This window comes from Erwinia aphidicola (assembly GCF_014773485.1).
In the GTDB taxonomy this organism is placed as follows: Bacteria; Pseudomonadota; Gammaproteobacteria; order Enterobacterales; family Enterobacteriaceae; genus Erwinia; species Erwinia aphidicola.
Window position 1 is genome coordinate 1 of sequence record NZ_JACXBP010000001.1, and the last position, 57671, is coordinate 57671.

Genomic DNA, 57671 nt, shown 5'->3' on the forward strand with positions numbered 1-57671 from the left:
TTCATTTGTTTTCTTTTTAATAAAACCAACTGGGATTAGATAGTATTTAAGGTCGCTATAACTAAGGGCAAGTTTTTCCTTATGTTCAATAAATTTCTCTGAGATGACTTTTTGTAGTTGAGATGTAAAGTCATGAGACTCTAGTTGCCAGGTTATGTTGCTTATCACTTCAAGTATTTTGGCTATCGTTGGGTTTTTTCTTACTTTTTCTTTTTCAATAAGAAACACGGGGGTTATAAATGGTTCTCTTGTGTCAATACCTAGGCTTCTAGTTTCATTGTTTATATCAAGTTTGTTGATATCATTGTGGTTTAATAATGTATCTAGAGCTGATAATATGGAGCTTTTACCAACGCCATTCTCACCAATAAAATATGATGAGTTACTGTCAAGTGCTATGGGAATATAGTGCTGATTTCTAAATGATTTAAAGTTTCTTAAGAATAATCCGGCAATCATTTTATAATTCCATTTGCAATATTATATTGTTTTCTGATTTTAAATAAAGATTTTTCTGGTTTATCTTATTTAAATTCATTAGGCTTATGAGGGTGGTAATGGTCGATATGAATTATTAAATTATTCTGCCTTACCACGATAAATATTTCAAGAGTTAAGAGTGATTGGCGTTGACATTCCTGCCTTGAGCCTTGCATTCTCATGAATCTCACCGTGATTCTTATTAATTCACAGCAAGAACATAGCTGCGGGGGAAGAGGCCAGTCCGGGCTAAGACGGACGTCACGCGGCAGGGACGCCGCGTGACGAGGCCCGCAGGGAGCGTCTTTTGCCGTTCCGGCGTGCACGGACTGGCCTCAGACCTGACGCTGAATTGTTTAGCGATGGAGATGTTCTTGATTGCGGGCGGACCGAAAAAGAGGGTCCGCCCCTACGACAAGGGCAGCAATCTTTACCCGCGCGCATCCGGCCGGACCATATCAAAGCGTAGCGCCTCGCTGATGCCGTAATAGGCGCTTGGGCCGCCGGCACGCAGGATCGGTTCGGCCTTCGCCGTCTGATAGATACCGTCGACCAGCAGCTCATCATCAATATGAATCGCCACCACTTCGCCCAGCACCAGCCAGGTCGGGATCTGTTCACCGTCGGCACTCTGCAACTGAATGCACTGCGACAGGCGGCACTCAAAATTGACCGGGCTTTCCGCCACCATGCTGACATTCACCTGCGTGGCAGGGACAGCCGTCAGACCGGCATAAGTGAACTCATCTTCGCCGTGCGGCAGCGAGGCTGAGCTTTCATTCATCGGCACCGCCAGCGGACGGGTCGCGAGGTTCCAGACAAATTCGCCGGTCTCCTGGATATTGGCCACGCTGTCTTTCCAGCCGCTGCTGGCGAAGCCGATGATCGGCGGGCGGTAGTTAAAGCAGTTAAAGAAGCTGTAGGGCGCCAGATTGCGCTGCCCGCTGGCGTTTTGCGAACTGATCCAGCCAATCGGGCGCGGGCCGATAATCGCATTCAGCGGATCGTGCGGCAGGCCGTGGCCCAGCTTCGGTTGATAGGAATAGCGTGTACGTGACATAAAACCTCCCTGAAAAAATTGTGTAGCGCGGAAAAATGGCGTCAGTGGTTTACCATTATTACCACAGCAGGTATCTTACGCGCCTGCCGATAAGAGAGCCGCCAATGAAAACCCCCGTCGAAAAAAATGTGCTTCACCCGCGTAACCGCCACAGCGGCCGCTATGATTTCGCTGCGCTGATTGCCAGCCATCCCCCGCTGGCACCGTTTGTGGCGGTCAACAACTGGGGCAGCGAGTCAATCGACTTCGCCAACCCGGACGCGGTGAAGGCGCTGAATCAGGCGCTGCTGCACCATTTTTACGGCATCGCCCACTGGGATATCCCCCCGGGTTTTCTCTGCCCGCCGGTGCCGGGGCGCGCTGACTACATCCACCACCTGGCCGACCTGCTGGCGGAAGATAACCGCCGCGTGGTGCCGCGTGAAATTAACGTGCTGGACGTCGGCTGCGGCGCCAACCTGATCTACCCGCTGATTGGCCACAGTGAATACCAGTGGCGCTTTACCGGCAGCGAAGTGAACGAGCAGGCGATGGCCGGCGCTAACGGCATTATTGCCGCGAATCCGGGCCTGAATCGCGCTATCCGCCTGCGCCGCCAGAAAGACCCCAAAGCGATCTTCAACGGCGTGATCCACAAAAGTGACTTCTATCAGGCCACGCTGTGTAACCCGCCGTTCCACGCCTCGGCGGAAGAGGCGCATCAGGGCAGCCAGCGTAAGCTGCGCAACCTCGGCCTGGACCGTAAATCCCCGCTAAACTTCGGCGGCCAGCAGGACGAACTGTGGTGCGAAGGCGGCGAAGTGGCCTTTATCCTGCGCATGATCGAGGAGAGCGTCAGCTTTGCCCGCCAGTGCGTGTGGTTCACCACGCTGGTATCGCGCAAAGAGCACCTGCCGGAGCTGTGGCGCGCGCTGGAAGAGGCCGACGTCGCCGCCGTGCGCACCATCGATATGGCCCAGGGGCAGAAACAAAGCCGCTTTATTGCCTGGACTTTTATGGAACAGCCGCAGCGCACACGCAACCTGCATCTTTGAAGCCGTAGCTGCGTTGGCTGCATGCGTTCACCCCAGTCACTTACTAAAGTAAGCTCCTGGGGACTCACGCATTTGCCGCCTTGCCACAACTCCAAATATTTTGGTTGCGTAAAGTTGCCATAACTTACTCCGGTGCCGTCAGTGCTTTATAACTGGCGGCACCTTCAATATCGACCCCGCTCTGCATCACCTGCACCGTCTGGTGCGGTGCCTTAATGCCTGCCTTATCAAAGTGCTTCTTCACCATGCCATCCAGCGCGAAACGCACCGTCCACTGCTTCAGTGGTTGAGTAGTAAACGACACGCGCACGGTAAATGACTGATTGGTCAGCCCGACCAGCCCGGCAAATGACGGCTCGCCGATCACCATACCGCGAATGCTCTCGTCTTCCAGCAGCTCCTTCACCGCCGCCTGCAGCGTGGCGTTCACCTTTTCAGTCTCTTCACGACGGTCAACATCATAGTTGGCGACAAACGAACCGATGCCGCGCACGAAGTTGGCAAAGGTGGTAATCGAAGACCACGGGATAATATGGTAAGCCCCGGTATCCTGACGCACGCCGACCGAGCGGATAGACATGCGCTCCACGGTGCCGGTGATGGCGCCAATGGTCACCAGATCGCCGGTATTCATGCCGTTCTCGAACTGGATAAAGATGCCGGTAATAATATCCTTCACCAGCGTCTGCGAACCAAACGACACGGCCAGGCCCAGCGCCCCGGCCCCTGCCAGCAGCGGGGCGATATTCACGCCAATCTCCGACAGCAGGATCATGATGGTGATGGTACTGATAATTACCGCCAGTGCATTACGGAACAGCGTCAGCAGGGTACGCGCGCGGGCGCTCGGCATCGGCCGTCCGTGCGAGTCAGACGCCAGCCGGCTTTCGATCATGCTGGCCAGCAGCGTCCAGCCCACGGCGGAGAAGAACAGGATCACCACGATGCGGATCAGAATATCCACCAGCTTCTCGCCCGCGCCGACCGTCAGCCAGTGCCACAGATCAAACAGGTTCCAGGCATTAAGCAGCAGCAGGGTGACGGCAAACACGGTGATCACGCGCGCCAGCTTGAGCATTGCCGACACCCAACCGTTGAGCCGGCTTTGCAGCTCGGGGTAGTTACGCCGCAGCTCCGGGGAGAGCACGATAGTTTTGCCAATCCAGCGCGTCAGCATGCCGGAAACCAGCGCGCCGATGCCGACAATCGCCAGCGAGCGCACTGTGGCGGCCATCATAAACTGCAGGCTGTCGCCAGGGTTGAACATTGAAAACAGGAACAGCGCAATAAAGTAGGCGCTCGCCAGCCAGTGCCACACCAGCGCAAACGCACGGATAAATAGCGCAAAGAAAGAGAGCGAGCGGTCTGCCAGGCGCGCCAGCTCCTGCTGGATATTGCGCCGGTTATGGAAAATCAGATACAGCGCCCACAGGGTGATCAGCCCCATGATCGCCACGTTAACCAGCGCTGCAACCTGCACGTTCACCTGATTCGCCACAATCGGCACAATCACCAGCAGGCCGTAGCCAATCAGCCCGCTCAACCAGCTCAGGGGCGTATTCCAGTAGTGAGCGCGGCCGTCGGAGAGGTGGAAGAAGCGCAGCTCGGGAAAGCGCGGGCAGAACATCAGGCGCAGGATGGCCTTGAAGAATTCAATGAGCGCAAAGGCGTTAAGGAACAGCCCCTGCTGATAGGCGATGGTGCGGCTCCCGGCGTTCATATTGTCACTTAGGATCTGCCCGACGACCAGCGCCAGCGCCAGCAGCAGCAGGTCGATGATAAAGGCCGCGGCAATCATCCCCGGCAGGTGCAGCCAGCTGCGGCGGTCGGCATTCTTCTGCCGCCCCCACGCGCCCATGCGGCGGTACAGCGGGGAGACCGCCCAGCGCACCAGCCAGTAGAACGTAAATAGCGCGCCCGCCAGTATGGCGAAATGGCTCAGCGCGTTGAAAAATGTCTGATGATTAAAGGGCTTATGCGGAGCATTAATGATGCTGCTGTGCAGCTGCTGCAGCCGTGAGGCAAACTCGGCGCCAAAGTGGCGGCTGACGTCGGTGACGCCCTGCAACACGGTTTTATCTTCATCCTCTTTCGGGGGCGTGAGCACCGGCGCTTTGCCCGACGGCTGCGCGGCAGCGGCGTTTCGCAACTGTGCAATCAGCTCCTGGCGCGACGGGTCGTCAGCGAGAATATTTGCCAGCGCAGCATAGGCGGCTTTTTTATCATTAAGATCCGGCTCGGCCTGAGTATCGCTGTTCTGCTGGGAGTGTGAAGCGGCAACGGCGGCGGCGGGCAGGCTGACGGCCTGTGACTGCGGCACACCGATAAACAGCAGCAGCAGCAATGTGATACGCAGCGTGCTGGCGAATCCTGTCATCCTCTTCTCCTCGGTTAGCGCAAAGCAGAAAAGTATAGACCCTGATTATCGGGTGGGGGAGGAAGAGGGCATTTTGCGATAAATTGAAAGCAGGGGCAGCGGGCGCCGCCCCTGAACAGATTACGACACGTGCTGCAGGAACTCACGCAGACGGTCGCTTGGCGGGTTGCTGATCAACTCGTCAGGATTACCATCCTCGGCGATGCGGCCCTTATCGATAAAGATCAGGCGCGAAGCCACTTTCTGGGCGAAGCCCACTTCGTGCGTGACGATCACCATCGTCATGCCTTCTTCGGCGAGGTCCTGCATCACTTTCAGCACCTCGTGGCGCAGCTCCGGGTCGAGGGCCGAGGTTGGCTCATCAAACAGCATCATCTTCGGTTTAACCGCCAGCGCACGGGCAATCGCCACGCGCTGCTGCTGACCACCGGAAAGCTCGGAAGGGAAGTGGTTGGCGCGCTCGGCCAGCCCGACTTTGCCCAACAGCTCACGCGCCAGGCGCTGGGCTTCGGCTTTCTTCGTGCCGCGCACGCGGATAGGGCCAAAGGCGACGTTATCCAGCGCGCTCATCTGTGGGAACAGATGGAACTGCTGGAATACCATCCCGGCTTCCTGACGGATTAGGCGGTCATCAACTTTTGGGTCGTTAACCTTTTTGCCATCGACGATCAGATCGCCGCTGGTGATCTCTTCCAGCTTGTTAATGCAGCGCAGCAGCGTGGATTTACCGGAGCCGGATGGCCCGATAATCACCACCACTTCACCCTGATTGATTTTCAGATCGATGTTGTGCAGCACCTGGGTAGCACCGAAGTGCTTGGATACGTTTTTAAATTCAATCACAGGATTTTCATCCTTCTCTCAAGGCGACGCAGAACAAAGCTCAGCACCAGCGTAATAATCAGATAAATAACGGCAACGGCGCTCCAGATCTCCAGCGCGCGGAAGTTACCGGCAATAATTTCCTGGCCCTGACGGGTCAGTTCCGCCACGCCAATGACGATAAACAGCGAGGTGTCTTTGATGCTGACAATCCACTGGTTACCCAGCGGTGGCAGCATGCGGCGCAGCGCCAGCGGCATAATCACGTAGCGCAGCGTCTCGCGGCTGGAGAGGCCCAGCGCCAGACCGGCTTCACGGAAGCCACGGTTGATCGACAGCACCGCACCACGGGTAATTTCCGCGATGTAGGCGCCGGAGTTGATCATGATCGTGACCACTGCAGCGGTCAACGCATCGATTCTGAAGTCAGGCAGTGCCATAGGCAGAGCAAAATAGATAAACATCACCTGCACCACAATCGGGGTGCCACGGATCAGCTCGATAAAGACCAGCGCGATGTTACGTGAAATCCAGCCGCCGTAAGCGCGGGCAAAGCCAGCGGCCAGGCCGATAATCACGCCGCCCAGCAGGCCCAGGACCGAAATCCACAGGGTCATTTTGGCGCCTTCAAGCAGGATTGGAATAGCAGGCCAGATGGCGCTCCAGTCAAACTGCATGTTAATTCTCCGGATCTAAAACCATTTTTGTTGAAGTGGAAAAAACGCAGAGGCAGAAATCCCGTTCTCTGCGTTTAAGCTAAACGCTGTTTTTATAATTATTTAGGTTCGCTGCCGAACCATTTTTTGTACAGTGTGTTGTAAGTGCCGTTGTCGCGCAGCGTTTTCAGCGCGCCGTTCACTTTTTCACGCAGGTCGTCGCTGCCTTTCGGGAACGCGATACCGTACTGCTGTGCTTCAATAGAGTCACCGACGGTTTTGAACTTACCTTTACCAGCGGTATGGATGTAATAGAGGATATTTGGCGTATCGTGCAGCACGCCGTCAGCACGGCCAATACCGAGTTCCATATAGGCGTTGTCAATGTTCGGGAACTGACTCAGCTCTTTGGTTTTGATGTGCTCTTTTGCGTAATCAACCGAACCGGTGCCGCTTTTCACTGCCAGCACTTTGCCTTCCATGTCTTTGATGCTTTTCACTTTGTCGTTATCGGCACGCACCATCAGCAGCAGGCCGCTTTTGTAATAACCGTCGGAGAATTCGATCGCTTTCTTACGTTCGTCAGTAATGGTGATACCGGCCAGCGCAAGGTCAACGTTACGGGTTTGCAGTGCAGGAATAATGCCGCTGAAATCCATTGGCTTCAGGGTGTATTCCATATTCAGCTGCTTCGCGATGGCATCCCACAGGTCGATGTCGAAACCGACATACTTGTCACCCTGTTTGAATTCAAAAGGGACGAAAGCGGTGTCGGTAGCAACGACCAGCTTTTTGTCGGCAGCTGTGGAAGACATAGCAAATGCCAGCGTCAGCGCGGCAAGTGAAACCTTAAAAATTGACTTCATCATTTTATCCTTATCGCTTTTCAGGAAAGGTCTTTCCCAATTAAATGCCCGCAGCCCTATGGAAGAATCGTGCCAGGTTTGCAATGACGATGAAAAACAGCGGGTTAATTGCGATTTTTCTTAAAGCAGCTGATACGATTCAGGCTGTTGCACTCTTTTGGTGCCTTGTTTTGGTGCGTGATGTTTTTTGTGGTGCAGGGCAGTTTTAACAAATTATCGGATAAAGACAACAGATAATGTCGCACGGTAACAATTTATTGCTATGGAGTTCTGATTTTTAACCTGGAAAGGGGGGAGAAGCGCTCAATTTGCCGGGCGGCTGCTGGGAGCGGTGGGTAAAAAAAAGCAGCTGACGCGGCAGCTGCTTAGGGTTCAGGGTTTCCAAAAGCTGCGCCGGACAGGGCGCAGTAACGGAACTATTCGATGTTAGATTCGATAAACCACAGGAACTTATCGAGGTCGCGAGAAGCCGCGGTGAAGATATCGGCGGTGTCTTCATCCGGCACTTCGCTAATCGCTTTGCGCGTGTCGTTAGCAACCACTGCGTAGCGGTCAGCCAGCGCTTTCAGGTGATCCTGCACGCTGTGAATATTCAGCGGGTAGCTTTTCAGCGGAGTTTTATCCTTCACGATCTGCACTGTGCCCAGCGCCACGCCACCTAACTGCACCACACGTTCTGCAATGGTGTCCTGGTGCTCGGTAATTGCGGTGCGGAATCCATCCAGCATCTCATGCACGCCGATAAAGTTCGCGCCACGCATGTTCCAGTGCGCCTGCTTGGTGATCAGCGACAGATCGATAAACTCGGTAACCAGACGATTAAGCACCTCGATAGTGGCTTTTTTCTCGTCTTCAGCCACGTCGTTACGGGTGTAAATCAGATCGGAAGATTTTGCTTTAACCAGTTTAGCGGTACTCATATTAATATCCTCTTAATAGTCAGGTTGTCCTAAATACGGGATTAAGTATAGCACCGCTTTTAAAGCCTGCCTGGAAGTTAGCGCCTATTGATGGGATAGCAGCACGCTGTTGATTAAATAAACGTAAACTGGTCCTTTTTTAAATAAGGATAAGAATGATTTTCATTGTTATTGTGGTTTTATCTTGTTGTTTTGTAATGGCTTTATTTTTATCATGCTGCTGGCTTTATTTTTTTAATTAAAAGAATAACAAAATATGTCAGAGAGGAGTAATTAACCTTTTATTCACCTGAGGGTATTTTGTTATTAACTAATAAGATAATTCTCACCCGGCAGCGATTATACCAGCAGGTGAGAACCGTTTATTCTCTTAGCTCACTGACCGGGTCGATTTTTTGCTTCGACGGGCGCATGGTCAAGGTAGAGCCCGCCGAGGCGGCAATGATAGCCAGCAGCGCTAGCCACTGTACCAGGCTCAGAACCTCACCCAAAAACAGCATGCCTGAAATGGCCGCCATCGCCGGTTCCAGGCTCATTAACGTCCCGAACGTTTTAGCCGGCAGGCGCGTCAGGGCCACCATTTCCAGCGAATAGGGCAGGGCGCTGGAGAGCACGGCTATCGCCAGGCCAATCGGAATTAAAGAGAGCGTCCAGACCCCGGGGTTGGCATAAATCAGCCCGAGCGGAACAAACACCAGTGAGCCAATCAGCGACCCCGCCGCGACGGTGGCAGGTCCGTGCTGACTGCCCGCCCGCTGCCCGGCAAGGATATACAGCGCCCACAGTGCGCCCGCGGTGAGGGCCAGCAACGCCCCTTCTGGATCTACACTTCCGATGTCGTGGCCGATTGGCAGTAAGAAGTAAAGGCCGACCACCGCCAGCGCAACCCAGATAAAATCCAGCGGTCGGCGCGAACCCATCAGCGCCAGCACCAGCGGACCGGTGAACTCCAGCGCCACGGCAATGCCGAGGGGAACGGTGCGGATCGCCAGATAAAAGCTATAATTCATCCCGCCGAGCGCCAGACCATAGATTGCCAGCGGTACCAGCTGGCTGCGGCTGAATCGCAGGCGCCAGGGCTTGAAAATCAGGCACAGTATCAGGGTGCCCAGCCCAAGTCGCAGCGCAGTGATACCCGGCGCGCCCACGGTCGGAAACAGGGTTTTCGCCAGCGCGGCGCCTCCCTGAATCGAAGTCATTGCAATGATGAGTACCAGAACCGGTAACCAGACAGCGTGCTTTGCATGAGTTAAGGACATCCTGTATTCCAGCCTTTGTTGATCCGTGACATGAAAATGACGGCCTCAGTGTACTGTAAGGCGAAAAAAAACGCTGTGAGCGGGCAAAAAAATTGTCAGGAAAGGGTGAAAATAGGGCCATTCTGGTAAAGAAATGTCAAAATCAATTAGGAATTATCTCAATGAACCTTTTTTTACAGTGATAATTGCCCGGCAGGATTTGGTGATAATCATAAGTAAAAAGAATGACATACATTGCATCATTAACTTTCTGTTACACCAAACTTTTCATTAGACAATGAAATCAGGGCAGAGTTTCTTGCTGTTTTTTGTTATATTTTCAGCGTTGTCAGGAGAGAAGTACTTTCACATTTGAGGTGGTTTATGAAAAAAATTGCATGTCTTTCAGCACTGGCTTGCGTTCTGGCAGTATCTGCTGGTTCAGCAATGGCAAAAAGCACCGTTTCTGCTGGTTATGCGCAGAGCGACTATCAGGGCGTTGCTAACAAAGCTAACGGCTTCAACCTGAAGTACCGCTACGAAAACGGCAGCGATGCTCTGGGCTACATCGGCTCTTTCACTTACACAGAGAAAGATCGTACTGACGCAGGCGACTACATCAAGGGCCAGTATTACGGCATCACTGGTGGTCCAGCTTACCGTCTGAACGACTGGGCAAGCATCTACGGCGTTGTAGGTATCGGCTACGGTAAATACCAGTACAACGAACCAAACCGTGAAAAATCTGATTCAAGCGACGTAGGTTTCTCCTACGGTGCTGGCCTGCAGTTCAACCCAATCCAGGACATCGCTCTGGACGTGGGCTACGAGCAGAGCCGTATCCGCAGCGTTGACGTTGGCACCTGGACTGCTGGCGTAGGTTACAGCTTCTAAGTTGTCACCGCCAGAACCGTTTACCGGTTCAGCGCTGAAGAATCCGCCCCAAGGGGCGGATTTTTTTTATCTATTTTCCGAACGGATCCTGCTGAAGCTGGCTGAACGGCAGGCGCTGAAGCTTGAAGTTGGTCACTTCAATCGGCGGCGCTTTATCAGCGGAAACAAACCGATAGCCCGGCGCAATTTCCCGCGCCTGAATGCCGCTCCACTGGGAGAACAGCAGCAGGAAATCATTTGCCGAACGTGCAGCAGGGATCAGCTGGTGTCGGCTGTCGTCGCTGGAAGTGATAAACAGCGGTACCTCAAAATTCTGGCGATACTTATCGTCATGAGTCAGATACTCATTGCGCGTCCCTTTCTCCTTCAGTGCCAGGCCGTGATCGGAAAAATAGATCAGGGAGAAGCTCAGGCCGCTGCTGTGCAGCTGTTGCCACAGCTGCTGCAGAAAACCGTCGGTCTGGGTAATGCTGTAGAGATAGCAGGAGGTTTCCAGCGAGTGCAGGCGTTCTACGTAACGGCCGCGCGTGCGGTCGCAGGCTTTCGGATGCGAGCCAACCAGGTGATAAACCAGCAGGCGCGGGCGATCCACCGGGCGGGCAAGCGCCTCAGGGGTGTACTTCAGCAGGTCCTCATCGCGCGTGGCTTTATCCGCTTCGAAATCCCCATCTTTCAAAAAGTGCACCGTTTTTGCCCGGCGGGCAATGCTGGCAATCGGGGTATCGAACTGGCCAATTTGCCCCTGGTTGGAGAGCCACCAGGTATCGAATCCGGCGCGGTTAGCCAGCGTAATAATATTGTTCTGATATTCCGGCTTACCGCCCACGACCTGAGTCAACGTCAGGCCGAGAGACTTTTGCGTGGATGAGGCCGCAGCGCTGTAGTGGGTGAAAAACTGCCCGTTGAGCTGGCTGGCGAACGGCGTGTTGTCCCAGCGGCCACCGAACGCGCCCAGCGCATCGCGGCGGGCGCTTTCACCGATCACCACCACGTAGATCTGCTGGTGCGGCTTTACCGCGGTCACGTGCCAGTCATCTTTCAGCGTTGCCAGCTGGTTCATGCGGTCGATCTCTTTGTCGACCGACAACTTGCTCTCCACGGTGTCTTTAACGAAGCGCGCCAGCGGAATACCGGTGTCTTTCAGGTTGAATACGCCGCCGGTCATCTGGTTGAGCAGCGGCTGGGTCAGCCATGCCACCACGACAAATGCCAGGCAGGCGCTCTCCCTGTGGCTCCAGCCTTGCGCTGGCATCGGTTTACGCCATAGCGCGACGAGACCCAGCGCCAGAATAACCAGCCCAATCAGATAGTCGTGCAGCGGAAAGATGGCCAGGATCTCGCTGGTTTCTTCAGCGTTAGTGGCGTGCAGTGCCAGTAGGGTGTTGAAGTTCGGCGGGCCATAAACCTGGCCGAATGGGTAGTAAAATCCGGCAAGCAGCGCAGCGATAGCAATCAGGCACTTCTGCGCTCTGGGCGCAACCGCTGCCAGCAGCATCAGCAGCGCGCAAAATGCCAGGCTGTAAAGGCCGCTAAGCGGGTAGCCAAAAGACAGATTGATCAGGACGGACAACAGCAGATACAGCCCAATATACGGGCTAAGCCACGCACGGTAACGCACCGCCGTCGCAGTTTTAATTAAGGTCAGGTTCATTATTGGTTCTTATCAGGTCATTCCAAAGCGGCCGCTTCGATGCACACCGAAGCCGCTGACTGCCGATACAGCTCGTAAGACATCAGAAGATAAGGAGGAGGGGGGGGGCCCGACTGCCGGCACTCTTTACGAAAGGCTGGCAAGATAATCGCTGTTTTGAGTAAAGGCAACCAGCAATATCAATACGTTCTGTGAAGTAGTAAACAAAATAGTGAAGGGCAGCGTCTGCGGGTTTTAAGAAGCCTGGGGACCAGGCTTCGGATGCGTCAACATTTCCAGCAGCATTAAGCGCAGCGTAAACGGCGAGCGGCTAAATAATTTCAGGATTAGGGGTAATTTCATCTGATGGCCCTCCGGTCAGTCAGGATATGAGTGAATTATCTACAGGTATAGCACAGGCTATAACTCTTAACCAGTGCTATTACGCTAAATTTTGTGCTTCTCAGTGGTTCGTTTACAATGTGCCACCAATGACCGCTGCGGCAGGGTTATAGTCGTAGTGGATAAGAACAAGAGGAAGCTGAATGAGTCGTCGCGCAAAAGTTGCAGTGCCCGCGCCACTGAAAGATATCGAAGAGCATGTCGAAGGCTTCCGCCAGGTACGTGAAGCACATCGTCGTGAGCTGATCGATGACTATGTTGAACTCATCTCAGATTTGATTCGGGAGTTTGGCGAAGCTCGCCAGGTCGATATGGCCGCCCGCCTGGGCGTGTCACAGCCCACCGTAGCAAAAATGCTTAAGCGCCTTGCTACCGTAGGCCTGGTAGAACAGGTGCCTTATCGCGGCGTCTTTTTGACGCCGGAAGGTGAAACGCTGGCTGAAGAGAGCCGCGAACGCCATCATATCGTCGAATCTTTCCTGCTGGCCTTAGGCATCAGCCCGGATACGGCGCGCCGCGATGCGGAAGGTATCGAACATCACGTCAGCGATGAGACGCTGGCAATATTCCAAAAATTCAGCGAAAGCCGTCAATAACGCCAGGTGCGCCAGCATGACCTCACTGCTCAGACCTTTTTTGCACGATCGATTTCTGCATTTGTTAGTGGTTCTGGGCCTGCTGCTGGCCTGCTTCGTTCCTTTTAAACTGGCCGAACTGCCGCGTGCCGTTGACTGGCCTACCATGGTGACCCTGTGCGGCCTGCTGATGCTGACCAAAGGCATCGAAGCCAGCGGCTATTTCGATGTGCTGGGGCGCCGACTGGTGCAGGGCTTTCACCATCAGCGCCAGCTGGCGCTGTTTCTGGTTGCTGCCGCCGCGCTGCTGTCCACCTTTCTGACCAATGACGTGGCACTGTTTATCCTGGTGCCGCTGACCTTATCGCTGCGCAAATACTCCGCACTGCCGATTGCCCGGCTGATCATCTTTGAAGCGCTGGCGGTCAACGCCGGTTCGCTGCTGACGCCGATCGGTAACCCGCAAAACATCCTGTTATGGCGCCACGGCGAGCTGGGATTCGCCGGTTTTATCTGGCAGATGCTGCCGCTGGCGGCGTGGCTGGTGTTGAGCCTGCTGCTACTGACCGCTATCTGTTTCCCGCCAAAGAGAATCGAGCGCCATGGCGGGCAGGAAGACGCTTCCTGGCAACGCCGGCTGCTGGTGGCAAGCGCGCTGCTCTATGTGCTGTTTATCGTGGCACTGGAGCTGGATGTGGCTGCCTGGGGACTGCTGCTGGTGTTTGTCAGCTTCCTGCTGCTGTCGCGCCGCATTCTGCTCAGCATCGACTGGAGCCTGCTGGTGGTGTTTATCGCCATGTTTATTGACGTGTTCCTGCTCACCCGCCTGCCGGTGCTGCAGAGCGCATTAGCCTCCGTGGGGCAGCTCTCCTACGGCGGGCAATATCTGCTGGCCGCCGGGCTGTCGCAGGTTATCAGCAACGTACCGGCCACCATCTTGCTGCTTAGCAGTCTGCCGCCTTCTCTGCTGCTGGCCTGGGCGGTCAATATCGGTGGCTTCGGGCTGCTGCCGGGTTCGCTGGCGAATCTGATTGCGCTGCGTATGGCGAAAGATCGCAGTATCTGGTGGCACTTCCACCTCTACTCTCTGCCGATGCTGGCCTGGGCGCTGGCGAGTGGATGGATTCTGCTTATGGTAATTCGTGCGGCCTGACCTCAGGCAAATCTGTATTCGTCAAGAAAGCCTGGCATTTGTCAATTTAGCCTCTATCGTTATAGAGGCTTTGCTCCGTAATTGTGCCCCAGTCCTTCGGACCACGATCCACTGCGGGACACAGCCTTGCGTAGATAATTGCGGCTACGGTTTCGTACCGCCTTTTGATTGATGGATATTATGGCTAATCAGACACCTTCCGTTCCCGATGATGAAAACCAGCAGCAAAATGACCACCCGCAGGACGATGAGACACCGCGCAAAAGCCCCGGCAAGAAGCCACTGATTATTCTGGCGGTGGTCGTGGTGGTGATGGTTATCGTCGCGCTGTTCTTCTGGCTCACCACCCGCAATATCGAAACCACTGACGATGCCTTCACCGAGGCGGACGCGGTGACCATTGCCCCGAAAGCATCGGGCTATGTCACCGAGCTGAAGGTGAAGGATAACCAGCGGGTGAAGAAGGGCGATCTGCTGGTGGTGATAGACCCGCGTGACGCCACTGCCCAGCGCGAACAGGCGCAGGCGCAGCTCGGTCTGGCACAGGCGCAGCTGCATCAGGCGCAGGCGCAGTTAGCGCTGGCCCGCGTGCAGTATCCGGCGCAGAAAGACCAGGCGCTGGCACAGCAGGCGCGTGCGCAAGCTAACTATAATAACGCCCAGGAAGACTATAAACGTCAGCGCGGCGTTGACCCGCGTGCCACCTCGCAGCGCAATATCGATGCCGCCAGCGCGCAGCTGCGCAGCGCCCGTGCCGAGCTGACGAACGCCCAGGCCCAGGTGGAAGTGGCCTCGCAGGTGGCATTGCAGATCCGCCAGCAGGAAACCAACGTCGAAGCGCGTCAGAGCCAGGTAGAGCAGGCGCAGGCGCAGCTGAATACCGCCAATCTCAACCTCTCTTACACCGAAGTGCGCGCGCCGTATGATGGCTTCGTCACTAAGCGTAACGTGCAGGTCGGCACGCTGGTGCAGGCCGGTTCTTCGCTATTCTCGCTGGTCTCTGCCGATACCTGGATTGTGGCAAACTTCAAAGAGTCGCAGCTGGCACGCATGAAGCCGGGTGACAAAGTGGAGATCGGCATCGATGCCTGGCCGGACATGAAAGTGGAAGGGCACGTCGACAGCGTACAGATGGGCTCCGGCTCACGCTTCTCGGCCTTCCCGTCTGAAAATGCCACCGGCAACTACGTGAAAATCGTGCAGCGCGTGCCGGTGAAGATTGTGATTGATAAGGGACTGGATGCCAATCATCCGCTGCCGATTGGCCTGTCGGTTGAACCGAAGGTGACGGTGGAATGAGTTCCGGCCAGAGCTGGAAACCAGCCAGTAACCCGTGGCTGGTCGCGATGACCGTCACGCTGGCGGTGTTTATGGAGATCCTCGACACCACCATCGTCAACGTGGCGCTGCCGCATGTGGCAGGCTCGCTGTCGGCCAGCTATGACGAATCGACCTGGGTGCTGACCTCGTACCTGGTGGCGAACGGCATCGTGCTGCCGATCTCGGCGTTCCTCAGCCGTCTGCTCGGGCGCAAGCAGTTCTTCCTGATCTGCATTGTGATGTTCACCGTCTGCTCGTTCCTCTGCGGCATCGCCACCGAGCTGTGGCAGATCATCCTGTTCCGCGTGCTGCAGGGCTTCTTCGGCGGCGGCTTACAGCCGGTACAGCAGTCGGTGCTGCTTGACTATTTCAAGCCTGCCGACCGGGGTAAAGCGTTTGGCCTGTCATCGATCGCGGTTATCGTCGCGCCGGTACTCGGCCCGACGCTCGGCGGCTGGATCACCGATAACTACAGCTGGCGCTGGGTGTTCTTTATCAACATCCCGGTCGGTATTCTTAGCGTGCTGGCGATCTACCAGCTGCTGGAAGATCCGCCATGGGAGCGGAAATGGGCCAAGGGCAAGCTGCGCGTCGACTATATCGGCATCAGCCTGATTACTCTTGGGCTCGGCTGCCTGCAGGTGATGATGGATCGCGGCGAAGATGAAGACTGGTTCCAGTCGAGTTTCATTGTCACCTTTGCCCTGCTGGCGCTGACCGGCATTGTCGGGGCGATCTACTGGCTGCTGTATGCCAAAAAACCGGTGGTTGACCTGCACGTGCTGAAGGATAAAAACTTCGCGGTTGCCAGCCTGCTGATGGCGGGCATGGCAGCGATCCTCTACGGCAGTTCAGTGGTGATCCCGCAGCTGGCGCAGCAGGATCTGGGCTATACCGCCACGCTCTCAGGGCTGGTGCTGTCGCCCGGTGCGGTGCTGATCGTGCTGTCGATCCCGCTGGTGCTGAAGCTGATGCCGATTATCCAGACGCGCTGGCTGATTGCCTTCGGCTTTACGCTGCTATGCGTGTCGTTTATCTACTCGGCCACGCTCACCCCGAATATTGATTTCACCACGCTGGTGTTGATGCGCAGCTTCCAGACTATCGGGCTGGGCTTCCTGTTCGTGCCGCTCACCACCATCGCCTTTGTCACCATTCCGCAAAAGCTGAATGCGGATGCCTCGGCGCTGTTCACGATGTTCCGCAACGTTGCCGGATCGATCGGTATTTCGCTCTCCACCGCGATGATCACCGAACGCTCGCAGGCGCGCAGTGCGGAGATGGTGCATAACATGACCCCGCTCAATGAGCCGTTTAACCTGGCGGTTGAACGCTGGGCGCAGGGCGTCAGGGACTTTGCGCATACGGTCGGTGACCCGGTGACTATCGCCACCGGCCAGCTCTATCAGCAGATGATCGTGCAGTCGCGGTTCCTCGCCTATATCGATGTGTTTATGGGGCTGAGCCTCCTCGCCCTGGTTCTCATTCCATTTTGTTTACTGCTGGCGCCAATCAAAAGCGAGGGCAGTGCAGGTGCACACTGACATGAACGTTTCTTCCATTTTTATGCACTCGCGTAGCGCGCTGCTGGTCGCGGCAACGCTGGCGCTCGGCGCCTGTACGGTGGGGCCAGATTACCAGGCGCCGAAGCCGGTTACGCCGGGCAGTTTTAACAGCATGCAGTCTGAAGGCGGTTCTCGACCGCTGGCGGCATCCACTAACCCCAACTGGTGGAAATCGTTTAACGATCCGCAGCTCGACAGCCTGATCGAGCGGGCGATAAAAGGTAACCTCAGTCTGCAACAGGCGGTGCTGCGCATTGCCGGGGCACGTCAGCAGCTCAATCAGGCGCGCGGCGCGTGGGCACCGTCGGTAAACGGTAATGCGCGCTTTACCCGCCAGCAGCTGGGGATCAAGGGTGAGCTGGAGTCTGAAGGGGTTTATGACCAGCTTGACCAGGCCAATACGGAGACCGATCTGCGTCCGGCGCTCGACAGCCTGTCAAAACCTGTCGGGTTATATCAGGGCAGCTTCGATGCCTCATGGGAGCTGGATCTTTGGGGCAAAGTGCGCCGCCAGGTTGAGATGGCTGACGCGCAGCAGCAGCAGTCGGTGGAAAATCGCAACGATGCGCTGGTGTCGTTAGAAGCGGAAGTGGCGCGCGCCTACCTGCAACTGCGCGGCGCACAGGCCATTACGCAGACGCTGCAAACCCAGATTGACGTGGCGCAGCAGACGCTGGAACTGACGCAGAGCCAGCAGAAAAACGGCCTGGCGCCGCAGACCGACGTGGAGAATGCCCGCGCCCAGCTGAACTCCCTGCGCGCACAATTGCCGCAGTATCAGGCTCAAATTCATCAGGCGATGAACGGGCTGGCGGTACTGACCGGCAGAGTACCCGGCGCGCTGGATAGCGAGCTGATGGCAAGCAAACCGCTGGCTGCGCTGCCTAAAGCGGTGCCGGTTGGCGTGCCGTCACAGCTGGCACGCCGCCGCCCGGACGTGCGCCAGGCGGAAGCCAGCCTGCACGCAGCAACGGCCAATATTGGCGTGTCGGTGGCGGAGCTGTTCCCCAGCCTGTCGCTGACCGGACAATTTGGCATGCGCAACAGCGATGCCAGCTACCTGGATAACTGGAGCAGCCACTTCTACAGCTTTGGTCCGTCGGTCACTATCCCAATTTTCCAGGGAGGGCGGCTGGTCTCCAGCGTCAAGCTGGCACGCGCGCAGCAGGCCAGTGCGGCGCTGGGCTACCGCCAGACGGTGCTGACCGCACTGCAGGATGTGGAGAATGCGCTGGTGAGCTACCGCAGCGATCAGCAGCAGGTTGAGGGGCTGGACGATACGGTGGATGCCTTGCAGAACGCCTTTAAGCTCGCCAGCGACAGCTATGGTCAGGGGCTGTCGACGTTTATCGAAGCGTTGGACGCGCAGCGCCAGCTGGCGCAGGCGCAGCAGCAGGCCGAGCAGGCGAGGGTGCAGAGCAGTCTCGACCTCGTCGCGCTGTATAAAGCGCTGGGCGGCGGCTGGGAAGCGTATCAAAACGTCGATCTGCCGCAGTATTCGGTGTTCGGCCCGGCGGAAAATCCGTAACCCCCATTCCCGTAGGGGCGAGGCATGCCTCGCCCGGCTTTTTTCGGTCGGGCATGCCTCGCCTTTGCGGGACAAAACATCACCCGGCTAACCTGCTTAAAGACCCTTCTTTAACGCTTAATTAAGTGGCTTATTTATATCAGCCACTGATGGCTTCCTGTCTTTTCTGATTAAAAATGAAACGAAAATCCATAATGAAACATGAGATGAAACGTTCTCAAATTATCCTTGCCGCGCATAGCTCCCATAAATACAACAGAATTAAGCTAATAATGTCTAATCAATCACGTTAACGCTGGAATAGCGAGATGTGTACCTCAAAATTTAATTTTCATTGTTGTTTGAAATGAAAAATATGATCTAAATTAAGGTCAGAGGCGGTGAACGGGTAAAAATCATGATGAGTCATCCCTCTTTTCCCAACTCAACCAGGTCGATGAGAGGTCACTGTAGTCACCATGGCAAAAGAACAATATATCACCCCCAACCGGGCGTCTGGGCCTAACAGCGCCACCAAAACAGAACCCTTTGTAAAGGTGATTGCGGTGGTTGCCACCCTTGGGGGATTACTTTTCGGTTACGACACCGGCGTTATCTCCGGCGCGCTGCTGTTTATGGGCGACGAGTTACACCTGACGCCATTCACCACCGGGCTCGTCACCAGCTCACTGCTGTTCGGTGCCGCTTTTGGCGCGCTGTTCTCCGGGCACTTCGCTGCCACGCAAGGGCGTAAGAAAATCATTATCGTGCTGGCGATTATCTTCGCCATCGGCGCGATGGGCACCGCGCTGGCGCCGAATGTTGAGTGGATGATTTTCTTCCGTCTTATCCTCGGTGTGGCGGTAGGGGGGGCATCGGCAACCGTGCCGGTGTATATCGCCGAAATTGCCCCGGCCAATAAGCGCGGGCAGCTGGTGACTATTCAGGAGCTGATGATCGTCTCCGGCCAGATGCTGGCGTATATCTCTAACGCGGGGTTCAACGCTGCGTGGGGCGGTCATGAGACCTGGCGCTGGATGCTTGCCGTGGCCACCATTCCTGCGGTGCTGCTGTGGTTTGGCATGATGTTTATGCCGGATACGCCGCGCTGGTACGCCATGCAGGGGAGGCTGGCCGAGGCGCGCCGCGTGCTGGAGCGTACCCGCGCCAAAGAGGATGTGGAGTGGGAGCTGGAAGAGATCGCCGAAACGCTGGAGGAAGAGGACAGGCAGCAGACGCGCGCCAGCGTGCAGGAGCTGAAGAAACCCTGGCTGTTTAAACTGTTTATGATTGGCGTGGGCGTGGCGGTTATTCAGCAGACCTCAGGCGTCAACACCATCATGTACTACGCGCCCACCATGCTGAAAGCGGTGGGGATGAGTACCGATGCGGCGCTGTTTGCCACCATCGCCAATGGGGCAATCTCGGTGCTGATGACCTTTGTCGGTATCTGGCTGCTGGGCAAAATCGGCCGCCGCACCATGGTGAAAATCGGCCAGTTTGGCTGCACCGCCTGCCTGTTCTTCATCGGCGCCGTCAGCTACTTTATGCCGGAAACGGTCAACGGCCAGGTCGACGTGCTGCGCAGCTATATGGTGCTGTTAGGCATGCTGATGTTCCTCAGCTTCCAGCAGGGCGCGCTCTCACCGGTGACCTGGCTGCTGCTGTCGGAAATTTTCCCAACGCGCCTGCGCGGCGTCTTTATGGGCGGGGCGGTGTTCGCCATGTGGATTGCTAACTTCCTTATCTCGCTGGCTTTCCCGATGCTGCTGGCCAGCGTCGGCCTGTCGGGTGCCTTCTTTATTTTCGGTCTGATTGGCATCTGCGGTGCGGTGTTTGTCATTAAATGCATTCCTGAAACCCGCAACCGCAGCCTGGAACAGATTGAACACTACCTGCGTGACTGGTTGAGCAGCGATGAAGAAAGTGCGGTAGTGAGCGCGACAAAACGTAAAGCGGAGAACCATTAATTGCCGACGGGCCTGTGCTGGCTGGCCCGCTTACTGCTTGCAGTGCAGCGTTAACCGCAGGCTAACGCTGCTGATGTGAACTGAACTCAGCACCTTGTTAACTGGTCGATGAGAGGTCACTAAAGTCACTATGGCAAAAGAACACTATATCACCCCCAATCGGGCCTCCGGGCCTAATAGCAGCAGCAGAACCGAGCCATTCGTCAAAGTGATTGCGGCGGTAGCCACGCTGGGCGGCCTGCTGTTTGGCTACGATACCGGCGTTATCTCCGGCGCGCTGCTGTTTATGGGCGACGAATTACACCTGACGCCATTTACCACCGGGCTGGTCACCAGCTCACTGCTGTTCGGTGCCGCTTTTGGCGCACTGATCTCCGGCCACTTCGCTAACAGCGCCGGACGTAAGAAAATCATCATCACTCTGGCGATTATCTTTGCACTTGGCTCCATCGGTACCGCGCTGGCGCCGGACGTGGAGTGGATGATTTTCTTCCGTCTGATCCTCGGCGTGGCGGTCGGTGGCGCATCGGCAACCGTGCCGGTCTACATCGCGGAAATTGCCCCGGCTAACAAACGCGGGCAGCTGGTCACCATTCAGGAGCTGATGATCGTTAGCGGCCAGCTGCTGGCCTATATCTCGAATGCGGGCTTTAACGCAGCCTGGGGCGGGGATGAAAGCTGGCGCTGGATGCTGGCGGTGGCCACCATGCCCGCCGTGCTGCTGTGGTTCGGCATGATTTTTATGCCGGACACGCCGCGCTGGTATGCGATGCAGGGGCGTCTGGCGCAAGCGCGCCGCGTGCTGGAGCGCACCTGCGCGAAAGAGGATGTTGACTGGGAGATGGCAGAGATTGAGGAGACGCTGGCCGAAGAGGAGAATCAGGGAAAACCCGGCCTGCGCGACCTCGCGAAGCCGTGGCTGATGAAGCTGCTGCTTATCGGCATTGGTATCGCCGTGATCAACCAGACCTCAGGGGTGAATACCATCATGTACTACGCGCCGACCATGCTGAAGGCCACCGGCATGAGTACCAACGCGGCGCTGTTTGCCACTATCGCTAACGGCGTGGTATCGGTGACGATGGTCTGCGTAGGCATCTGGCTGCTGGGGAAAATGGGCCGCCGTACCATGACGCTGATCGGCCAGTTCGGCTGTACTTTCAGCCTGCTGTTTATCGCGGCGGTCAGCTTCTTTATGCCGGAAACGGTCAACGGCCAGGTCGATGTGCTGCGTGGCTACCTGGTGCTGCTCGGTATGCTGATGTTCCTCAGCTTCCAGCAGGGCTTCCTGTCGCCGGCGACCTGGCTGCTGCTGTCGGAGATCTTTCCAACGCGCCTGCGCGGAATGTTTATGGGCAGCGCGATCTTCGCGATGTGGATCGCCAACTTCCTGATCTCGCTGGCGTTCCCGATGCTGCTGGCCAGCGTTGGCCTCTCCGGCGCCTTCCTGATCTTTGCGCTGATCGGCATCATCTCCGGCATCTTTGTTATCAAGTGCATTCCGGAAACCCGCAACCGCAGCCTGGAGCAGATTGAGCACTATCTGCATGACTGGCTGAGTGACGAGGTGGACACGCCGCCGCTGCCCGTGCCTGAACGTAAAGCAGAAATTCACTAATCCAGATGGCCGGGGAAGACCCGGCCTCTTCCGCTCTCACCGCCCCCTGACAGACTGCTGTATTCCCCGCCTGTTTTTTTTGGCATAATGCGCGCTGACTCACATACTCACATCGCAAATTAAAGGCTATCTCTGTGCTAGTTTCCAGCAACGTCACGATATAGTTTCAAAGTAACTAATAATTCTCTTGATCTTTTTACCCTTCCGATGAACTCATTACACAAACGTTGCTATTGCTCTTGGCTGTATCGCACGTAAAATGACCAAAACGAGCTAACTGAAAGCGTAGCGGCGGTCAGCCTGCGGGCATGGTTTTTATCACGTGTTTTATGGATTGTTTTATGCATCAGGCGTCGTTCGGTTCGGGGAATTGGTGCTATGATCGGCATCGCTCAGTCCGGTTGATGATAGGGTTGGTTTGGCGGTTGATCAGATCGCACAATCCGATCTGAGTTCCCTCAACGTGATCTACTATTCCGCGCAGCTATTTAGAATCAACAGGTAAAAATACTGCTGGTACACTTGAGAAGAGCCTGTTCCAGTGTGGAGAGTTAGCGGGGTTGAAATACGCAGCATAATGTAACCAAGTTATCATTAACTTGAAAGTTGTAAAAAACACAGTAAAATGAAGACTAAAAGTAGCACACTTAAGATTGAGCGATAAAAATGCACGAACATATTACGGATAAATCTTTTCAAGGTTTTTTTACAGACGCCCATGACCTTAGAAATACAATGATTAGGTTGTTGGGAGATGTGTCTAATCAAAATATTATTGAACCTTGCTTCGGCGAGGGGGCATTTATAAAAAACTTAATAGGAAAACCTAAAAATATCGATGCTATTGACATTGACGAAAAACATTTTTTAAATGATTTAAAGATACACAACTGTAATTATTTTCATGCCGATTTTATCGATTATTTTGTTCAACCAAAAAATCGTAAAATTGTACTCCCAAACACTAAATATGATTCAACTATTTGCAATCCTCCTTACGGTTTAAAATTCTCACAAGAGTATAGAAAACTAATAAAAAAAGCATTCCCTAATGTATATGCCAAAGAATCTTATGCCTTATTTTTCTATTTTACTTTACAGAAATTAAAAAAAGGAGGTCGATATGTTTTCATTATCCCTGATACCTTCCTTACGAGCACGAATTTGAGATTTATGAGAAATTTCATACTTGAATCAGCTAAACCAAGTCATATCATTCAGTTTAAAAGTAAGCGATTTGGTTCTGTTAATTTCGGCTACGGTAATATGTGCATTATCGCTGGTAATGTGGCCCCCCTTAGTGCTGATAGCGAAGTTAGTTGGATTGATGCAGTTGATTCAAATAAACCACTCTTACAATTACTAGAAACAGATCATACTATTGTTCGTGGTGATTATTTTATTAATAACGCGGACAAAGCTTGGGTTAATCCAAGATTATTTGAATCAATTAAGATATCTCGCGAAACTGTAACTCTGGGTGATATTGCTGAGTGCAAAACAGGAATTTATACAGGTGATAACCAAAGATTTTGTGGATATGACTCCGAAAACCCGCCAAAAAGAATCAATGGTCATCCTGTTGATTGGAGTCTGGTAAATATAACTCCAACTGAGCTTGAGAAGGAACATGGTATAGATTCAGATATCGCTTATGTGCCTTTTGTTCGAGGAGGTCATAGAAATATCTTTGAAGATACCAATAGCTGTATTCGATGGGATCATGAAGCTGTCGCGTATTATTATAAAGATAAAAAGGCTAGGCTTCAAAACAAAGATTTTTATTTTAAAAAGGGACTTGCTATACCTATGGTTACCTCAGGAAGGTTAACAGCTTCAGAAATGGAAAACTGCATTTTTGACCAAGGTGTTGTTGGTGTTTTCGCTAAAAGGGCAGGCTACCATGATTTTTTATTGATTTACCTTAATCACCCATTTGCAACAGAACAAAAGTCCCTGGTATCACCTGGGGCTAATAACTCCGCAAACTATTTGAAGAGAATTAACGTTCCTAAGTTGTCCGAAGCTGAGCTGTTAGAAGCAAGCAAAATAGTCGAGTTAGCGAAAGTGCAAGGATGGGAAAAAACAGAAGACGAAAGAAGTGATTTTATTTCTTCAGTCTTTTAAAAAAGGTGCACTATGTGCACCACGTTAGTATTACCAATCTAAATAATGAGATAGATTATTATTAATTAAGTAATTCCAAAAGTTAGGCGATAGGTCATTCCTAAAATCAATGGCTTCTCGTCTAATTTCGCATATCCCTGCATTTGTTAGCTCATCGATTTTTCTGTAAGCAGCATCCCCACAATGAACCTCCCAAAGGTTACTTCTGCGAATAGTCTCTAAATAGTTATTATTTTCGTTTTGTCTAACAAGAAATAGTAAATTAACATTAGGGTCCCAATGTTTGTAAGCTCGTCCGACAGCAATCAAACGGAGTGTATTTCCTTTTTCGTTCGAACCAAAGCCACTTTTAAAGTCTATAATATGATTTCGTCCATTTAGATTGAACATTTCATCTGCAATCATATTAATCTCACCTACAAGTTCAAAAACACTATCTACATCACTTACGATATGGTGTTGATATTGATTCCCTTGGGTGTAATTTATTATGCGATCTCTAAAGCTATTTCTAACTTCATGGAAACTTGGTGCTGAAATACGATGTAGATTTGATAATTGAGAATTATCCCATGCAGCTTTGCAAAAACGCTCCCAAAGCTCTCCATTCCGTCGTGAAAATGCCATATACTCATATGGCCAAACGACATTCCGATATTCAAAGCTCATAACCGAATAACAATATTGGAGAAGCATAAATAATTTTGAACGATCTAAATGTGAATATTTAATGGCTAACATATTTGCTAAGTCATTCTTCACACGTTCAACCGCTTGATTTATAAGTATTGACTTCCCACCATGTGGAATATTCTGAACTTGTATACTCCTGGCGATAACTGTTAAATTTGAGTGAAAATAGGAAAAAATTTCTTGTTTCAACTGAGTGTAATTCATTCAAAAAGTTCCTTAACTTCTATATCTAAAGCAGAGGCAATCTTATGGATATTTACTAGACTGACGTTTCTTTCCCCACGCTCTATACTACCTATGTAAGTCCTATCCAAATCACATAAGTTTGCAAGTTCTTCTTGTGTTAAATTCCGATTGTTTCGTTGCTTTCTGACAGCTAAGCCAAAACAAACTTGATAGTCATTCTTTTTCATAAGAATTGATTAAACCTAAAAGATGACAATGAGTCTACAGACTATGAGTAGCATTGAAGTGCGGAGGCGGGGATGAACGGTTGTGGAACTCAGCCTAGAAAAGTACCGAACTTCTATTGGCGTACTATAAAAGACCGTCAGGCGTCCCGCATAAGTTCAATGAAGAGAAACAAAGGCAATTCATTGAATATTATGAGGAGCTGAAAGCCACAGCGGGTGATAAGCCGGTTCTTTTTATGGATGCTGTCCATCCGACACAGGCCACTAAAATCAGCTATGGCTGGATACGCAAAGGTCAGAAAAAGACGGTAAAAACAACGGGCTGCCGCACCTGGCTGAATATCATGGGAGCGCTGAATCTGAAAGCACCGGAGTCTCCGTTAATCTGCGAGTATAAAACAATTAATGAATATAACGCATCCCGTTTTATCAATGAGATACGAAAGATTTATCCTGATTATAGCCAGCAGCTCCATGTTATTCTGGATGGTGCAGGTTAACACCGTTCGCAGTTAGTGAAAGACTGGGTCGAAGTGGTCAATATCAGGCTGCATTACCTTCCCCCTTACAGCCCAAACCTGAATCCGATAGAGCGAATGTGGAAGTTAATGAACGAACATGCCCGGAACAATCGCTACTTCAGCAGTACGCGGGAATTCAGGGATGCAATATATGCATTTTTTAGCCAGACGCTGCCGGATATAGCGGACTTGCTGACATCCAGAATTAACGATCACTTTCAGGTGCTCAAACCTGCATCTTGAAGTTTCTTGGGTATATATGGCGAATATTTTTATAAAAGCACTATGGTTACTATTAATGGAAGCTTTTAATACGGAATGGTTAATGATTTATAACATTAATTAACTCTTGACGCTCAGCTTGAAAAGTAGTTTTCATATTATTCTTCTGTATTTAACCAATGGTGTGTGTTTTTTCATTGGATATGAAATAGCACATGCAGATTTAATAAATTAACGACGCATGGGTAATGTCTATGTGAGCAAGATGTACATATTGATAATAACTGATTATAATACATCTCTATGGAGGTGGTTATGTCAATTTATGCATATACACGAGTTTCAAAATCAGATACTGAAAATGGAACCACTGATAATCAGGTTAATTTAATACAATCACAAGCAAATGTTTCTACAGTGTTTTCTGATGTGAATGTTTCGGGTTCAGTTATGTTTTTTCAAAGGCCGGAAGCACAAAAACTAATTAGTGTGCTAAAGGCTGGGGATACAGTTATTATCGCTAAATTAGATCGAGGATTCCGTGATACTACCGACTGTCTAAATACGGTGAAATGGTTTCAGAAACGAAAAGTTACTTTAAGAATACTTGATATAGCGCTTGATGTTTCAACCCCGATTGGTGAAATGATTTTGACCATTATGGCTTCAGTTGCCACTTTTGAACGCAAGCGGATTGCTGAACGTATCAAGGATGGTTTTGTAAATGGTCGTAAACAGGGTAAGAGCTATGGATATAAGCTGGAAGCAGTACGTCGCTCAGTAGCTATAAGTTCCTCTAAACGGCGCCAGGAATCATTAAAACGTTATGACATGATTCGTACCAACCTGAGTCAGTTAATCGCTCAGAACGCTACTGAGGCTCAAATGCTTAATCATCTGAAGGCCATAGGCCAGCCCGTATCTCGCTCAACATTGCGTAATGCACTTGGAAGGTAGCTGGTAGTGATACAGAATTCACTGCTCAAATTACGTTCAATGTGCTTCACGAAAACTGTGGTATCGTAAGTATAATGCCTTTACAACCACTTATATCTGACAATAAAAATGAAGCATTTGTTATTTGCTTTAAAAATTGAGTGTTATAATGGTTCTAGAAGTTATCTATTAGTTACTACTACTAACCAAGCCTAAGAAGATAGAATGTGGCTTTGCCACTGCATCGAAGATGCATGATTATCATTAATTAATGCATTTATTTTTTGCTTTAAAAAATGAGTGTTATAATGGTTCTACAGGTTTTCTATTAGTTATTATTACTAACTAAGCCTGAGAAGATAGAATGTGGCTTTGCCACTGCATCGAAGATGCATTATAGATACGATCATGTATAATTTCACAGATCGTATCTTTACTGATAGTAGGTTTAATGAAATAGGCTAATTTACTTACAATTACTCACCGTTCCACTGGCAATAACTTCCTGACTGTCCATTATTGAAATTTGGCCTTTACCAGTACGGCTATCGAACCAGACTGTTGTACTACCAGTGTTATCTTCTTCATGATAGGTATGCTGTGTTCCTTTTTGTGAATGCTCACCAACCAAATTTAACTTGGTACGAGTTATTTTACCCGTTTTTTCATTCGTCACTATAGCGAAACAAGTTGGTGCGTTATTAGTTTTTTGTATTTCACTTGGTGGAGAAAAACGATCTCGCATTTGATTACCGAAGTTAGTGAGTTCTTCCATATTGACAGAATATGCAGAAGCACCAAACGAGAACACTAATAATGAAGCTATAACTAATCTTTTCATTTACAATTTCCTGTTAAGTAAGATAAAACCTCATTGGTTTTGTTTTCTGTCATTATCATTGTTGCCGATAGTGTTCGACGATCTACTTCAAGTTTAAATTTATATCCTTGGTCATCTGATTCGTAGATGAAGTATTTCTCATCATCAGAAAGTTTACGGCTTTTAAACTTATGCGTGTCAGTTACACCTGTGCCGGATTGTTTATAAGAACATTCAAAATCTGGAATTGGGTCCTTATTACAACCAGTAAGCATTACAACGGAAAAAATTACTGCCAGAGATAAAATAGAAGTTTTTAACATTTTTGGCCTAACTAATGTTTTGCTAATTAGAATTGAGTTTTGACGCTTCGTCGATCTCACGTTCGTCATCCTCGCTTCTGGACACCTGACAACGTAGATTTGTACAATTTTTAGCCTCCTATGTGTGCTGTGTTGAGGATTTGTCTACCGAGTAACTGGTGGTAGTCGGTAGACATGGGTAACAGGTATGGGCTTTCCTTCTGCCACCATCTAACTAAGTAAGTCTTAGTTCTGGATGCATTATAAACTAAGATTTACTTAGTGTAACCATGCGTATGTTGACCACAACTGTCTTCCTTGAAAAACCAAAATTAAATTTTACAATGAAAATACATGATGAAAATCAATGAGTTAATTGATTTCAGACTTGCTGAAAGAATCACTAATGTACTTAATGATATGCATATGGATTCATGCTGGATAATCGTTTTTATAGATCGGTATCTATGAATCGATCGGCCAAATCGATCATGGTTGTTTGCTGTATTGGTGATGCTTCCAATGCTGACACAATGCTCGCACCCAGAGAAAGCTAAGTAATACTTAGTAAAATTATTATTTTCAACTAAGAGAATCTTAGCCAATGAATTTGGCTGAGGTTTATATGCTTATAAAAAGGTTGAAAGAAGCGCGTCTTAGAGCAGGGATTTCCCAAGAAAAACTTGGTGTACTTGCTGGTATTGATGAGGCTTCAGCCAGTGCAAGGATGAATCAATATGAGAGAGGAAAACATACTCCTGATTTTGATATGGTATGCAAACTTGCGAAAATATTAAAAGTGCCAGAAAGTTATTTTTACACTATTGATGATAACATGGCGGAGATAATGCTAAAAATCAATAATATGAATAATGATAGTAAAAAAGAATTAATAAAAATAATGGATGAATTATTAAAGCAATGAATGCACATGCTTTTGAAACGTTGATATATGGAGTGTTTTATACTCCATATAAATTTAAAGAATAATACTATAATCTTTTATTAAAAAGATTCAATTCAGCTTCCCATTCAGGAGTTAACCAATTTACATCCTCTTCTTCACAATTTTCAACCAGTTCATAACCACCCTCTGGTATCCCATTAATGCTGATGCTTTCATATTCCTTCATTTTAGAGATATTATATCCAAAATCTTCTGCCTGCTCTTTTGATAATATTGAAACTGTATAAGGCTCTCTATGAACTATAACAACATTGTTTTGTTTAATATAAATCATTTCGTATCTATCTTGAGTAATTTTATTCGAACTCATTAAGTGATTTCCTTTACATTTTGTAATGTGTGCATAGGCCCGATATTGAAGGTGTATTCTAATCGTTCTATCAATTCATAACAAGTGATTAGCAATGATTAATATTGATTTAGTTAGGAGTTAATGAATTCTAATAATTTTTTAGTGTCAGATATGAAAGTGATTTTTTCTCCATCCCAAATAAAATTCTGAGTATGTTTGTTCCTGTACGAAATTTTCACTCTCCATTTTTTACCGGCATTAAAAACGATTATTTTGTCAACAACGCGTTTAAGCATTAAGTTAAGTTCCTGAGGATCATTTATTTCTTGCAAAAGATTCAAATTGAATGCTTTTTCAGAAATTATCATACTGTTTTGTTGTTTAATTTGTTCTTCTATATCATGAAGTTTTGCCTCAAGGTTACTTATCGTATGCATCACGCTAACCGGTATTTTAGTTAGAGTAAGAAGCATATCATTTAGGTCTTGAATCTTTGTTTTAATATTATTCTGCTCAATTAATAATGATTCATCAAGATAAGATTTCTTTTCAAGTTTGAGTTCTTTCATTATCCTATAAAGCGCGACTTCTAAATTTTTAAAATTCTTCGTTACAATACACTTACCATCTCTTGCGTTGGCGCAAACATGATACTGATATGTTTTCCCAGAGGCGACATGAAATTTTCTAACGAGTGCTCCTCCGCATTCGTGTTTTAATAATCCAGCGAAGGCATTGAATTCAGATTTATATCCAGGTTTATTCTGCTTATGATCTGACTGTAAAAGCATGAATTCTTCTTTACTGATAAGAGCTGGATAATAACCTTCTATAATATCAAGTAAAATAACTTTACGGTCTTTTGTTGTCTCTGATGTTTGATAAGCTCCATAAAGTGCAACTGAATTTATAGTTTTTCCGACTGTTGTATGGTTCCAGCCGGAAGATCGTAATGGTTTATGACCTTCATCGTTTAATGCTTTTGCAATTTTATTTGTTCCAAAACCTTTTCTACGTAATTCGATGATTCTTTTGCCTGCTTCAAGCCTATCACTAAAGATAAAATTATCTCCTTTTCGTTCTAACCAGAAAGGCAGGACTTTATTGATAATCTCACCATTTAACGCACGTTGTCGCTGCTGTCCTTTCGTCTCGCGTAAACGCTGAGATTTTTTCTCGGATTCCTTATGAGCAAGATCAGCAGCTAGAGCTATCCTGATGACACTTACTAGATCGTTGATAGACTCTCGGTTTAGTAATAGACCATCAACAAGCGAAGCAATGAAGATGTTGTTTTGCAGAATCGACTTGATGATTTGTTGAGTGACGTCGATGCCTCGACGGCTTAGACGGTCCAGCGATTCAATGATGATAGTCGAGCCTTGCTCAATTTGACCTTTCTCGATTGCTTCGAGCATATCTCCTAGCGAAGGTCTGTTTCCTTCTTTGAATGCTGAGATTCCGAGGTCTTGGAAGTTCTTATCTGATAGAATTAGATTATTAGCAAGTGCATACTGTTCAGCAAGTTCTGTCTGGCGTCTTACTGAGTCGCCTTGTTCTTGCTTCTTCGATGAGAATCTTATGTAAGAGTATGCTTTTCCGTTTTGTTTCATATACACCTCAGTAACTTACAAGAGAGTATCAATTTTGCTTCTTTGCAACAATATCACCATGCAGTTTGGCAGTAAGCCGCTGTTCGAAAATATCTCCGTCAAATTTGGCGGCGGCAACCGCTACGGCCTGATCGGTGCCAACGGCAGCGGTAAGTCCACCTTTATGAAAATTCTCGGTGGCGACCTGGTTCCTTCCGGCGGTAATGTCTCGCTCGATCCGAACGAGCGCCTCGGTAAACTGCGCCAGGATCAGTTCGCCTTTGAACAATATTCCGTGCTGGATACGGTGATCATGGGCCACGGCGAGCTGTGGGCGGTGAAGGAAGAGCGCGATGCGATCTATGCGCTGCCGGAGATGAGCGAAGAAGACGGTTATAAAGTCGCTGACCTCGAAGAGAAGTATGGCGAGATGGACGGCTACACCGCAGAAGCGCGTGCCGGTGAGCTGCTGCTGGGCGTGGGTATTCCGCTGGAGCAGCACTACGGCCCGATGAGCGAAGTCGCTCCCGGCTGGAAACTGCGCGTGCTGCTGGCACAGGCGCTGTTCTCTAACCCGGAAATTCTGCTGCTCGACGAACCGACCAACAACCTGGACATCGATACCATTCGCTGGCTGGAGCAGGTGCTGAACGAGCGTAACAGCACCATGATCATCATTTCGCACGACCGTCACTTCCTGAACATGGTCTGTACCCACATGGCCGACCTCGACTACGGCGAGCTGCGCGTTTACCCGGGCAACTACGACGAGTACATGACGGCAGCAACCCAGGCGCGCGAGCGTCTGCTGTCTGATAACGCCAAGAAGAAAGCGCAGATCAACGAACTGCAGTCCTTCGTCAGCCGCTTCAGCGCCAACGCCTCAAAATCCCGTCAGGCGACCTCACGCGCTAAGCAGATTGACAAGATCAAACTGGATGAGGTGAAAGCATCGAGCCGTCAGAACCCGTTCATCCGTTTCGAGCAGGATAAGAAACTGTTCCGCAATGCGCTGACGCTGGAAGCCGTGACCAAAGGTTTCGACAACGGTCCGCTGTTTAAAAACGTCAATATGCTGCTGGAAGTGGGCGAAAAGCTGGCGATCCTCGGCCCGAACGGAATCGGTAAAACCACGCTGCTGAAAACGCTGATTGGCGAACTGCTGCCGGACAACGGCACCGTGAAATGGTCCGAGAATGCGCAAATTGGTTACTACGCGCAGGATCACGCCCACGACTTCGCCGACGACCTGAGCGTGTTCGACTGGATGAGCCAGTGGAAGCAGGAGAGCGATGACGAGCAGGCGGTACGCGGTATTCTCGGCCGCCTGCTGTTCAGCCAGGACGATATCAAGAAGCCAGCCAAAGTGCTGTCCGGTGGTGAGAAGGGCCGCATGCTGTTCGGCAAGCTGATGATGCAGAAGCCGAACGTGCTGATCATGGATGAACCGACTAACCACCTCGATATGGAATCGATCGAAGCGCTGAACATGGCGCTGGAGATGTACGAAGGCACGCTGATCTTCGTTTCTCACGACCGTGAGTTCGTCAGCTCGCTGGCCACGCGCGTGATTGAGATGACGCCGGGCAAACTGAACGACTTTACCGGCAACTACGAAGACTATCTGCGCAGCCAGGGCATCGTGTAAACCCGGCAATCAGGCGATACCTTGTAGGGGCCGACCCTTTTTTATGGTCGGCGCTGGATGCTGATAGTGCGGGCTGACCGAAAAAGAGGGTCAGCCCCTACAAATGCCTCGCTGCCAGTCCACCTGCAAATGCCTCGCTGCAAACGTAGGGGACGACCTTCTTTTTCGGTCGTCCCGTATCCCCCGGTTATTCACCCACCTGGTTTTTTCCCGCGCGTTTCGCCGCATACAACGCCTTATCCGCCTCGGCAATCAGCTGATGGCGCGCGGTTTCGCTGCGTTCGGTCACCGCCACCGCTACCCCAATACTGATCGTCACAATTCTCTCCGGCGTATCGCTACCTGGGTTAGGAATGCCGAGCTTTGCCACCGCCTCCGTCGCCTGTTCGGCAAAGCGCAGCGCCGCTGTGCGATCCGCCCCCGGCATAATCACCGCAAACTCTTCGCCGCCGTAGCGCGTCACCAAATCTTCCGGGCGGTGCGGCAGGCGTGACAGCGTATGAGCGATCTGTTTCAGGCAATCATCCCCGGCCAGGTGACCGTAGGTGTCGTTAAAGGCTTTAAACGAATCGACATCGATCATCAGCAGCGACAGCGGGGTGCGCAGCTTGTGGGAGCGCTCGACGTTGCGCTGCAGATAGAGGTCGAAATGGCGGCGGTTTGCCAGCCCGGTAAGACTGTCGACCAGCGCCAGCGTCTGTAAAGTGCGGTTCATGGCGGTAAGCTGATCGCGCACCTGAGTCAGCTCCAGCTGATTCCTCAGGTTGAGGGAAATATGGCGCAGCACCAGCAACCCGAGCAGGGAGATCACCAGCAGCAGGATCGCCGACAGCGCAATATAGACGCTGAGAGCGGAGAACCACTCCTGCAGCAGCGCCTTTTTATCGTAGCCGACGGCCACCACCAGCGGGTAGCGCTTCAGGCTGGAGTAGCCCAACACCCGTTCAATGCCGTCCAGAGCCGATTTATAGAGCGCGGTACCGTTTGGAGTACTCTTCAGCAGCCGGGTAAAGAGCGGGCTGCCGGAGATATTACGGTTAATGGTATTGTCGGCGAACGGGCGCGCGTAAAGGATATTGCCATCGGCCTGCATCAGCGCCAGCACGTCGCGATCGCCCATATTGTAATAGCCATAAACCTGCTTAAAAAAGTTCAGGCGAACGGTCGCCAGCAGCACGCCGCGAAACGAACCATCGAGATTATTCAGGCGCATCGAAACGGGGATAACCAGATCGCCGGTCGAGCGGCTGCGGATCACCTTGCCAATATGGACATTGCCGTCGAGGTTCTGCTGATGATAGCGAAAATACTCGCGGTCGCTGTTATTAGCGCGCTGCGGAACATTGCCATCGGACGTGACCAGCCAGTTGCCTTCACTGTTGTAAATAAACAGGCCATGCAGCTGCGGCAGGCTGGCTTTGCGGTTGGACAGCAGATCTCTGAGATAGGGGGTGCGTTCATGGCGCAGGCCAATCAGCGAGATGCGGTCGCGCAGATCCTGTAACGTCAGGTCGACCTGCAGGAAAGTGTCCTCCGCCTGGCGCGACAGCGACTGCGAGAGGTTACGGGCATCGTTCTGCGAGCTGGTAATCATCCGGTTCCACGAGTTCCAGACAATCCAGCCGTTGATAACCATCACCGCCGTGACAATCGTCAGCAAAAAAACCATCATCATGCGGCGCAGTGAAGATTTTGTGCCTGCTGAAGTGGCGATCTGTTCATCGATCATAAGCTAATCAATCCTTTCGCTTCCCAGCATTCGCTTAACTATAGTGCTGGAAAGCTTAGCTGCACACCTCGCAGCGCGGATCTTTTGCCACATTCATGCTGCGAAATTGCAGCGTCATGGCATCGTATAGCAATAGCTTTCCTGCTACCGCGCCGCCATAGTGCGCCAGCGCGCGGATCGCTTCCATCGCCTGGAGTGAGCCAATCACGCCGACCAGCGGCGCCATCACCCCGGCCTCAACGCAGCTCAGAGTCGACTGGCCGAACAGCCGGCTGATGCAGCGATAGCAGGGCTCGTCCTGACCCCAGCTGAACACGCTGACCTGGCCCTCCATGCGGATGGCGGCACCGGAGACCAGCGGAGTTTTGCTGTCAAAGCACAGGCGGTTGAGCTGTTCACGCGTCTCCACGTTGTCGCAGCAGTCCAGCACCAGCTGATGCGAGGCAATCAGGGCTGCCAGGGGAGCGTCATCCAGTCGCGCATTGACGGTGTCAATCTGGATCAGCGAGTTAAGCGCCGCCAGACGCAGCCGCGCAGAGTCGACTTTTGCCATCCCGACCTGCGCCTCAGCGTGCAGCACCTGGCGCTGCAGGTTAGAAACGGCGACGTGGTCGAAATCCAGCAGCGTCAGATGGCCGACGCCCGCAGCGGCGAGATACTGGCTGGCGGCGCAGCCCAGCCCGCCCAGGCCGACCACCAGCACGCGGGCAGACTTCAGCTGCTCCTGCCCCGCAAAGTCAAAACCGCGCAGCACGATCTGGCGGTTATAGCGCAGCATTTCGTCATCGCTCAGCTCGGGCAGCATCTCAGCCCTCCAGCAGCGCGTTGAAAGGCTCAACGTCAACCCATTCACCCGGCTGCACGTCGCCGCGCTCGCGCTCCAGCACGATAAAGCAGTTGGCCTGATGGAAAGAGCTAAAGACGTGCGAGCCCTGGTGGCCGGTGGTTTTCACCTCCAGCTCGCCTGCGGCATTGCGCTGCAGCAGCCCGCGCTGGAAGTCGAGGCGACCGGGTGATTTCTTCAGCAGGTCGGCGCTGCGCACGCGCTGGCGTGGCGGCAGCGCCGGGCCGCTCTGCCCGGTAAGCTTCGCCAGCAGCGGCTGCACCAGCTGATAAAAGGTTAATACCGCCGACACCGGGTTGCCCGGCAGGCCGCAGAACCAGCTGTTGGGCAGGCGACCAAAGGCAAACGGCTTGCCCGGTTTGATGGCCAGCTTCCAGAAGCCGACTTCGCCGAGTTCTTCCAGCATCTGTTTGGTGTAATCTGCCGCGCCAACGGAGACGCCGCCGCTGCTGATCACCACATCGCCCGCTGCATCGGCACGGACGAAAGCCTCGCGCAGCGCCGCCGGGTCGTCGCGAATAATGCCGAGGTCAATCACCTCGCAGCCGAGCTTATCCAGCATCAGCTGGACCGCAAAGCGGTTGGTATCGTAAATCTGGCCCGCCGCCAGCGGCTGGCCGACCGGCTGCAGCTCATCCCCGGTGGAGAACACCGCCACGCGCAGCTTGCGCACGACCGAAACCTGCGCAATGCCGAGAGAGGCCAGCAGCGGCAGCTCGGCGGCGCCCAGCCTGGTGCCCGCGCTCAGCACCTCGGTGCCCTGAAGGATATCCTCACCGGCACGGCGGATGTTCTGCCCGGCGCTGACCTCAGCGGTGATACGGACTGTATCGCCAATGCTTTCGGTCTGCTCCTGCATCACCACCGCCTCGCAGCCCTCAGGCAGCGGCGCGCCGGTCATGATGCGGATGCAGCTGCCGGCCGGCCAGGCACCGCTAAACGGCTGGCCGGCAAACGCTTTCCCGGCCACGGTAAGTACCGCACCGGGGGTAACATCGGCCATGCGCAGGGCATAGCCATCCATCGCCGAGTTATCAAACGGCGGTACGTCAATCGGCGAAGTCACCGCCGCAGCGGTAATGCGCCCCACGGCGGCGGGTAGCAGCACGCTTTCGCTGTCGCTAAGGGGGGTGATCTGCGCCAGCAGGGTATTGAGGGCATCGTCGAGGGAGATCAGTCCCGCAGTATAAGCTTCCATTGTGTCTCCGGTCGCACGCATAAATCTTAAAGCGCTATTATGGCGTGATTCCCCGCCAGGGTCACGTTTGCCCGTGCTGGCGGGGAAAATGTCGCATTCTGATTTATCTTAGAACCAATAGTTATTATCAGGGTGCGAACTTTCCTCTTTACATCGCCAGACTGCCTGCCTATAGTCAAAAATCGCATTTTCTCAATAAAATCATTCTAACTCAGTGTTTTTCATGCTGATTTGGCACACAGGGTAAATGAATTATGGCCAGAGCGACGATCGCAATTCATGGTGGCGCGGGGGCAATCGCCCGCAGCAGCATGGACAGTGAAAAAGAGCAGCACTATCGCCAGGCGCTGTCAGAGATTGTCGCCAGCGGGCAGGCGCTGCTGGCGGCGGGCGCCAGCGCGCTTGACGTGGTGACCGAAGCAGTGCGCCAGCTGGAAGAGTGCCCGCTGTTTAATGCCGGGCGGGGTTCGGTGTTTACCCATCAGGGTACGCACGAGCTGGATGCCTGCGTGATGGACGGGCGCACGCGGCAAGCGGGAGCGGTCGCGGGCGTTAGCCGGGTGCGTAATCCGGTGCTGGCCGCGCGCGCGGTGCTGGAAACCAGTCCGCATCTGCTGTTTATCGGCGCGGGTGCGGAATCGTTTGCGGCAGAGAACGGCCTCGAAATGGTCGAAAACAGCTTTTTCTCCACGCCGGAGCGCCGCGCCCAGCTTGAGCGCGCGATGGCCAGCGACCAGACCCTGCTTGACCACGATGGCGATCCCCTTGACCCCGACCGTAAGTTCGGCACCGTTGGCGCGGTGGCGATAGATCTTGCCGGCAGCCTGGCGGCAGCCACTTCCACCGGCGGCATGACCAATAAGCAAGTTGGGCGCGTTGGTGACTCCCCACTGGTTGGCGCGGGCTGCTATGCCAGCGGCGGCGTGGCGGTCTCTTGTACCGGTACCGGTGAAGTCTTTATGCGCACGCTGGCGGCCTATGATATTGCGGCCCTGATGGAATACGGCGGCCTGTCGCTGGATGAGGCGAGTCGTAAAGTGGTGATGGAAAAGATCCCGGCTCTCGGCGGCAGCGGCGGGTTAATTGCCGTGGATGCTGAAGGCAATGTGGTGCTGCCGTTTAACAGCGAAGGCATGTATCGCGGCTATGGCACAGTGGGTGAAGCGCCAGTGGTGGCGATCTACCGGGAGGAGCCCTGATGAGTGAGTTTCGCCATCATGACAATGTGGTGCTGTCGGTGCGCGATCTCAGCGTCAGCTTTCAACAGGAGAGCGGGCGCGTCCAGGCGGTAAACAGGCTGTCGCTGGACGTGCGCCAGGGCGAAACGCTGGCGATCGTCGGCGAGTCTGGCTCCGGCAAATCGGTGACCTCGCTGGCGCTGATGCGTCTGGTGGAGCAGGGCGGTGGCAATATCGACAGCGGGCAGATGTGGCTGACGCGCCGCAATCAGCAGCGGGTCAACCTGGCCGCGCTGCCGCAGTCCGAGCTGCGGCGCATTCGCGGTGCCGATATGGCCATGATTTTCCAGGAGCCGATGACCTCGCTCAACCCGGTGTTCCCGGTGGGGGAGCAGATTGCCGAGTCGATCCGACTGCACCAGGGAAAAAGCCACGCCGACGCGCTGAAAGAAGCGCAGCGCATGCTCGATCTGGTGCGCATTCCCGAAGCGAAAAACGTGCTGTCGCGTTACCCGCATCAGCTCTCCGGCGGCATGCGCCAGCGCGTGATGATCGCCATGGCGCTCTCCTGCCGCCCGGCGCTGCTGATCGCCGATGAGCCCACCACCGCGCTCGACGTGACTATCCAGGCGCAGATCTTACAGCTGATCCGCGTGCTGCAAAAAGAGATGCAGATGGGGGTGATTTTTATCACCCACGACATGGGGGTGGTGGCCGAAATGGCCGACCGCGTGCAGGTAATGTACCGCGGCGACGTGGTGGAAACCGGCAGCGTCGAGTCACTGTTTGCTCATCCCCAGCAACCCTACACTCGCGCACTGCTGGCCGCCGTGCCGAAACTCGGCGCCATGAGCGGGCGTAGCCTGCCGGCAAAATTCCCGCTGATCCAGCAGGGTGAGCAGCAGCCGGAACAGCCGCAGGACACCGTCCGTCAGCAGGAGCCGCCGATTTTACAGGTGCGCGATCTGGTGACGCGCTTTGATATCCGCAGCGGCATCTTTAACCGCGTGCACCGCCGCGTTCACGCGGTGGAGAAAGTCAGCTTTGACCTGCGCCCCGGCGAAACGCTGGCGCTGGTCGGTGAATCCGGCTGCGGCAAATCGACCACCGGGCGCTCGCTGCTGCGGCTGGTGGAGAGCCAGGGCGGCAGTATCACCTTTAACGGCAAGCGCATCGATCGGCTTTCCGGCCAGGCACTGTCGCACCTGCGGCGCGATATTCAGTTTATCTTCCAGGATCCTTACGCCTCCCTCGATCCGCGCCTGACGGTGGGCTTTTCGATTATGGAGCCGCTGCTGGTTCACGGTATTGCCAAAGGGCAGGAGGCCGAGAAACGCGTGGCGTGGCTGCTGGAGCGCGTCGGCTTAATGCCGGAGCATGCGCAGCGCTATCCGCACGAGTTCTCCGGCGGACAGCGGCAGCGTATCTGCATTGCGCGCGCGCTGGCGCTCAACCCGAAAGTGGTGATCGCCGACGAAGCCGTCTCGGCGCTGGACGTCTCGATTCAGGCGCAGATTATTAACCTGATGCTCGACCTGCAGCGCGAGTTTGGCATCGCATTCCTGTTTATTTCGCATGATATGGCGGTGGTGGAGCGCATCAGCCACCGCGTGGCGGTGATGTATCTCGGGCAGATTGTCGAGATTGGCCCGCGCCAGGCGGTGTTCGAACAGCCGCAGCATCCGTATACGCGCAAACTGATGGCGGCGGTGCCGGTGGCCGACCCCACGCACCGCCGCCGTGAACGAGCACTGTTAGTAGATGAAATACCCAGCCCGATCCGCGCCCTGGGCGACGAACCGGAAGTGGCACCGCTGGTTGAAGTCAGCAGCGGGCATTTTGTGGCACGCCATGCTATCGCCCGCGCCTGAAACTGCATAATGACGACAAGGGATGAACTGAATGATAAATCAACACTCGCGTAAGTTGCTGTTAACCGCCGGCCTGCTCGGCAGTATTGTGGCGCTCCCTGCCTGGGCGGCGAAAGATGTCACCATTGCGGTCGCCTCAAACTTCACCACGCTCGACCCGTATGATGCCAACGACACGCTGTCGCAGGCGGTAGCGAAGTCGTTCTATCAGGGGCTGTTTGGTTTCGATAAAGAGATGAAGCTGGAAAATGTGCTGGCGGACAGCTACCAGGCCAGCCCGGACGGACTGACTTATACCATCGCGCTTAAGAGCGGGGTGAAGTTCCAGGACGGCACGCCGTTTAATGCCGATGCGGTAAAAGCGAACCTCGACCGCGCCAGCAACCCGGACAATCACCTCAAGCGTTTCAACCTGTTCAAAACCATCGCCAGCACCGAAGTGATCAACCCGACCACGGTAAAAATCACCCTGAAGCAGCCGTTCTCGGCGTTTATTAACACCCTCGCCAGCCCGGCTGCGGCGATGATCTCTCCGACCGCACTGAAGAAATATGGCAAGGATATCGGCTTCCACCCGGTCGGCACCGGCCCTTACGAATTTGTCACCTGGAACCAGACTGACTTTGTGAAGGTGAAGAAATTCGCCGGTTACTGGAAGCCGGGCTATCCGAAACTGGACAGCATCACCTGGCGCCCGATTGTCGATAACAATACCCGCTCGGCGATGCTGCAAACCGGCGAAGCGAACTTTGCTTTCCCTATCCCGTTTGAGCAGGCCAAACTGCTGGAGAAAAACAGCAAGCTCGATCTGGTGACCTCGCCGTCGATCATGCAGCGCTATATCAGCTTTAACGTCACGCAGAAGCCGTTCAACGACCCGAAAGTGCGCGCAGCGATTAACTACGCCATCAACCGTCAGGCGCTGGCGAAAGTCGCCTTCGCCGGTTATGCCACCCCGGCCACCGGCATTGTGCCACCGTCGATTCAGTATTCACAAAGCTACCCGGCCCCGGAATATAACCCGGCCAAAGCGCGTGAGCTGCTGAAAGAGGCAGGCTACCCGAACGGCTTCACCACCCAGCTGTGGTCGTCGCATAACCACAGCACCGCGCAGAAAGTGCTGCAGTTTACCCAGCAGCAGCTGGCGCAGGTTGGCATTAAGGTTGAACTGACGGCCATGGATGCCGGGCAGCGTGCCGCGCAGGTGGAAGACAAAGGCCAGAAAGAGAGCGGCGTGCGCATGTTCTACACCGGCTGGTCTGCCTCGACCGGTGAAGCTAACTGGGCGCTGACGCCGCTGTTTGCCACTCAGTCCTGGCCGCCAACCATCTTTAACACCGCCTTCTACAGCAACGCCCAGGTGGATAAAGACCTCGCTGACGCGCTGAATACCACCGACGGTGCGAAAAAAGCCGCGCTGTACAAAGATGCACAGGACATTATCTGGAAAGAGCAGCCGTGGGCGCCGCTGGTGGTTGAGAAGCTGGTTTCCGCCAACACCAAAAACCTCACCGGGTTCTACGTGATGCCGGACACCTCATTCAGCTTTGATGATGCCGATCTGAAGTAATGCACTGACGCGCCTCCCGCAGGGGAGGCGCAGGGAAGATGATGCTTAACTATTTTATTAAACGACTGCTGGGGCTGATCCCAACGCTGCTGATCGTGGCGGTGTTGGTGTTCCTTTTCGTCCATCTGCTGCCTGGCGATCCGGCGCGCCTGATTGCGGGGCGTGAAGCCGATGCGCAGGTCGTGGCGATGGTGCGCGAACAGCTCGGGCTGAACCTGCCGCTGCCGCAGCAGTTCTGGCACTACATCACCCACGCCCTTCAGGGTGATTTTGGCCATTCAATGGTGTCGAAACGCCCGGTATCAGAAGAGATTGGCCAGCGCTTTCTGCCGACGCTGTACCTGACGCTGACCAGCATGGTGTGGTCGGTGATTTTCGGCATGGCGATAGGCGTCGTCTCTGCCGTGTGGCGCAACCGCTGGCCGGATCGGCTGGGGATGACGCTGGCGGTATCCGGGATCTCTTTCCCGGCGTTTGCCCTCGGCATGCTGCTGATGCAGGTGTTTTCCGTCGAGCTGGGCTGGCTGCCGACCGTCGGTGCCGACAGCTGGCAGCACTATATTTTACCGTCGATCACCCTGGGTGCCGCCGTCGCCGCCGTGATGGCGCGCTTTACCCGCGCCTCGTTCGTGGAGGTGATGCAGGAAGACTATATGCGCACCGCGCGCGCCAAAGGAGTGCGCGAGTCGGTGGTGGTGATCAAGCACGGGCTGCGCAATGCGATGATCCCGGTGGTCACTATGATGGGCCTGCAGTTTGGCTTCCTGCTCGGTGGCTCTATCGTGGTCGAGGTGGTGTTCAACTGGCCGGGGCTGGGGCGCCTGCTGGTCGACTCGGTGGAGATGCGCGATTACCCGGTGATCCAGGCGGAAGTGCTGCTATTTTCGCTGGAGTTTATTCTGATTAACCTGATGGTCGATATGCTGTACGCGGCGATCAACCCCGCGATCCGCTACAAGTAAGGATGTTTGATGATTAACTGGCGACGTAATGCCGTGCTCGCAACGCTGCCCAGCGTGCGGGAGAATCGCGTGCGTACCCCGTGGCGGGAATTCTGGCGGCGTTTTCGCCGTCAGCACGTGGCAATGATTGCGGCGGTATTTGTGCTGCTGCTGATCCTGGTGGCGATTTTTGCCCCGCTGCTGGCCCCGTTCGATGCTGAAAACTACTTTGATTATGACCGGCTGAATGAAGGACCATCGATGATGCACTGGTTCGGCGTCGATGCGCTGGGGCGCGATATTTTCAGCCGCGTGCTGCTCGGCAGCCGCCTGTCGCTGGTGGCTGGCTTCTTCTCGGTGGCGGTGGGCGCGGTGACAGGTACGCTGCTCGGCCTGCTGGCCGGCTACTACGAGGGCTGGTGGGACCGGATTATCATGCGCATCTGCGATGTGCTGTTCGCTTTTCCCGGCATCCTGCTGGCGATTGCGGTGGTGGCGGTACTCGGTAACGGTATGTCGAATGTGATCCTCGCGGTGGCGATTTTCAGCATTCCCGCCTTTGCCCGTCTGGTGCGCGGTAACACGCTGGTGCTGAAACACCTGACCTATATCGAGTCGGCGCGCAGTATTGGTGCGTCTGATTTGACCATTATCCTGCGCCACATTTTGCCCGGTACGCTGTCATCGATTGTGGTCTATTTTACTATGCGTATCGGCACCTCGATTATCTCTGCTGCCAGCCTGTCGTTCCTGGGTCTTGGCGCGCAGCCGCCGACCCCGGAGTGGGGGGCGATGCTTAACGAGGCCCAGGCGGATATGGTGCTGGCCCCGCACGTGGCGATCTTCCCCAGCCTGGCGATTTTCCTTACCGTGCTGGCGTTTAATCTGCTGGGTGACGGGCTGCGCGATGCGCTGGACCCGAAGCTGAAGGTGTAACCATGCCTCGCCCCTACCAAACCCCACGCGATCCCTTGCAGGGTCTAGGCATGCCTTGCCCCGGTGAAACCCCACGCGAGCCCTTGTAGGGTCGAGGCATGCCTCGACCTTTGTATGTGAGATCAAATATTTCTTAACCATTGCTGGTGAACGCCGCTGTGCACTCTATGATTGAAAGACCTTAATCGTAAAGGAACGTGACAATGCACAATGTGCGTATACCTCTCATCGCGGGTCTGGCAATGGCGTGTCTGGTGCTGGCTGGCTGCTCGTCAAAAGTGGCTGATACCAGCCAGTATTCCGGTTTCCTGCCGGATTATAGCCACCTGAAGCCGGAAAAATCCGCCAGCGGCGTGCAAACCCTGCGCTGGGTGTCACCGGACTATCAATCCGCAAAATACAACGCTATCCATTACACGCCTGCCGTTTACTACCCTGCCGCGAAGCCGACCGCCCGCGTCAGCCAGCAGACCCTCGATCAAATCCGCGCCTATCTCGACCAGACGCTGAAAGCCGCCGTGGCCCGGCACAAACCGCTGGTTAACCACGCGGGGCGGGGCACGCTGGAGCTGAAAACCGCCATTACCGCCGTCAATGCCGAAAATCAGGATATGAAGTTCTATGAGGTCGTGCCGATTGCGGCAGTGGTCGCCAGCACCATGGCGGCTTCCGGCCACCGTACCCAGAACAGCGTGCTGTTCCTGGAGATGCAGCTGGTGGATAGCCAAACCGGTAAGCCCGTGATGGAGGCGGTGCGCAAGGCCTATGGCAACACGGTGCCGAACAATAATGCCCCCATTACTCTTACCCAGTTGAAAAGCGGTATCGACCAGATGGTCAGTGACGTAGTGAACTTCCCCGATAAGTAATTCCTGTTTTATAGGCTGACCAATAAAAAGGTTGGCCCCTACCCGGAGTGATTACGATGACGCGTTATCTGCTGCTGCCTGCACTGGCTGCCTCCCTGCTGTTAAGCCCCGCCCTCAGAGCTGAAAAAATCACCGTACAGGAGCTGCAAAGCGGTCTCGATCACCCCTGGGCGCTGGCCTTTCTGCCGGGCGAAGAGGGGGTGTTGATCACCGAACGCGCCGGCCAGCTCAGGCGCTGGCAGCCCGGCTCCGGCCTCTCCCAGCCCATCAGCGGGGTGCCGCAGGTGTGGGCTCAGCGCCAGGGCGGTCTGCTTGATGTGGCGCTGGCGCCGGACTTTGCCAGCAGCCGTCGCGTCTGGCTCAGCTACACGCTGGCCGGAGAAGATGGCGCGGCTGGAGCTGTAGTCGGTTATGGCCGCCTGAGCGAAGATTACCGCCAGCTCAGTGGCTTCCAGCCGCTGCTGCGCCAGCAAGGTTTATCCAGCGGGGCGAATCTTGGTACGCGCATGGCGTTTGACCGCAGCGGTCATCTGTTCATCGCCTTTGGCGATAATTTCCAGGCCGCTAAAGCGCAGGATCTCAACGCATTGCAGGGCAAAATTGTGCGCCTGACCGCCGATGGCAAAATCCCCTCTGACAATCCGCTGGTTGGCCGCCAGGGCGTTCGTAGCGAGATCTGGAGTTGGGGAGTGCGTAACCCGCAGGGGTTAGCGCTCAACCCGCAGAGCGGTGAAGTCTGGGAGAGCGAGCACGGCCCGCGCGGCGGCGATGAGGTGAATATCCCGCGCAGGGGAAAAAACTACGGCTGGCCGCTGGCCACCTGGGGCATTGATTACAGCGGGGCGAAGGTACCGGGTTCAAAAGGCAGCACGGCCGCGGGAACCGAGCAGCCGCTGTTCTGGTGGAAAGTCTCCCCGGCTATCAGCGGCATGGCGTTTTACCAGGGTACGCGGTTTCCGCAGTGGAAAAATTCGCTGTTTATCGGGGCGCTAAAGGAGAAAAGCCTGATCCGCCTGAGCATCAACGGTGAACAGCTGAAAGAGCAGGAGCGCCTGCTGAGCGAGCGCGGGGAGCGCATTCGCGATGTGCGCAGCGGGCCAGACGGCTGGCTTTACGTGCTGACGGATGAAGCCAACGGCAAGCTGCTGAAAGTGGGTATTGAGTAAAATAAGCGGGCACTCCGTTGCCTGCCGATCTTATTTCACCCAGTGGCAGATTTCCCAGCCGCGCTGCTGCGCTAGCTGCTGCAGCGGCTCTGCCGGATTGATCACCCAGGCGTGATCGGCATGTTCCAGCATTGGCAGGTCGTTAATTGAGTCGCTGTAAGCCCAGGTGTGGGCAAAGCGGTGCTCCTGCTGCTGCGCCTTCCAGTCGCTGACGCGGCTGACTTTTCCCTCTTTGTAGGTCAGAGTGCCGTAGATTTCGCCGCTGTAGCGGTCATCAATAACCTCCACGCCAATCGCCAGCGCCGCGTGCGCGCCCAGCTGTTGCGCAATAGGCTTCACCAGATGTTCACCGCTGGCGGAGATCACGATGATTTTATCGCCGCGCTGCTGGTGCCACGCCAGGCGTTCGCGCGCGGCGGGGTAAACGCGCGGCAGGATATCGCGATGAATAAACCGGCGTATCCAGCCTGCTACCGTCGGCGTGGCCATTCCTGCCAGCGGCGACAGCGTGGTGCTCATATACTGTTCCATAGACAGCGACCCCTGATAGTAGTGCTCCATCAGCGCGCGTTCTTGTTCAATCAGCGCGGCCGGGGCAAACCCCTGGGAAACCAGCCAGCGCAGCCACAGGCCGGTACTGTCTTCACAAATCAGCGTTTCATCAAGGTCAAACAGCGCTAAATCCATCGTCGTCACTCCTCTGGCAGACTTTTCTCAGGTTAGCGGATTTTTGTGACGGGCTTAACTGTTCAGTGAAAATTCGGAATTTAACCTGTTTTCTGCCCGCGCCTAACGGCGATAATTTGGCCAGCCATCTGGGCAAACCTAAGATTTTTCTAATAAACTCTAAGAAACTTTACGGTTTAAACGTTTTTTTTAAGCTTATAACGCCTTAGTGTAGGGCGGCTAATCGTCAGATGCGCTTTGATAATCATTGTCTTTCAAATGGATACCTGGTCTCGCCATGAAGAAAACGCTCCTCTCTACCGGTGTGTATGCACTGGCTACTACTTCGACGTTATTGCTGTTTACCCTCTCCCCCGCGCGCGCAGAGCAGGCCCCTGCCGCCCCGCAGATCGATGCCAAAGCCTGGGTGCTGATGGACTACAACAGCGGTAAAGTGCTGGCAGAATCCAATGCGGATCAGCGGCTCGACCCGGCCAGCCTGACCAAAATGATGGCCAGCTATGTTACCGGGCAGGCGCTGAAGGCGGGCAAAATCAGCAATGACGACATGGTCACCGTGGGCAAAGATGCCTGGGCGACCGGCAATCCGATTCTGCAAGGCTCTTCGCTGATGTTCCTCAAGCCTGGGGACCGGATCCCGGTGTCGGAGCTGAATAAAGGGATTGTGATCCAGTCCGGTAACGATGCCAGCATTGCGCTCGCCGACCACGTAGCGGGCAGTCAGGACTCTTTCGTTGGCCTGATGAACAACTACGTGCAGGCGCTGGGCCTGAAGAATACCCACTTTAAAACGGTGCACGGGCTGGATTCGGACGGCCAGTACAGCACCGCGCGCGATATGGCCCTGATTGGTCAGGCGCTGATCCGCGACGTACCGGATGAGTACGCGCTGCATAAAGAGAAAGAGTTCACCTTTAATAAGATCCGCCAGTACAACCGCAACCGCCTGCTGTGGAGCACCAATCTGCAGGTGGACGGGATCAAGACCGGGCACACTTCCGGCGCCGGCAATAATCTTGTGGCATCAGCGAAAGAGGGCGATCAGCGCTTAATTTCTGTGGTGCTGGGCGCGGCCACGGATGCTATCCGCTTCCGCGAGAGCGAAAAGCTGCTGACCTGGGGCTTCCGCTTCTGGGAAACGGTGACGCCAATCAAGGCCGGGACGGCGTTTGCCACCCAGCGCGTCTGGTATGGCGATAAGAGCGAAGTGAATCTTGGCGTAGCGAAGGATGCGGCGATTACCCTGCCAAAAGGGCAGATGAAAAACCTCAAGGCGAGCTTTACCCTCAGCCAGCCGCAGCTGACGGCCCCGCTGGCGAAGAATCAGGTGGTGGGAACGATTGATTTCCAGCTGGACGGAAAATCCATTGAGCAGCGCCCGCTGGTGGTGCTGGACGAAGTGAAAGAGGGCGGTTTCTTCAGCCGCATCTGGGATTTCGTTATGATGAAGATGACCGGATGGTTTGGCAGCTGGTTTTCATAATTTATAAGGGCCGACCGAAAAAGAGGGTCGGCCCCTGAATCTATCCTGCGTAGGGGCCGACCGCTTTTCTGGTCGGCCCTGAACAATCAAAACAGATCGTAAGCCACCGCAGAAATCGCCACCAGGCCGACCAGCACCACGAACACATTACTCAACTTACCGCTGTACTGGCGCATGGCCGGGACCTTGTTGATGGCATACATCGGCATCAGGAACAGCAGCACCGCGATAATCGGGCCGCCCAGGCTTTCGATCAGGCCGAGAATGCTCGGGTCCAGCGTCGCGACAATCCAGGTTGTTATCAGCATAAACAGCGCGGTAAAGCGGTTCAGCTTGTGCTCGGCAAGGGTTTTGCCACGGCTGCGCAGCAGCTTATTCACCGTGCCGTTAAAGCCTTCACGCGCCCCAAGATAGTGGCCGAGGAACGATTTGGTGATCGCTACCATGGCGATAATCGGCGCCAGCCATGCCATCAGCGGGGTATCAAAGTGGTTCGCCAGGTAAGAGAGAATGGAAATGTTCTGCGCTTTGGCTTCCGCCAGGTTCTCCGGCGTCAGGCTCAGCACGCAGCTGAACACAAAGAACATCACCGTCAGCACCATCATAATATGGCTGCGCGCGAGGATGCGGGAACACTTCGGCTCTGCCTGGTCGCCGTACTCTTCCCGTTTGGCCACGGCAAAGGCGGAAATAATCGGCGAGTGGTTAAAGGAGAACACCATCACCGGGATCGCCAGCCACAGGGTCATCATCAACCCCTTGCCGCTGCCGCTCAGGCTGGCATTGGCAAAAATCGCGCTGCTCCAGTGCGGGATAAGATAGAGCGCCAGCAGCATCAGCACCAGCACGAACGGATAGACCAGTACGCTCATGGTTTTGACGATCATCTCTTTGCCGAAGCGCACAATGGTCATCAGGCCGACAATCAGGATTAGCGCCAGCAGCGCGCGCGGCGGAGCCTGCATTTGCAGCTGGTGGGTGATAAAACTCTCAACGGTGTTAGTGATGGCGACGCTGTAAACCAGCAGAATCGGGTAGATGGCGAAGAAGTAGAGCAGGGTGATCAGCTTGCCGGCGCCGACGCCGAAGTGCTCTTCTACCACCTCAGTAATATCCTCGCCGGGTTTGCGCCCGGAGAGCACGAAGCGGCACAGCCCACGGTGGGCAAAGAAGGTCATTGGAAACGCCAGCAGCGCCATAATGACCAGCGGGATAAGGCCGCCAATCCCGGCATTAATCGGCAGGAACAGTACGCCAGCACCAATGGCCGTGCCGTACAGCCCCAGCATCCACATAGTGTCGGTTTTACGCCATGCGCTGGCATCCTGAGACGCTTCGGGGCTGAGCACCGCCGTTTGGGATGTGTCCATTTGATTCTCCAGTGTTTAAAACGATGAAGTTAATCGCGCCATCGACGCGTCGATTGACTTCATTGCTCTGGTTTAATGGCGCACACTCTACCACCAGAAAAAATAGATGAAAGCTCTGCGTCGTGGTTTATTGGAGTTTTTGTGACTTGCGCAACATAGAGATTAATTTGCACATTTATCAAGCAGATTGCGCAATAAACCTTGAGAAAATGGCAGGTTTATTTGGCAGTTTTTTAGCGGTTAATAACAATTAGGATGATATAAATCAGGGTAAAGCGGGACCGGTTAATATAGTCCCGCCAGCGAGTTAATGGCGTACCCAGCCCTTGCTGATAGGGAAAGCAAAAACGACGCGATAGAGTGCAGAAAGCAGCGGCATCAGACGTGCCCCGGTCAGCTGCCAGAAAATTTGCGCAAACAGGCAGGAGAGCATGCCCACCAGCATGCCGCCCAGCATATCCATCGGCCAGTGTACCCCAAGGTAGACGCGTGACCAGGCGATAGCGGCACCGGTCAGCAAGAGTACGGCCCCAGACCAGGCGCGATGCCAGCTGATAAAGGCGATGGCAAAGGTGAAAATTACCGTACCGTGATCGCTCGGGTAGGAGTCATCCGGCGCGTGCGACAGGAACTGATGACCCAGGCCAATGGCAAACGGGCGTGGATGAGGAAACAGCTGCGCCAGGCACCAGGAGATCGCCAGGGCATAGAGCAGGGCGATACCGGTTTTCACCACCAGCACGCGCTGCGAGGTCAACTGGCTGCGCGGCCCCCACAGCCACAAGCCCACAATCAGCAGCGGCACAATGGCGATAAGATCGCGGGCAATAAAGGTGGCGAGGGCTATCAGCCACTCGGGGGAACGGCCGTCAGCGTTGATCAATAAAAATAGCGACCGGTTCAACTCATCCATCATGACTTTCTTTACCTTTTGTTCGCAGTAGTAGCACGAATTGCTTAAGGTAAAAGCGTGCGGCGGACAGGTAAAGGGCCACCCTCTTAATTACCGGGTTCGTTTGGCTTTTGTTGAGATTGAATGACGTTTTTGTGACGTGAAAAATATCGGCAGCAGATCAGATGATTCTGGGCCAAATGACAGGCAGAAAAAAACCCGCTAATCATAAGATTAACGGGCTCCTCAATTTGGGGATTTCAAAGAAAAGCAGTGGCACTAATTAAGACTGTGGCCCGCTATAAAAGTTCTCCCCAATCGATAAATTATTTTTAACCACCAAAAAACGGCCAGATTATCACAATCAGCGTGCCTGCCAGCGTCAGCAAAACGTTAGCAATAGCATAAGTTCCGGCATAGCCCAGTGCCGGAATGTTACTGCGCGCGGTGTCGCTGATAATCTCCATTGCCGGTGCGCAAGTGCGCGCGCCCATGATGGCGCCAAACAGCAGGGCGCGGTTCATTTTCAGTACCCAGGCACCGAACAGGAAGCAGATAATGACCGGCACCAGGCTGACCACCAGCCCGGCCCCGAGCATCAGCAGCCCGGTCTCCCCCAGGCCTTTGGTGATGCCGCTGCCGGCGCTCAGACCGACGCCCGCCATAAACACCATCAGCCCGAACTCTTTCACCATGGTCAACGCCCCCTGCGGGATGTAACCGAAGGTGGGGTGATTGGCACGCAGGAAGCCGAGCATAATGCCGGCGAACAGCAGCCCGGCCGCATTACCAATGCCAAAATTAAAGCTGCTGAACTGAAAGGTGATCATGCCGATCATCAGACCGATGATAAAGAAGGCGCAGAACGCCAGCAGATCGGTGACCTGACTGTGAATCGAGATAAAGCCAATGCGATCCGCCACCGATTTCACCCGGCGTGCCTCGCCGCTGATATGCAGCACGTCACCTTTATTCAGGATAATGCTGTCATCGATTGGCATCTCAATCTGGCTGCGGATCACGCGGTTAAGGAAACAGCCGTGATCGGTGAGCTTCAGCTGGCTGAGGCGTTTGTTCACCGCATTGTTGTTCTTCACCACGATCTCTTCATTAACGATGCGCATATCCAGCAGATCGCGATCGAACACCTCTTTGCCGTTGCGGAAACTCGGGTCAAGGCGCGAGTGCGCATCCGGATAGCCGACCAGTGAGATCTCATCGCCGGGCTGCAGCAGCGCATCGCCATCCGGATTTGCCAGAATGCCGTTGCGCCGAATACGCTCGATGTAGCAGCCGGTCTGGCGGTAGATGCCCAGCTCGCGCAGGTTTTTGCCGTCGCTCCAGGCGACCAGCTCCGGCCCGACGCGATAGGCGCGGATCACCGGCAGGTAAACTTTGCGCTGGCTGTCCGGGTCGAGGCCGCGCTCACGGGCGATCTGCTGGGCGCTGGTGGGCAGATCCTGATGCTGCAGTTTTGGCAGATAGCGCGCGCCAAAAATCAGGCTGACGAGGCCAATCAGGTAGGTCAGAGCGTAGCCGAGGCTGAGGTGGTCCTGTGCCAGGCTCAGGCTCTTACCGTCGCTCAGCGTCTGGCGCAGGGTATCGCCCGCGCCGACCAGCACCGGGGTCGAGGTCATGGCACCGGCCAGCATCCCCGCCGTCAGGCCGATGTCCCAGCCAAACAGCTTGCCAAGCCCCAGCGCCAGCACCATCGCGCTGCTGACCATCACAATCGCCAGCATCAGGTAATTTTTACCGTCGCGGAAGAAGATAGAAAAAAAGTTGGGTCCGGCTTCGACGCCGACGCAAAAAATAAATAGCATAAAGCCCAGATTCAGCGCATCGGTATTAATCGCGAAATGCTGCTGGCCGAGCAGTAAAGAAACAACTAAAACGCCAATAGAATTACCGAGTTGAACAGAACCTAACCGAAGTTTGCCTAAGCATAACCCCAGCGCCAGTACGACAAATAACAACAGAATGTAATTTCCACTTAACAAATCTGCGACGTTTATATTCACGGTTTAACTTCTTGTTTACCAGTAACCTATTGATGGGAAGGGGTTTATGCGCTAAATTTCACCCACTGATGCGATGAGCGCTATGCTCAATCGGCAATAATCACGCTGAATGGGATAAAAACGCCGCTCATTTTAATCGCAATAGCTTATGACAGCCAGCATTCGCCTGGCTTATTTGTTACGGATTTTAATTTTATCACTGCGCTATCCGTAGGCTTATTTTTATCGTGAAGGGAAAATAGCCTGGAGAAAATTCTATGTGGATAAAAGGGATAAGCTGGCCCGGCCTGGTCGCCTGTAGCATTTTGTATGGCGCGATCTATATTGCCGTGCGTTTTCCGCTACCGGTGGGCTATGTCGGCCATGCTCAGCTGGGGTTGCTGCTGTTTTTACTGCCCGGTGCGCTGGCGGCACTGACCTCGAGAGAGGCGCCGCTGACCGCGATGGCGCTGGCGATTGCCCTCGCTTCTGCACCCTGCCTGGCGCTAATGCAGCTGAGTGCATTTCATCACCTGGAGCTGGTTCAGGAGATCGCGTTTATCACCAGCGCAGTGTTCTGGTGTGGTTCAGGGACGTTGGCAGTGATGTTGGGCAGGACGCTGCTGGAGATGCGGCATCAGCAGCGGTTGTAGGGGCCGGATATGAGAAGGGTCGGGCATGCCAGACCCCTACCGTAACCATAACCGCAAGGCGGTATGAAAACGGGCCGATCAGGAAAAGCGATCGGCCCCTACGGTAACCATAACCGCAAGGCGGTGTGAAAACCGGGCCGATCAGGAAAAGCGATCGGCCCCTACGGTAACAATAACCGCAAGGCGGTTATTGTTACTGGTACAGACCGAGGTTTTCTTTGGCCCAGGCCTGGAATTCGGTGCAGCCGCCAATGTGTTTCTCATCGACGAAGATCTGCGGGACGGTTTCAACGGGCTTACCTACCGTTTTTTCCAGATCGGCTTTGGTGATGCCTTCAGCATGGATGTCGATATAGCGGAAGTTGAAATCATCACGCTCTGCGGTCAGTTTCTCTGCCAGCTCTGTTGCACGTACACAGTAAGGGCAGCCCGGACGTCCAAAAATCACTGTAAACATAGCTCTCTCCTCAAAGGTCAGATTCTTTTATGTGACTCAAGTCACACCTTAACGCTTAATGGCGCCTATGATGCCCGCATCAACGAGTGAAATAAAGAAGGAATTGCCTGTCAGTCCGATTGGTCGCTATGCATAACTTGCCGACTTAGGCTTTAATAACCCCACTGCTTTTTATCATGCCGCCTGTCGGAGAGTGTTCATGCGTGCCTTTAGTCAGATGCCCCGTGCCGTACTTATCCTTGAAGTTATCGGCATCCTGCTGCTGGTCCTCTCTTACCTGACGTTGCACGAAGTGCTACCTTTACCGTCGCTGTTACGCGGTAAGCTGGCGGCAACGGTGATGATTTTCGCCGGTATCGCGCTGATGCTGCCTGCGGCCACGGTAATGATGTGGCGCACGGCGAAAGTAATGGCACCCGAACTTTTTAACACGCGCGCTTCGCGTGACACGTCTAAATCAGGAGATTCCCATGACGCCGACCATTGACCTGCTGCGCTCACACCGCTCAATTCGCGCTTTTACCGATCGCGCTATCAGCGACGAGCAGCGCGCAGCCATTCTTGCTGCTGCCCAGTCGGCTTCCAGCTCCAGCTTCCTGCAATGCACCTCTATCATTCGTATTACCGATCCCGCACTGCGCGAACAGCTGGTGACGCTGAGCGGTGGCCAGAAGTATGTGGCGCAGGCCGCAGAGTTCTGGGTGTTCTGCGCCGATTTTAACCGCCTGCAGCAGATCTGCCCGGATGCCCAGCTGGGTATGGCGGAGCAGCTGCTGCTGGGCTGTGTCGATACCGCCCTGATGGCGCAGAATGCGCTGACTGCTGCGGAATCGCTCGGCCTGGGCGGCGTGTATATCGGCGGTATTCGTAACAATATCGCGCAGGTGACCGAGCTTCTGCATCTGCCGAAATTTGTCCTGCCGCTGTTTGGCATGTGCCTGGGTGAACCGGCGCAGGACCCTGAGCTCAAACCGCGCATGCCCGCCGCGATGCTGGTGCATGAAAACAGCTATCAGCCGATCAACCCGGAAGTGCTGGCGCAGTATGACAACGAGCTGGTGGAATATTATCAGCACCGCGACAGCAATCGCCGCAGCGAGAGCTGGAGCGAACACATCCAGAAAACCATCATCAAAGAGAGCCGTCCGTTTATTCTTGACTACCTGCACAAGCAGGGCTGGGCGACGCGCTAATTCTGACGGCTTCGGAGGCTGCTGGTGAAAATTGCCATTCTTTCCCGCGACAGTACTCTTTACTCCTGTCAACGCCTGCTGGAGGCCGCCCGCAGCCGCGGGCATAGCATTGAGGTGATTGATCCGCTCTCCTGCTATATGAATATCAATCCCGGCTCGTCGGCCATTCACTATCGCGGTCGGCAGCTGGCGCACTTCGATGCGGTGATCCCGCGTATCGGTTCGGCGATCACCTTTTACGGCACGGCAGTGCTGCGCCAGTTTGAGATGTGCGGCAGTTACCCGCTGAACGAGTCGCTGGCGATTGCGCGCGCGACAAGCTGCGCTCGCTACAGCTGCTGGCGCGCGCAGGGATTGCCATGCCGATCACCGGTTTTGCTCATTCGCCGGATGACACCCGTGACCTGATCGAGATGGTCGGCGGCGCGCCGCTGGTGGTAAAACTGGTGGAAGGGACGCAGGGAATTGGCGTGGTGCTGGCGGAAACCCGTCAGGCGGCAGAGAGCGTGATTGATGCCTTTCGCGGACTGAATGCGCACATTCTGGTGCAGGAGTTTATTCAAGAGGCACGCGGCAGCGATGTGCGCTGCCTGGTGATTGGCGGGGAAGTGGTCGCAGCGATAGAGCGCCAGGCGAAAGAGGGGGATTTCCGCTCCAATCTGCATCGCGGCGGCAGCGCCCGGCGCGTGACCATCAGCGACAGCGAGCGTGAAATCGCCATCAAAGCCACGGCAACGCTCGGTCTGGACGTGGCCGGCGTCGATATTTTACGCGCCAGTCGCGGCCCGCTGGTGATGGAGGTGAATGCCTCGCCGGGGCTGGAAGGGATTGAAAAGACAACCGGTCTGGATATCGCCACCATGATGATTCACTGGATAGAGCAGCAGGCGCAACCTGGCTTCAGTCTTAAAACCGGTGGTTGACGTCATATTTCTGTCGTAATCGTGGTTTTTGGCGAGGTTTTTACGTAAGCTAGTGCGCAATTTTGTGGCGGCCAGAGAAAGAGACAAAGCCTATGGATTCACTCGTTGTTCCCGATATCGACGTGTTACGACGTTGGTTGGATCAGCAAAGTATCACCTGGTTTGAGTGTGACTCCTGCCAGGCCCTTCATCTGCCTCATATGCAGAATTTTGATGGGGTGTTTGATGCCAAGCTCGATTTGGTGGATAACGTGATCCTGTTTTCCGCCCTGGCGGAAGTTAAACCGACGGCGCTGATCCCGCTGGCGGGCGATTTGTCGCAGATTAACGCCAGCTCGCTATCGGCGAAAGCCTTCCTCGATATCCAGGATGATAACCTGCCGAAGCTGATCGTCTGCCAGTCGCTGAGCATTACCGCGGGCCTGACCTACGGGCAGTTCGCCTATTTTATGAAGCAGAGCGAGGAGCAGATCTCGATGATTGTGATGGAAGCCTTTGCCAATCATCTGCTGATGATCGGTGAAGATGACGATGACCGTACGCCGATGCTCGGCGGCCAACCGATGCTGCATTAAGCGGCTGACGTTTACGGCATTTTTTCCTGCGGGCGGACCTCTAATCCGCCCGTTTTTATTCTGTCTTTCTTACCCCATTCAATTTCTACGCTACTCCCTGTGTTAAATGCTGTTTTTAGCGACACTTCGTTCTGGAGCAATACCACTTTTTATTCTGCATTTTGCCCTCTAATGCCAGATTTCTATCGCCATTTATGCCGTGAATGGCATATCACATAGAGGAAACGTGCATAAAAAATCGATAAAAGGCGTTTTTTACCCTGAGGGCTGGTCTGGCCGGGTGAGTGGGGCTATTCTTGCGTGGCTGCATGAAGCGTGCAACGTCCCCAGATATATAGGTTTTTAGTATTAACCACGGGATGAATAATGATTCATTCTGTAGCCTTTAATGTACTGACCTATATTAAGAGGCAGGTGCTAACCAGTTAGCCTGCCCGGCATAAGATTATCCCTGTTCAGGAGGATGGAAGATGTTCAACCAACGTAAAAAATGGTTGTCAGGTGTGGTTGCGGGAACGCTGATGGCGATCTCTGCAGGCTCACTGGCCGCAGACAAGACGCTGCACGTTTATAACTGGTCAGATTATATTGCGCCAAATACCGTGGCGGATTTTGAAAAGCAAACCGGCATTAAAGTGGTGTACGACGTCTTCGACTCCAACGAAGTGCTGGAAGGCAAACTGATGGCGGGCAGCACCGGCTATGATGTGGTCGTCCCTTCCTCCAGCTTCCTGGCGCGTCAGCTGCAGTCCGGCGTGTTCCAGCCGCTGGATAAGAGCAAGCTGCCAAACTACAAGAATCTTGACCCCGATCTGATGAAGAAGCTGGAACAGCACGATCCGGGCAACAAATATGCCATCCCTTACCTGTGGGCGACCACCGGTATTGGCTATAACGTGGAAAAAGTGAAAGCCGCGCTGGGCAAAGATGCGCCGGTCAACAGCTGGGACCTGGTGCTGAAGCCGGAGAACCTGGAAAAACTGAAAAGCTGCGGCGTGTCGTTCCTTGATGCCCCGGAAGAGATCTTCGCCACCGTGCTGAACTACATGGGCAAAGATCCGAACAGCAGCGATGCCAAAGATTACACTGCGGCAACCGACCTGCTGCTGAAGCTGCGTCCAAGCATCCGTTATTTCCACTCGTCCCAGTACATTAACGACCTGGCGAACGGCAATACCTGCGTGGCTATCGGCTGGGCAGGGGATATTCTGCAGGCGAAAAAACGTGCGGTAGAAGCGAAGAACGGCGTCGATATTGCTTACAGCATCCCTAAAGAGGGCGCGCTGGCGTTCTTCGATACCCTGGCGATCCCCAAAGATGCCAAAAACCTGGATGCAGCCTATCAGTTCCTCAACTATCTGATGGATCCAAAAGTGATGGCGAACATCTCTAACTCGGTTTACTACGCCAGCGGCAACAAGGCCTCTGTGCCGTTCGTTGATGAAGCGATTCGTAACAATCCGGGCGTCTATCCAACGCCGGACACCATGGCGAAACTGTTCACCCTTAAGGTGCAGGATCCAAAACTTGACCGTGTACGTACGCGTGCATGGACTAAAGTTAAAAGTGGTAAGTAACTGATTGCAGTGACTGCATAACTGCACACTGTCAGCCCACAACAGAGGCGCGTTACCGGCCTCTGTTTTGTTATTTTTAGGGTGGGGCACCCGCACAGCCGTCCCCTCTTTTAGCGCCGGAGTAAAATGGTCGTGAACGACGCAATCCCTCGTACTCAAAGCAAAGCAGGCAAGGCGTTAACGCCGCTGCTGGAGATCCGCAACCTGACCAAGTCGTTTGACGGTCAGCACGCGGTGGATGATGTGAACCTCACCATCTATAAAGGCGAAATTTTCGCGCTGCTGGGTGCTTCAGGCTGTGGGAAGTCCACACTGCTGCGCATGCTGGCAGGTTTTGAGCCCCCGACTCACGGGCAAATTGTGCTCGACGGCCAGGATCTCTCTCACGTGCCGCCGTATCAGCGCCCAATCAATATGATGTTTCAGTCCTACGCACTGTTCCCCCATATGACGGTGGAGCAGAATATCGCCTTTGGCCTGAAGCAGGACCGTCTGCCAAAAGCTGAAATCAATGAGCGCGTGGCCGAGATGCTGACGCTGGTGCATATGCAGGAGTACGCCAGGCGTAAGCCGCACCAGCTGTCTGGCGGGCAGCGGCAGCGCGTGGCGCTGGCACGCAGCCTGGCCAAGCGGCCGAAGCTGCTGCTGCTGGATGAACCGATGGGCGCGCTGGATAAAAAACTGCGCGACCGCATGCAGCACGAAGTGGTGGATATCCTTGAGCGCGTGGGTGCCACCTGCGTGATGGTGACGCACGACCAGGAAGAAGCGATGACCATGGCCGGGCGTATCGCCATTATGAACCGTGGCAAATTCGTGCAGATTGGCGAGCCGGAAGAGATTTACGAGCACCCGACCACCCGCTTCAGCGCTGAGTTTATCGGCTCGGTAAACCTGTTCGAGGGGCTGCTGCGCGAGCGGCAAACCGATGGCCTGATT

General features: G+C 53.8%; 51 protein-coding genes and 2 pseudogenes (1 of these 53 running past the window's edge). 30 read left to right on the plus strand and 23 right to left on the minus strand.

Annotated features, from left to right (window positions below; all coding sequences use genetic code 11):
• On the minus strand, positions 1-459 hold a 459-nt coding region (locus tag ID864_RS00005; RefSeq protein WP_191149219.1), incomplete at its 3' end, for an AAA family ATPase.
• 451 nt (positions 460-910) lie between these two features.
• Positions 911-1540: a flavin reductase family protein gene (locus tag ID864_RS00010; RefSeq protein WP_191149220.1), complete on the minus strand. Its 630-nt coding sequence runs from the start codon at positions 1538-1540 to the stop codon at positions 911-913.
• A gap of 104 nt (positions 1541-1644) precedes the next feature.
• Here ID864_RS00010 and rlmF point away from each other — a divergent pair, with 104 nt between their 5' ends.
• The gene (gene rlmF / locus ID864_RS00015) at positions 1645-2574 is read left to right on the plus strand and encodes a 23S rRNA (adenine(1618)-N(6))-methyltransferase RlmF (protein ID WP_191149221.1); all 930 of its coding nucleotides are present in this window, start codon (positions 1645-1647) and stop codon (positions 2572-2574) included.
• Positions 2575-2698: 124 nt separating this feature from the next.
• Here rlmF and ybiO read toward each other — a convergent pair whose 3' ends face one another.
• The 4 genes from ybiO to glnH form a co-directional block, all read right to left on the minus strand.
• Positions 2699-4951 (minus strand): mechanosensitive channel protein, encoded by a 2253-nt coding sequence (gene ybiO, locus ID864_RS00020; RefSeq protein WP_191149222.1) that lies wholly within the window; start codon positions 4949-4951, stop codon positions 2699-2701.
• 120 nt (positions 4952-5071) lie between these two features.
• Complete coding sequence (glnQ, locus tag ID864_RS00025; protein WP_048916611.1) at positions 5072-5794, minus strand: glutamine ABC transporter ATP-binding protein GlnQ; 723 nt, start codon at positions 5792-5794, stop codon at positions 5072-5074.
• Positions 5791-6450 carry a glutamine ABC transporter permease GlnP gene (gene glnP, locus ID864_RS00030; protein ID WP_048916610.1) on the minus strand — a complete coding sequence of 220 codons (660 nt, stop codon included), beginning with the start codon at positions 6448-6450 and terminating at the stop codon, positions 5791-5793. Before glnP ends, glnQ begins: the two co-directional genes overlap by 4 nt.
• Positions 6451-6548: 98 nt before the next feature.
• The gene (gene glnH / locus ID864_RS00035; protein WP_048916609.1) at positions 6549-7295 is read right to left on the minus strand and encodes a glutamine ABC transporter substrate-binding protein GlnH; all 747 of its coding nucleotides are present in this window, start codon (positions 7293-7295) and stop codon (positions 6549-6551) included.
• 83 nt (positions 7296-7378) lie between these two features.
• Here glnH and ID864_RS23835 point away from each other — a divergent pair, with 83 nt between their 5' ends.
• A complete protein-coding gene (locus ID864_RS23835; protein WP_263575949.1) occupies positions 7379-7504 on the plus strand; it encodes a hypothetical protein in 126 nt (41 codons plus the stop codon).
• A 207-nt stretch (positions 7505-7711) separates the two neighbouring features.
• Here the strand turns inward: ID864_RS23835 and dps are convergent, their stop codons facing one another.
• A complete protein-coding gene (gene dps, locus ID864_RS00040; RefSeq protein ID WP_048916608.1) occupies positions 7712-8215 on the minus strand; it encodes a DNA starvation/stationary phase protection protein Dps in 504 nt (167 codons plus the stop codon).
• Between the two features lie 362 nt (positions 8216-8577).
• Positions 8578-9474 (minus strand): threonine/homoserine exporter RhtA, encoded by an 897-nt coding sequence (rhtA, locus tag ID864_RS00045; protein ID WP_099754860.1) that lies wholly within the window; start codon positions 9472-9474, stop codon positions 8578-8580.
• 363 nt (positions 9475-9837) lie between these two features.
• On the opposite strand from rhtA, the gene ompX reads away from it, so the two are divergent.
• The gene (ompX, locus tag ID864_RS00050) at positions 9838-10347 is read left to right on the plus strand and encodes an outer membrane protein OmpX (RefSeq protein WP_048916606.1); all 510 of its coding nucleotides are present in this window, start codon (positions 9838-9840) and stop codon (positions 10345-10347) included.
• 70 nt (positions 10348-10417) lie between these two features.
• Here ompX and ID864_RS00055 read toward each other — a convergent pair whose 3' ends face one another.
• On the minus strand, positions 10418-11998 hold the full coding sequence (locus ID864_RS00055) for a phosphoethanolamine transferase (RefSeq protein WP_191149223.1): 1581 nt from the start codon (positions 11996-11998) through the stop codon (positions 10418-10420).
• Between the two features lie 524 nt (positions 11999-12522).
• On the opposite strand from ID864_RS00055, the gene mntR reads away from it, so the two are divergent.
• The 8 genes from mntR (at position 12523) to ID864_RS00095 (ending at position 24214) form a co-directional block, all read left to right on the plus strand.
• Positions 12523-12975, plus strand: a complete 453-nt coding sequence (gene mntR, locus ID864_RS00060) for a manganese-binding transcriptional regulator MntR (protein ID WP_048916604.1) — start codon at positions 12523-12525, stop codon at positions 12973-12975.
• A 16-nt stretch (positions 12976-12991) separates the two neighbouring features.
• Positions 12992-14107, plus strand: a complete 1116-nt coding sequence (locus ID864_RS00065) for an SLC13 family permease (RefSeq protein WP_048916603.1) — start codon at positions 12992-12994, stop codon at positions 14105-14107.
• Positions 14108-14278: 171 nt separating this feature from the next.
• Complete coding sequence (locus tag ID864_RS00070; RefSeq protein ID WP_048916602.1) at positions 14279-15406, plus strand: HlyD family secretion protein; 1128 nt, start codon at positions 14279-14281, stop codon at positions 15404-15406.
• Positions 15403-16971, plus strand: a complete 1569-nt coding sequence (locus ID864_RS00075; protein ID WP_048916601.1) for a DHA2 family efflux MFS transporter permease subunit — start codon at positions 15403-15405, stop codon at positions 16969-16971. The genes ID864_RS00070 and ID864_RS00075 overlap by 4 nt, the downstream gene beginning before the upstream one ends.
• Position 16972: 1 nt before the next feature.
• Complete coding sequence (locus ID864_RS00080) at positions 16973-18520, plus strand: efflux transporter outer membrane subunit (RefSeq protein ID WP_191149224.1); 1548 nt, start codon at positions 16973-16975, stop codon at positions 18518-18520.
• A gap of 458 nt (positions 18521-18978) precedes the next feature.
• Positions 18979-20469, plus strand: coding sequence for a sugar porter family MFS transporter (locus tag ID864_RS00085; protein ID WP_191149225.1), 1491 nt, complete (start codon positions 18979-18981; stop codon positions 20467-20469).
• 130 nt (positions 20470-20599) lie between these two features.
• Positions 20600-22087, plus strand: a complete 1488-nt coding sequence (locus ID864_RS00090) for a sugar porter family MFS transporter (protein ID WP_191149226.1) — start codon at positions 20600-20602, stop codon at positions 22085-22087.
• A gap of 666 nt (positions 22088-22753) precedes the next feature.
• On the plus strand, positions 22754-24214 hold the full coding sequence (locus tag ID864_RS00095) for an Eco57I restriction-modification methylase domain-containing protein (RefSeq protein ID WP_191149227.1): 1461 nt from the start codon (positions 22754-22756) through the stop codon (positions 24212-24214).
• A gap of 30 nt (positions 24215-24244) precedes the next feature.
• On the opposite strand, the gene ID864_RS00100 is transcribed toward ID864_RS00095, so the two are convergent.
• Together ID864_RS00100 and ID864_RS00105 are read right to left on the minus strand one after the other, a co-directional pair.
• The gene (locus ID864_RS00100) at positions 24245-25111 is read right to left on the minus strand and encodes a hypothetical protein (protein ID WP_191149228.1); all 867 of its coding nucleotides are present in this window, start codon (positions 25109-25111) and stop codon (positions 24245-24247) included.
• Positions 25108-25320, minus strand: coding sequence for a helix-turn-helix domain-containing protein (locus ID864_RS00105; RefSeq protein WP_191149229.1), 213 nt, complete (start codon positions 25318-25320; stop codon positions 25108-25110). The genes ID864_RS00100 and ID864_RS00105 overlap by 4 nt, the downstream gene beginning before the upstream one ends.
• Before the next feature lie 125 nt (positions 25321-25445).
• Here ID864_RS00105 and ID864_RS00110 point away from each other — a divergent pair.
• Both ID864_RS00110 and ID864_RS00115 read left to right on the plus strand, forming a co-directional pair.
• Positions 25446-26084: pseudogene (locus ID864_RS00110) on the plus strand (IS630 family transposase); the annotation flags it as partial.
• 294 nt (positions 26085-26378) lie between these two features.
• On the plus strand, positions 26379-27020 hold the full coding sequence (locus ID864_RS00115; protein ID WP_191149230.1) for a recombinase family protein: 642 nt from the start codon (positions 26379-26381) through the stop codon (positions 27018-27020).
• Between the two features lie 445 nt (positions 27021-27465).
• Here the strand turns inward: ID864_RS00115 and ID864_RS00120 are convergent, their stop codons facing one another.
• Positions 27466-27840, minus strand: coding sequence for a hypothetical protein (locus ID864_RS00120; RefSeq protein ID WP_191149231.1), 375 nt, complete (start codon positions 27838-27840; stop codon positions 27466-27468).
• The gene (locus ID864_RS00125) at positions 27837-28202 is read right to left on the minus strand and encodes a hypothetical protein (RefSeq protein WP_191149232.1); all 366 of its coding nucleotides are present in this window, start codon (positions 28200-28202) and stop codon (positions 27837-27839) included. The genes ID864_RS00120 and ID864_RS00125 overlap by 4 nt, the downstream gene beginning before the upstream one ends.
• Positions 28203-28746: 544 nt before the next feature.
• Here ID864_RS00125 and ID864_RS00130 point away from each other — a divergent pair.
• Positions 28747-29046, plus strand: coding sequence for a helix-turn-helix domain-containing protein (locus tag ID864_RS00130; protein ID WP_049122340.1), 300 nt, complete (start codon positions 28747-28749; stop codon positions 29044-29046).
• A 67-nt stretch (positions 29047-29113) separates the two neighbouring features.
• On the opposite strand, the gene ID864_RS00135 is transcribed toward ID864_RS00130, so the two are convergent.
• Together ID864_RS00135 and ID864_RS00140 are read right to left on the minus strand one after the other, a co-directional pair.
• Complete coding sequence (locus tag ID864_RS00135; protein ID WP_191149233.1) at positions 29114-29398, minus strand: hypothetical protein; 285 nt, start codon at positions 29396-29398, stop codon at positions 29114-29116.
• Positions 29399-29511: 113 nt separating this feature from the next.
• Complete coding sequence (locus ID864_RS00140) at positions 29512-30993, minus strand: recombinase family protein (protein ID WP_191149234.1); 1482 nt, start codon at positions 30991-30993, stop codon at positions 29512-29514.
• Between the two features lie 34 nt (positions 30994-31027).
• On the opposite strand from ID864_RS00140, the gene ID864_RS00145 reads away from it, so the two are divergent.
• Entirely contained in the window at positions 31028-32620 is a 1593-nt protein-coding gene (locus tag ID864_RS00145; RefSeq protein ID WP_191149235.1) for an ABC-F family ATPase, read from the plus strand.
• Positions 32621-32807: 187 nt separating this feature from the next.
• Here the strand turns inward: ID864_RS00145 and ID864_RS00150 are convergent, their stop codons facing one another.
• The 3 genes from ID864_RS00150 to moeA are packed head-to-tail and all read right to left on the minus strand — an operon-like array spanning position 32808 to position 36391.
• On the minus strand, positions 32808-34349 hold the full coding sequence (locus tag ID864_RS00150) for a sensor domain-containing diguanylate cyclase (RefSeq protein ID WP_048916596.1): 1542 nt from the start codon (positions 34347-34349) through the stop codon (positions 32808-32810).
• Positions 34350-34404: 55 nt separating this feature from the next.
• Complete coding sequence (gene moeB / locus ID864_RS00155) at positions 34405-35154, minus strand: molybdopterin-synthase adenylyltransferase MoeB (protein ID WP_099755018.1); 750 nt, start codon at positions 35152-35154, stop codon at positions 34405-34407.
• 1 nt (position 35155) lies between these two features.
• Positions 35156-36391, minus strand: coding sequence for a molybdopterin molybdotransferase MoeA (moeA, locus tag ID864_RS00160; RefSeq protein WP_062818335.1), 1236 nt, complete (start codon positions 36389-36391; stop codon positions 35156-35158).
• Positions 36392-36645: 254 nt separating this feature from the next.
• On the opposite strand from moeA, the gene ID864_RS00165 reads away from it, so the two are divergent.
• The 7 genes from ID864_RS00165 to ID864_RS00195 all read left to right on the plus strand — a co-directional run bounded on the left by ID864_RS00165 (position 36646) and on the right by ID864_RS00195 (position 44922).
• Positions 36646-37590, plus strand: a complete 945-nt coding sequence (locus ID864_RS00165; protein ID WP_048916593.1) for an isoaspartyl peptidase/L-asparaginase — start codon at positions 36646-36648, stop codon at positions 37588-37590.
• On the plus strand, positions 37590-39440 hold the full coding sequence (gene gsiA, locus ID864_RS00170) for a glutathione ABC transporter ATP-binding protein GsiA (RefSeq protein WP_191149236.1): 1851 nt from the start codon (positions 37590-37592) through the stop codon (positions 39438-39440). Before ID864_RS00165 ends, gsiA begins: the two co-directional genes overlap by 1 nt.
• 31 nt (positions 39441-39471) lie before the next feature.
• A complete protein-coding gene (gsiB, locus tag ID864_RS00175; RefSeq protein ID WP_099755015.1) occupies positions 39472-41010 on the plus strand; it encodes a glutathione ABC transporter substrate-binding protein GsiB in 1539 nt (512 codons plus the stop codon).
• Positions 41011-41051: 41 nt separating this feature from the next.
• Positions 41052-41972: a glutathione ABC transporter permease GsiC gene (gene gsiC, locus ID864_RS00180; protein WP_133625098.1), complete on the plus strand. Its 921-nt coding sequence runs from the start codon at positions 41052-41054 to the stop codon at positions 41970-41972.
• A gap of 9 nt (positions 41973-41981) precedes the next feature.
• The gene (gene gsiD / locus ID864_RS00185) at positions 41982-42887 is read left to right on the plus strand and encodes a glutathione ABC transporter permease GsiD (protein ID WP_048916589.1); all 906 of its coding nucleotides are present in this window, start codon (positions 41982-41984) and stop codon (positions 42885-42887) included.
• Positions 42888-43090: 203 nt separating this feature from the next.
• Complete coding sequence (locus ID864_RS00190; RefSeq protein WP_048916588.1) at positions 43091-43756, plus strand: DUF3313 domain-containing protein; 666 nt, start codon at positions 43091-43093, stop codon at positions 43754-43756.
• 56 nt (positions 43757-43812) lie between these two features.
• Complete coding sequence (locus ID864_RS00195; protein ID WP_191149237.1) at positions 43813-44922, plus strand: PQQ-dependent sugar dehydrogenase; 1110 nt, start codon at positions 43813-43815, stop codon at positions 44920-44922.
• A 30-nt stretch (positions 44923-44952) separates the two neighbouring features.
• Here ID864_RS00195 and ID864_RS00200 read toward each other — a convergent pair whose 3' ends face one another.
• Positions 44953-45609 carry an HAD family hydrolase gene (locus ID864_RS00200; protein ID WP_191149238.1) on the minus strand — a complete coding sequence of 219 codons (657 nt, stop codon included), beginning with the start codon at positions 45607-45609 and terminating at the stop codon, positions 44953-44955.
• A gap of 277 nt (positions 45610-45886) precedes the next feature.
• Here ID864_RS00200 and ID864_RS00205 point away from each other — a divergent pair, with 277 nt between their 5' ends.
• Entirely contained in the window at positions 45887-47092 is a 1206-nt protein-coding gene (locus ID864_RS00205; protein ID WP_048916585.1) for a serine hydrolase, read from the plus strand.
• Between the two features lie 86 nt (positions 47093-47178).
• Here the strand turns inward: ID864_RS00205 and ID864_RS00210 are convergent, their stop codons facing one another.
• From ID864_RS00210 to ID864_RS00220, 3 genes are all read right to left on the minus strand, one after another.
• A complete protein-coding gene (locus ID864_RS00210) occupies positions 47179-48462 on the minus strand; it encodes an HAAAP family serine/threonine permease (RefSeq protein WP_133624095.1) in 1284 nt (427 codons plus the stop codon).
• Between the two features lie 307 nt (positions 48463-48769).
• A complete protein-coding gene (ybjG, locus tag ID864_RS00215) occupies positions 48770-49375 on the minus strand; it encodes an undecaprenyl-diphosphate phosphatase (RefSeq protein WP_191149468.1) in 606 nt (201 codons plus the stop codon).
• Between the two features lie 311 nt (positions 49376-49686).
• Positions 49687-51375: an aspartate:alanine antiporter gene (locus ID864_RS00220; protein ID WP_048916582.1), complete on the minus strand. Its 1689-nt coding sequence runs from the start codon at positions 51373-51375 to the stop codon at positions 49687-49689.
• 257 nt (positions 51376-51632) lie between these two features.
• Here ID864_RS00220 and ybjM point away from each other — a divergent pair, with 257 nt between their 5' ends.
• Positions 51633-52007, plus strand: coding sequence for an inner membrane protein YbjM (gene ybjM / locus ID864_RS00225; RefSeq protein WP_048916581.1), 375 nt, complete (start codon positions 51633-51635; stop codon positions 52005-52007).
• Positions 52008-52200: 193 nt separating this feature from the next.
• On the opposite strand, the gene ID864_RS00230 is transcribed toward ybjM, so the two are convergent.
• Entirely contained in the window at positions 52201-52464 is a 264-nt protein-coding gene (locus ID864_RS00230) for a GrxA family glutaredoxin (RefSeq protein WP_048916580.1), read from the minus strand.
• 199 nt (positions 52465-52663) lie between these two features.
• Between ID864_RS00230 and ID864_RS00235 the strand changes: the two genes are divergently transcribed.
• From ID864_RS00235 to potG, 6 genes and pseudogenes are all read left to right on the plus strand, one after another.
• Positions 52664-52951, plus strand: coding sequence for a YbjC family protein (locus ID864_RS00235; RefSeq protein WP_048916579.1), 288 nt, complete (start codon positions 52664-52666; stop codon positions 52949-52951).
• Entirely contained in the window at positions 52935-53657 is a 723-nt protein-coding gene (gene nfsA, locus ID864_RS00240; RefSeq protein WP_048916578.1) for an oxygen-insensitive NADPH nitroreductase, read from the plus strand. The genes ID864_RS00235 and nfsA overlap by 17 nt, the downstream gene beginning before the upstream one ends.
• A gap of 24 nt (positions 53658-53681) precedes the next feature.
• Positions 53682-54580 (plus strand): annotated as a pseudogene (rimK, locus tag ID864_RS00245) (30S ribosomal protein S6--L-glutamate ligase).
• 92 nt (positions 54581-54672) lie between these two features.
• Complete coding sequence (locus ID864_RS00250; protein WP_048916576.1) at positions 54673-55155, plus strand: YbjN domain-containing protein; 483 nt, start codon at positions 54673-54675, stop codon at positions 55153-55155.
• A 470-nt stretch (positions 55156-55625) separates the two neighbouring features.
• Positions 55626-56732 (plus strand): spermidine/putrescine ABC transporter substrate-binding protein PotF, encoded by a 1107-nt coding sequence (gene potF / locus ID864_RS00255; RefSeq protein ID WP_048916575.1) that lies wholly within the window; start codon positions 55626-55628, stop codon positions 56730-56732.
• Between the two features lie 126 nt (positions 56733-56858).
• A protein-coding gene (gene potG / locus ID864_RS00260; protein WP_048916574.1) for a putrescine ABC transporter ATP-binding subunit PotG crosses the window boundary here: on the plus strand, positions 56859-57671 show its 5' portion. It continues 327 nt past the right edge of the window; only the first 813 of its 1140 coding nucleotides appear in the window; the start codon lies at positions 56859-56861; its stop codon lies beyond the right edge, outside the window.

What these genes read in the sequence shown, in the direction of transcription:
- ID864_RS00010 (WP_191149220.1), bottom strand. Translation starts at nt 1,540, where the DNA reads ATGTCACGTACACGCTATTCCTATCAACCGAAGCTGGGCCACGGCCTG.
- rlmF (WP_191149221.1), top strand. Translation starts at nt 1,645, where the DNA reads ATGAAAACCCCCGTCGAAAAAAATGTGCTTCACCCGCGTAACCGCCAC.
- ybiO (WP_191149222.1), bottom strand. Translation starts at nt 4,951, where the DNA reads ATGACAGGATTCGCCAGCACGCTGCGTATCACATTGCTGCTGCTGCTG.
- glnP (WP_048916610.1), bottom strand. Translation starts at nt 6,450, where the DNA reads ATGCAGTTTGACTGGAGCGCCATCTGGCCTGCTATTCCAATCCTGCTT.
- glnH (WP_048916609.1), bottom strand. Translation starts at nt 7,295, where the DNA reads ATGAAGTCAATTTTTAAGGTTTCACTTGCCGCGCTGACGCTGGCATTT.
- ID864_RS23835 (WP_263575949.1), top strand. Translation starts at nt 7,379, where the DNA reads ATGACGATGAAAAACAGCGGGTTAATTGCGATTTTTCTTAAAGCAGCT.
- dps (WP_048916608.1), bottom strand. Translation starts at nt 8,215, where the DNA reads ATGAGTACCGCTAAACTGGTTAAAGCAAAATCTTCCGATCTGATTTAC.
- rhtA (WP_099754860.1), bottom strand. Translation starts at nt 9,474, where the DNA reads ATGTCCTTAACTCATGCAAAGCACGCTGTCTGGTTACCGGTTCTGGTA.
- ompX (WP_048916606.1), top strand. Translation starts at nt 9,838, where the DNA reads ATGAAAAAAATTGCATGTCTTTCAGCACTGGCTTGCGTTCTGGCAGTA.
- ID864_RS00055 (WP_191149223.1), bottom strand. Translation starts at nt 11,998, where the DNA reads ATGAACCTGACCTTAATTAAAACTGCGACGGCGGTGCGTTACCGTGCG.
- mntR (WP_048916604.1), top strand. Translation starts at nt 12,523, where the DNA reads ATGAGTCGTCGCGCAAAAGTTGCAGTGCCCGCGCCACTGAAAGATATC.
- ID864_RS00065 (WP_048916603.1), top strand. Translation starts at nt 12,992, where the DNA reads ATGACCTCACTGCTCAGACCTTTTTTGCACGATCGATTTCTGCATTTG.
- ID864_RS00070 (WP_048916602.1), top strand. Translation starts at nt 14,279, where the DNA reads ATGGATATTATGGCTAATCAGACACCTTCCGTTCCCGATGATGAAAAC.
- ID864_RS00075 (WP_048916601.1), top strand. Translation starts at nt 15,403, where the DNA reads ATGAGTTCCGGCCAGAGCTGGAAACCAGCCAGTAACCCGTGGCTGGTC.
- ID864_RS00080 (WP_191149224.1), top strand. Translation starts at nt 16,973, where the DNA reads ATGAACGTTTCTTCCATTTTTATGCACTCGCGTAGCGCGCTGCTGGTC.
- ID864_RS00085 (WP_191149225.1), top strand. Translation starts at nt 18,979, where the DNA reads ATGGCAAAAGAACAATATATCACCCCCAACCGGGCGTCTGGGCCTAAC.
- ID864_RS00090 (WP_191149226.1), top strand. Translation starts at nt 20,600, where the DNA reads ATGGCAAAAGAACACTATATCACCCCCAATCGGGCCTCCGGGCCTAAT.
- ID864_RS00095 (WP_191149227.1), top strand. Translation starts at nt 22,754, where the DNA reads ATGCACGAACATATTACGGATAAATCTTTTCAAGGTTTTTTTACAGAC.
- ID864_RS00100 (WP_191149228.1), bottom strand. Translation starts at nt 25,111, where the DNA reads ATGAATTACACTCAGTTGAAACAAGAAATTTTTTCCTATTTTCACTCA.
- ID864_RS00105 (WP_191149229.1), bottom strand. Translation starts at nt 25,320, where the DNA reads ATGAAAAAGAATGACTATCAAGTTTGTTTTGGCTTAGCTGTCAGAAAG.
- ID864_RS00115 (WP_191149230.1), top strand. Translation starts at nt 26,379, where the DNA reads ATGTCAATTTATGCATATACACGAGTTTCAAAATCAGATACTGAAAAT.
- ID864_RS00120 (WP_191149231.1), bottom strand. Translation starts at nt 27,840, where the DNA reads ATGAAAAGATTAGTTATAGCTTCATTATTAGTGTTCTCGTTTGGTGCT.
- ID864_RS00130 (WP_049122340.1), top strand. Translation starts at nt 28,747, where the DNA reads ATGCTTATAAAAAGGTTGAAAGAAGCGCGTCTTAGAGCAGGGATTTCC.
- ID864_RS00135 (WP_191149233.1), bottom strand. Translation starts at nt 29,398, where the DNA reads ATGAGTTCGAATAAAATTACTCAAGATAGATACGAAATGATTTATATT.
- ID864_RS00140 (WP_191149234.1), bottom strand. Translation starts at nt 30,993, where the DNA reads ATGAAACAAAACGGAAAAGCATACTCTTACATAAGATTCTCATCGAAG.
- ID864_RS00150 (WP_048916596.1), bottom strand. Translation starts at nt 34,349, where the DNA reads ATGATCGATGAACAGATCGCCACTTCAGCAGGCACAAAATCTTCACTG.
- moeB (WP_099755018.1), bottom strand. Translation starts at nt 35,154, where the DNA reads ATGCTGCCCGAGCTGAGCGATGACGAAATGCTGCGCTATAACCGCCAG.
- moeA (WP_062818335.1), bottom strand. Translation starts at nt 36,391, where the DNA reads ATGGAAGCTTATACTGCGGGACTGATCTCCCTCGACGATGCCCTCAAT.
- ID864_RS00165 (WP_048916593.1), top strand. Translation starts at nt 36,646, where the DNA reads ATGGCCAGAGCGACGATCGCAATTCATGGTGGCGCGGGGGCAATCGCC.
- gsiA (WP_191149236.1), top strand. Translation starts at nt 37,590, where the DNA reads ATGAGTGAGTTTCGCCATCATGACAATGTGGTGCTGTCGGTGCGCGAT.
- gsiB (WP_099755015.1), top strand. Translation starts at nt 39,472, where the DNA reads ATGATAAATCAACACTCGCGTAAGTTGCTGTTAACCGCCGGCCTGCTC.
- gsiC (WP_133625098.1), top strand. Translation starts at nt 41,052, where the DNA reads ATGCTTAACTATTTTATTAAACGACTGCTGGGGCTGATCCCAACGCTG.
- gsiD (WP_048916589.1), top strand. Translation starts at nt 41,982, where the DNA reads ATGATTAACTGGCGACGTAATGCCGTGCTCGCAACGCTGCCCAGCGTG.
- ID864_RS00190 (WP_048916588.1), top strand. Translation starts at nt 43,091, where the DNA reads ATGCACAATGTGCGTATACCTCTCATCGCGGGTCTGGCAATGGCGTGT.
- ID864_RS00195 (WP_191149237.1), top strand. Translation starts at nt 43,813, where the DNA reads ATGACGCGTTATCTGCTGCTGCCTGCACTGGCTGCCTCCCTGCTGTTA.
- ID864_RS00200 (WP_191149238.1), bottom strand. Translation starts at nt 45,609, where the DNA reads ATGGATTTAGCGCTGTTTGACCTTGATGAAACGCTGATTTGTGAAGAC.
- ID864_RS00205 (WP_048916585.1), top strand. Translation starts at nt 45,887, where the DNA reads ATGAAGAAAACGCTCCTCTCTACCGGTGTGTATGCACTGGCTACTACT.
- ID864_RS00210 (WP_133624095.1), bottom strand. Translation starts at nt 48,462, where the DNA reads ATGGACACATCCCAAACGGCGGTGCTCAGCCCCGAAGCGTCTCAGGAT.
- ybjG (WP_191149468.1), bottom strand. Translation starts at nt 49,375, where the DNA reads ATGGATGAGTTGAACCGGTCGCTATTTTTATTGATCAACGCTGACGGC.
- ybjM (WP_048916581.1), top strand. Translation starts at nt 51,633, where the DNA reads ATGTGGATAAAAGGGATAAGCTGGCCCGGCCTGGTCGCCTGTAGCATT.
- ID864_RS00230 (WP_048916580.1), bottom strand. Translation starts at nt 52,464, where the DNA reads ATGTTTACAGTGATTTTTGGACGTCCGGGCTGCCCTTACTGTGTACGT.
- ID864_RS00235 (WP_048916579.1), top strand. Translation starts at nt 52,664, where the DNA reads ATGCGTGCCTTTAGTCAGATGCCCCGTGCCGTACTTATCCTTGAAGTT.
- nfsA (WP_048916578.1), top strand. Translation starts at nt 52,935, where the DNA reads ATGACGCCGACCATTGACCTGCTGCGCTCACACCGCTCAATTCGCGCT.
- ID864_RS00250 (WP_048916576.1), top strand. Translation starts at nt 54,673, where the DNA reads ATGGATTCACTCGTTGTTCCCGATATCGACGTGTTACGACGTTGGTTG.
- potF (WP_048916575.1), top strand. Translation starts at nt 55,626, where the DNA reads ATGTTCAACCAACGTAAAAAATGGTTGTCAGGTGTGGTTGCGGGAACG.